39 protein-coding genes and 2 pseudogenes (2 of these 41 running past the window's edge) are annotated in these 57,671 nt (G+C 60.7%); 32 read left to right on the top strand and 9 right to left on the bottom strand.

Going from position 1 to position 57,671, the window contains the following annotated elements:
• The 18 genes and pseudogenes from HUU46_09090 to HUU46_09005 form a co-directional block, all read left to right on the top strand.
• Positions 1–1,639 carry the 3' portion of a beta-galactosidase trimerization domain-containing protein gene (locus HUU46_09090; GenBank protein NUM53783.1) on the top strand. 521 nt of this gene lie to the left of the window's left edge, so 1,639 of the gene's 2,160 nt are visible here — the last part of the coding sequence; its start codon lies off the left edge, out of view; the stop codon is at positions 1,637–1,639.
• A gap of 77 nt (positions 1,640–1,716) precedes the next feature.
• Positions 1,717–2,481 (top strand): class II aldolase/adducin family protein, encoded by a 765-nt coding sequence (locus tag HUU46_09085; protein ID NUM53782.1) that lies wholly within the window; start codon positions 1,717–1,719, stop codon positions 2,479–2,481.
• Between the two features lie 25 nt (positions 2,482–2,506).
• Positions 2,507–4,117: an alcohol dehydrogenase catalytic domain-containing protein gene (locus HUU46_09080; GenBank protein ID NUM53781.1), complete on the top strand. Its 1,611-nt coding sequence runs from the start codon at positions 2,507–2,509 to the stop codon at positions 4,115–4,117.
• Positions 4,117–4,905 (top strand): sorbitol-6-phosphate dehydrogenase, encoded by a 789-nt coding sequence (srlD, locus tag HUU46_09075; GenBank protein ID NUM53780.1) that lies wholly within the window; start codon positions 4,117–4,119, stop codon positions 4,903–4,905. The genes HUU46_09080 and srlD overlap by 1 nt, the downstream gene beginning before the upstream one ends.
• A gap of 111 nt (positions 4,906–5,016) precedes the next feature.
• A complete protein-coding gene (locus HUU46_09070; GenBank protein ID NUM53779.1) occupies positions 5,017–5,346 on the top strand; it encodes a cupin domain-containing protein in 330 nt (109 codons plus the stop codon).
• 342 nt (positions 5,347–5,688) lie between these two features.
• Positions 5,689–6,030: a P-II family nitrogen regulator gene (locus HUU46_09065; protein ID NUM53778.1), complete on the top strand. Its 342-nt coding sequence runs from the start codon at positions 5,689–5,691 to the stop codon at positions 6,028–6,030.
• A gap of 66 nt (positions 6,031–6,096) precedes the next feature.
• A complete protein-coding gene (glnA, locus tag HUU46_09060; protein NUM53777.1) occupies positions 6,097–7,524 on the top strand; it encodes a type I glutamate--ammonia ligase in 1,428 nt (475 codons plus the stop codon).
• Between the two features lie 1,453 nt (positions 7,525–8,977).
• Positions 8,978–10,597 carry a sulfatase-like hydrolase/transferase gene (locus HUU46_09055; protein ID NUM53776.1) on the top strand — a complete coding sequence of 540 codons (1,620 nt, stop codon included), beginning with the start codon at positions 8,978–8,980 and terminating at the stop codon, positions 10,595–10,597.
• Positions 10,594–12,042: a sulfatase-like hydrolase/transferase gene (locus HUU46_09050; GenBank protein NUM53775.1), complete on the top strand. Its 1,449-nt coding sequence runs from the start codon at positions 10,594–10,596 to the stop codon at positions 12,040–12,042. The genes HUU46_09055 and HUU46_09050 overlap by 4 nt, the downstream gene beginning before the upstream one ends.
• A 169-nt stretch (positions 12,043–12,211) precedes the next feature.
• Complete coding sequence (locus tag HUU46_09045; GenBank protein ID NUM53774.1) at positions 12,212–13,930, top strand: DEAD/DEAH box helicase; 1,719 nt, start codon at positions 12,212–12,214, stop codon at positions 13,928–13,930.
• Between the two features lie 31 nt (positions 13,931–13,961).
• Complete coding sequence (locus HUU46_09040) at positions 13,962–17,105, top strand: PD-(D/E)XK nuclease family protein (GenBank protein ID NUM53773.1); 3,144 nt, start codon at positions 13,962–13,964, stop codon at positions 17,103–17,105.
• Entirely contained in the window at positions 17,086–20,451 is a 3,366-nt protein-coding gene (locus HUU46_09035; GenBank protein NUM53772.1) for a UvrD-helicase domain-containing protein, read from the top strand. The genes HUU46_09040 and HUU46_09035 overlap by 20 nt, the downstream gene beginning before the upstream one ends.
• A complete protein-coding gene (locus HUU46_09030; protein NUM53771.1) occupies positions 20,436–21,356 on the top strand; it encodes a hypothetical protein in 921 nt (306 codons plus the stop codon). Before HUU46_09035 ends, HUU46_09030 begins: the two co-directional genes overlap by 16 nt.
• A gap of 12 nt (positions 21,357–21,368) precedes the next feature.
• Positions 21,369–23,456, top strand: a complete 2,088-nt coding sequence (locus HUU46_09025; GenBank protein NUM53770.1) for a glycogen-debranching protein — start codon at positions 21,369–21,371, stop codon at positions 23,454–23,456.
• 272 nt (positions 23,457–23,728) lie between these two features.
• Positions 23,729–24,295, top strand: coding sequence for a helix-turn-helix transcriptional regulator (locus HUU46_09020; GenBank protein ID NUM53769.1), 567 nt, complete (start codon positions 23,729–23,731; stop codon positions 24,293–24,295).
• Between the two features lie 2 nt (positions 24,296–24,297).
• Positions 24,298–25,554 carry an aspartyl protease family protein gene (locus tag HUU46_09015; protein NUM53768.1) on the top strand — a complete coding sequence of 419 codons (1,257 nt, stop codon included), beginning with the start codon at positions 24,298–24,300 and terminating at the stop codon, positions 25,552–25,554.
• 112 nt (positions 25,555–25,666) lie between these two features.
• Positions 25,667–26,815, top strand: coding sequence for an ImmA/IrrE family metallo-endopeptidase (locus HUU46_09010; protein NUM53767.1), 1,149 nt, complete (start codon positions 25,667–25,669; stop codon positions 26,813–26,815).
• A pseudogene (locus HUU46_09005) lies at positions 26,802–27,284 on the top strand (DUF4411 family protein). Before HUU46_09010 ends, HUU46_09005 begins: the two are co-directional and overlap by 14 nt.
• A gap of 1,195 nt (positions 27,285–28,479) precedes the next feature.
• Here the strand turns inward: HUU46_09005 and HUU46_09000 are convergent.
• Positions 28,480–28,629: pseudogene (locus HUU46_09000) on the bottom strand (PspC domain-containing protein).
• A 628-nt stretch (positions 28,630–29,257) separates the two neighbouring features.
• Here HUU46_09000 and HUU46_08995 point away from each other — a divergent pair.
• Positions 29,258–29,464, top strand: a complete 207-nt coding sequence (locus tag HUU46_08995) for a hypothetical protein (protein ID NUM53766.1) — start codon at positions 29,258–29,260, stop codon at positions 29,462–29,464.
• 134 nt (positions 29,465–29,598) lie between these two features.
• Here the strand turns inward: HUU46_08995 and HUU46_08990 are convergent, their stop codons facing one another.
• The 4 genes from HUU46_08990 to HUU46_08975 all read right to left on the bottom strand — a co-directional run bounded on the left by HUU46_08990 (position 29,599) and on the right by HUU46_08975 (position 36,061).
• Positions 29,599–31,812: a DUF1343 domain-containing protein gene (locus tag HUU46_08990; GenBank protein ID NUM53765.1), complete on the bottom strand. Its 2,214-nt coding sequence runs from the start codon at positions 31,810–31,812 to the stop codon at positions 29,599–29,601.
• Positions 31,812–32,687 (bottom strand): acyl-CoA thioesterase, encoded by an 876-nt coding sequence (locus HUU46_08985; GenBank protein ID NUM53764.1) that lies wholly within the window; start codon positions 32,685–32,687, stop codon positions 31,812–31,814. Before HUU46_08985 ends, HUU46_08990 begins: the two co-directional genes overlap by 1 nt.
• A gap of 3 nt (positions 32,688–32,690) precedes the next feature.
• Positions 32,691–33,851, bottom strand: coding sequence for an acyl-CoA dehydrogenase family protein (locus tag HUU46_08980; GenBank protein NUM53763.1), 1,161 nt, complete (start codon positions 33,849–33,851; stop codon positions 32,691–32,693).
• A 146-nt stretch (positions 33,852–33,997) separates the two neighbouring features.
• On the bottom strand, positions 33,998–36,061 hold the full coding sequence (locus tag HUU46_08975; protein NUM53762.1) for a sulfatase-like hydrolase/transferase: 2,064 nt from the start codon (positions 36,059–36,061) through the stop codon (positions 33,998–34,000).
• 274 nt (positions 36,062–36,335) lie between these two features.
• Between HUU46_08975 and HUU46_08970 the strand changes: the two genes are divergently transcribed.
• Positions 36,336–39,467 (top strand): alpha-mannosidase, encoded by a 3,132-nt coding sequence (locus HUU46_08970; GenBank protein NUM53761.1) that lies wholly within the window; start codon positions 36,336–36,338, stop codon positions 39,465–39,467.
• Between the two features lie 340 nt (positions 39,468–39,807).
• Here HUU46_08970 and HUU46_08965 read toward each other — a convergent pair whose 3' ends face one another.
• Entirely contained in the window at positions 39,808–40,920 is a 1,113-nt protein-coding gene (locus tag HUU46_08965) for an NTP transferase domain-containing protein (GenBank protein NUM53760.1), read from the bottom strand.
• Positions 40,921–40,997: 77 nt separating this feature from the next.
• Positions 40,998–43,445 (bottom strand): bifunctional YncE family protein/alkaline phosphatase family protein, encoded by a 2,448-nt coding sequence (locus tag HUU46_08960; protein NUM53759.1) that lies wholly within the window; start codon positions 43,443–43,445, stop codon positions 40,998–41,000.
• A gap of 138 nt (positions 43,446–43,583) precedes the next feature.
• On the opposite strand from HUU46_08960, the gene HUU46_08955 reads away from it, so the two are divergent.
• The 3 genes from HUU46_08955 (at position 43,584) to HUU46_08945 (ending at position 49,288) form a co-directional block, all read left to right on the top strand.
• Entirely contained in the window at positions 43,584–45,056 is a 1,473-nt protein-coding gene (locus HUU46_08955; GenBank protein NUM53758.1) for a hypothetical protein, read from the top strand.
• Positions 45,057–45,189: 133 nt separating this feature from the next.
• The gene (locus HUU46_08950) at positions 45,190–46,665 is read left to right on the top strand and encodes an SBBP repeat-containing protein (protein ID NUM53757.1); all 1,476 of its coding nucleotides are present in this window, start codon (positions 45,190–45,192) and stop codon (positions 46,663–46,665) included.
• Between the two features lie 214 nt (positions 46,666–46,879).
• Positions 46,880–49,288, top strand: a complete 2,409-nt coding sequence (locus tag HUU46_08945) for a S8 family serine peptidase (GenBank protein NUM53756.1) — start codon at positions 46,880–46,882, stop codon at positions 49,286–49,288.
• Here the strand turns inward: HUU46_08945 and HUU46_08940 are convergent.
• Positions 49,285–49,920: a 5-formyltetrahydrofolate cyclo-ligase gene (locus HUU46_08940; protein NUM53755.1), complete on the bottom strand. Its 636-nt coding sequence runs from the start codon at positions 49,918–49,920 to the stop codon at positions 49,285–49,287. The two genes, HUU46_08945 and HUU46_08940, sit on opposite strands and share 4 nt — an antisense overlap.
• A gap of 294 nt (positions 49,921–50,214) precedes the next feature.
• Between HUU46_08940 and HUU46_08935 the strand changes: the two genes are divergently transcribed.
• The 8 genes from HUU46_08935 (at position 50,215) to flgL (ending at position 56,483) form a co-directional block, all read left to right on the top strand.
• Positions 50,215–50,967, top strand: a complete 753-nt coding sequence (locus HUU46_08935; GenBank protein ID NUM53754.1) for a flagellar hook-basal body protein — start codon at positions 50,215–50,217, stop codon at positions 50,965–50,967.
• A gap of 79 nt (positions 50,968–51,046) precedes the next feature.
• Positions 51,047–51,838 carry a flagellar basal-body rod protein FlgG gene (gene flgG / locus HUU46_08930; GenBank protein ID NUM53753.1) on the top strand — a complete coding sequence of 264 codons (792 nt, stop codon included), beginning with the start codon at positions 51,047–51,049 and terminating at the stop codon, positions 51,836–51,838.
• Between the two features lie 18 nt (positions 51,839–51,856).
• Positions 51,857–52,819 (top strand): flagellar basal body P-ring formation protein FlgA, encoded by a 963-nt coding sequence (gene flgA / locus HUU46_08925; protein ID NUM53752.1) that lies wholly within the window; start codon positions 51,857–51,859, stop codon positions 52,817–52,819.
• Positions 52,816–53,472 carry a flagellar basal body L-ring protein FlgH gene (locus HUU46_08920; protein NUM53751.1) on the top strand — a complete coding sequence of 219 codons (657 nt, stop codon included), beginning with the start codon at positions 52,816–52,818 and terminating at the stop codon, positions 53,470–53,472. The genes flgA and HUU46_08920 overlap by 4 nt, the downstream gene beginning before the upstream one ends.
• Positions 53,473–53,497: 25 nt before the next feature.
• The gene (locus tag HUU46_08915; GenBank protein ID NUM53750.1) at positions 53,498–54,634 is read left to right on the top strand and encodes a flagellar basal body P-ring protein FlgI; all 1,137 of its coding nucleotides are present in this window, start codon (positions 53,498–53,500) and stop codon (positions 54,632–54,634) included.
• A complete protein-coding gene (locus tag HUU46_08910) occupies positions 54,634–54,987 on the top strand; it encodes a rod-binding protein (GenBank protein ID NUM53749.1) in 354 nt (117 codons plus the stop codon). Before HUU46_08915 ends, HUU46_08910 begins: the two co-directional genes overlap by 1 nt.
• A gap of 79 nt (positions 54,988–55,066) precedes the next feature.
• The gene (locus tag HUU46_08905; GenBank protein NUM53748.1) at positions 55,067–55,567 is read left to right on the top strand and encodes a flagellar protein FlgN; all 501 of its coding nucleotides are present in this window, start codon (positions 55,067–55,069) and stop codon (positions 55,565–55,567) included.
• Position 55,568: 1 nt separating this feature from the next.
• Positions 55,569–56,483: a flagellar hook-associated protein FlgL gene (flgL, locus tag HUU46_08900; GenBank protein ID NUM53747.1), complete on the top strand. Its 915-nt coding sequence runs from the start codon at positions 55,569–55,571 to the stop codon at positions 56,481–56,483.
• 8 nt (positions 56,484–56,491) lie between these two features.
• On the opposite strand, the gene HUU46_08895 is transcribed toward flgL, so the two are convergent.
• Positions 56,492–57,292, bottom strand: a complete 801-nt coding sequence (locus HUU46_08895) for a sterol desaturase family protein (protein NUM53746.1) — start codon at positions 57,290–57,292, stop codon at positions 56,492–56,494.
• A gap of 63 nt (positions 57,293–57,355) precedes the next feature.
• Here HUU46_08895 and HUU46_08890 point away from each other — a divergent pair, with 63 nt between their 5' ends.
• Positions 57,356–57,671 carry the start of a CehA/McbA family metallohydrolase gene (locus HUU46_08890; protein NUM53745.1) on the top strand. Its footprint extends 1,658 nt past the window's final position, so the window shows 316 of its 1,974 coding nt (coding positions 1–316); the start codon lies at positions 57,356–57,358; its stop codon lies beyond the right edge, outside the window.

Here is a 57,671-nt window from a genome sequence, read left to right as displayed (position 1 = left end):
CGCGGGGCTCGCCGAGGAGGTCTGCGCGCAATACGAGTTCGAGGGAATCCGTTTCGACATGACGTTCTGGCCGCGCGTCTGCTACTGCGCGCACTGCGCGAAGCGGTTCGCGGATGAAGTCGGCGGCGAGGTCCCGAAGACGATCAACTGGGAAGACCCCGCGTGGGTCGCGTTCCAGCGCAAGCGCGAGGCGTGGCTCGTCGAGTTTGCCAAACACATGACGCAAACCGTCAAGAACAGGAAGCCGAACGCGACAGTCGAGCACCAGGCCTCGACGTTTCTTGCCAACTGGCGCCTCGGCGTCACAGAACCCCTCGCGGCGCAGAACGATTTTCTGCAGGGCGACTTCTACGGCGATGCGTTGCAGGGCTCGTTGATCCGCAAGCTCCTCCACAACCTCAGTCCCAATCTGCCCTACGGGTTCGAGACCAGCGTCATGCTGAATCTGCAAAACCATACCGCGCTAAAATCAGAGGCACTGCTCGCCGCGAAAGCGGCGGCCAGCATCGCAGACGGTGGGGCCTTTATTTTTATCGATGCAATCGATCCGGCCGGCACGATCAATCCCGCCACATACGAAACGATGGGCCGGGTGTTCGCGCAAACCATCCCCTACGAAGAGCACGCCGGCGGCGAGTTGGTGCAGGAAGTGGCCGTCTACCTCAGCACCGAATCCAAGTTCGACTTCGCGCAGAACGGATTGAGCGTCGAAGACTACAGCCGCGAAGGCGCGCCGCACCTCGAAGCGCTCATCGGCGCGTGCCGCGCATTGCGCGCGCACCATGTGCCATACGGTGTGATTACGAAGAAGGACCTCGCCAAGCTCGACCGCCACAAAGTTCTGATCCTGCCGAACGTGCTGATGATGGATGACGAGGAGATCGCCGGGATACGCGCATGGGTGGACGGCGGCGGCAAACTGTATGCGAGCCGGGACACGTCGCTCGTTACGAAGGACGGCAAGCGGCAAGGCGATTTCATGTTGGGCGATTTGTTCGGCGTCACCAATACCGGCACGACCGCGGAACGCGTCACGTACATCGCGCCGAGCAACACGGAGATATTCTCGCCGTACACAATCGCGTCGCCCCTGATGCTTCCGGCAACTCAGCGATCTATAGTGGCGAAGGAGGGCGTGATCGTACTGGGCACGCTCACATTGCCCTACACCAACCCGGACGACGGCGAGAAGTACGCGTCAATTCACAGCAATCCGCCGGGTATCGCGACGGACAAGCCAAGCGTAGTTGCCAAGCGATTCGGGAAAGGCTTGGTGATTTACGCGGCCGAGGCGCTCGAAGTCCATGAACATTGCGCCGGCATCTTCGTTCGGCTTCTGCGCATGCTGTGTCCGCAATTCGCGATCGAAGGCGACATCCCTGCGTGCGTCGAGTTCACCCTGTTTCACCAGCCGGACCGGAAGCGCCTTGTCCTCAGCGCGGTCAATTTCCAGAAGGAACTGCCAAACCTACCGGTGCGTAGCGCCGGCGTATCGGTCGACGTGAAGGGACATGCAGTGAAGCGTGTTCTGGAGTTGCCGGATGGCGCGGAAATCCCGCATTCGACGGACGGCGAGCGCGTCAATATCGAACTGCCGGCGATCGAGACCTTGCGCATGATTGCGCTCGAGTACGCATAACGTCGAAATCGCGCCGCCTGCTTGGTATACTTTGTGCTTTCGCGTTGGGTGCACCATCGAATCAAACAGGCGGTTCTATGTCCGAACTTTTGCAGCAATTAGTGGATATGTCGCGGTATCTCGGCGACCCCTCGAAGGGGTACGCAATGCTCGGCGAGGGCAACACATCGGCGCGAATTGACGCCGATTCATTCTATGTCAAGGCCTCCGGCACGACGCTCGCCACGATAGGTCCGGACGGGTTCGTGCGGCTCTCGATATCAAAGATATTGTCAATTATTGACGACGATTCCGCGGGCGACGACGATGTCACGCGCATCTTCGAGGAGGCAAAACTCGATCCGGGCGACACGCGGCGCCCGTCCGTCGAGGCGATGCTGCACGCCATTCTCCTGGGCGTGCCCGAGTACAACTTTATCGGCCACACGCACCCGGTCTACACCAACTCGATCCTGTGCTCGAAGCACGCGGAGACCGCCGCGCAGGGCCGGATTTTCCCCGATCACGTCGTATCAATGAAGCACAAATCGGTCTTTGTACCCTATGTCGATCCCGGCCTGGTTCTCGCGCGCGAAGTCAAGATGCGCTTCGAGGAATTTGTCGAAGACGAAGGCGTGTTGCCTTCCGCGATCATGATGCAAAACCACGGTCTTATCACCATGGGAGCGACCCCCAAGGCCGTCACAAGTTGCACGGACATGGCGGAAAAAGCGTCGCAAATAATCGTCGGCGCCTACGCTATGGGCGGGCCGCGGTGGATGTCTCCCGAAGACGTAGAACGCATCTTCACGCGTCCCGACGAGCACTATCGGCTGCAAAGCATCGCAGACCGTACATCGTAGCTACAGAAAGAAGAGGGAACTTCTCGTGTCAACGCTCCAAGAATACAAAGCCGCGCGCGGCACGCTGCCGCCGCAGTATTACGCATGGCAAATCTTCGGCTCCGGCTTCGAGAACGTTGGCAAGGAAGGTAAACCGGTCACGCTGCCGCTGCGCGACCCCGCCGACAACGAAATCATGCTTCGCGTCGATGCGCTAGGCCTGTGCCAATCGGACATCAAGATCATCAGTCAGGGGAGCAAGCACGCGCGGTTGCGCGGGCGCGACCTGGCGAACGATCCGACGGTGCTTGGGCACGAGTGCGCGGCGACGGTCGTGAAAGTTGGCAGGAACTGGGAAGGCAGATTCAAACCCGGCGAGCGCTATATCGTGCAGGCTGACATTTATTACAGGGGAGTCGGGTACGCGTTTGGATACCTGATTCCCGGCGGTCTCGGACAGTACTGCTACCTCGACGAACGCGCGCTCGACGGAGACGAAGGGTGCTACCTGCTGCCCGTGAAACCGGAGACGGGATACAGTCAGGCCGCGCTGTCCGAGCCGTGGGCCTGCGTCGAAATGTCGTACAACCTTATCGAACGTATGGAGCCCGGGGATGGCGACGTACTCGTCGTAACCGATATCGAAATCGAACAATGGCGCGCGGACCTGCCGAACGCGCGCATCGTCCCGCGCGCTTTGGACGGACTTCCCGAGGGACAGTTCGACGACATTGTCATCCCGCTGCCGTCACCCGAGATTGTCGATGCGCTCGCGCCACGCCTGCGCAAGAAGGGGATCATGTACCTGTTGGGTTTCCCCGTAGTAGACGGCACGGTATCGCTCGATATCGGACGCATCCACTACGAAGACGTCCGTTACTACGGCGGTGGCAACGACCTCGAATCGGTCAAACAGTCGAACAGCCGGCACGATCTGCTCGAAGGCGGCGAGGCGCTGTTCATGGGCGCCGGCGGGCCGATGGGGCAGATGCACGTCCAGCGTGCGATCGAAATTCCGATGGGGCCCGAACTCGTCGTCGTGACGGACCTCGACCGCGGGCGGCTCGATCACATCGAGCGCCGGTTCGGCGATATCGCAAAGAACAAAGGCGTCCAGCTCGTCACGCTTGCCCCGAGCCAATTCGACTCGCCGGAGAAGATGGACGCCCACATTCGCGAACTTGCCCGCGGCGGCTACGACGACGTCATCGTGATGGCGCCGGTCGCCAAACTCGTCCCGCAGGCGATGTCGTACGCCGCGGATAATGCCGTGGTGAACGTCTTCGCGGGCGTCGGCATCGGATCGATGGCGGACATCGCCTTGCGCGATCTGTGCCGTGGCATAAAGATAATCGGCTCCAGCGGATCGCGTATCAGCGATCTGCGCAAAGTCCTCGAAATGGTCGAGCGCAACGAACTCAACACCAACCTCAGTATTGCCGCGATTGGAGGACTCAATGCCGCGCGCGAAGGCCTCGAGGGTGTCAACACCGCGCGCTTCCCCGGCAAGACGGTGATCTATCCGCAGATTCCCGATCTGCCCTTGATGCCCGTGGAAGAAGTCGAAGCGCGCCTGCCCGAATTAAGAGGCAAGATGGGCCCCCACGCCGCATGGACCAAAGAGGCCGAGCAGGCACTGCTCGAGAAATACGTCTAATGGCGCGATTGGAAGGCAAGCGCGCCATCGTCACCGGTGGCGCGCAGGGATTGGGGGAATCAATCGTCGAGCGGCTCGCTTCCGAGGGTTGCTCCGTCGCGGTGTGGGACATTAACGCCGAGAAGGCTGCCGATACGGCGTCGCGCATAGCCGGCGGGACAGGCAAGAACGTTATCGGCGCGAAGGTCGATGTCTGCGACGCGGACGCCGTGCGCAGCGCCGTCGATGACGCGGCGGCAAAACTCGGTGGCCTCGACATCTTCGTCTCGAACGCGGGTATCCTCATATCCGGCGATTCCATTGAATTCGACGCCGCGAAATGGCGCCGCGTAATCGATGTGAACCTCACCGGCTACTTCATTTGCGCGCGCGAAGCGGCCCGCGTCATGCTCGCGGGTAACGGCGGCTCGATCATTCAGATCAACTCGAAGTCGGGCAAGAAAGGCAGTTTCAGGAACAGCGCGTACGCGGCCTCAAAATTCGGCGGCATCGGCGTCACCCAAAGTCTCGCGCTCGAATTTGCCGACCGCGGCGTGCGCGTGAATTCCATCTGCCCCGGCAACCTGCTCGATTCGCCGCTCTGGCAGGACAGCCTGTTCAAACAATACGCCGCGAATCAGGGTATCTCGGAGGGGGAGGTCCGCAAGAAATACGTCGACCAAGTCCCCATGAAACGGCCTTGCACCTACCGTGACGTGACAAACGTAGTCGTGTTCTTGGCATCGGACGATTCGAGCTATATGACAGGACAGGCGATTAATGTCACCGGCGGGCAGGAAATGCGGTGACGCCGAGATAGTTGGCGGTCGTTACTGATTGAAACCATTGCGTCGGGCTACCGCCCGCGATTTCCGTGTCTTGCCGTATACTCGACGTGTTAGCGCTACGTGGGGGGAAACATGTCCGAATATGCACTGACCAACGATGTTCGCAATGCTATCACGTATCAGAGCGAGAGCATTGTCAGCAAGACCGTCTTCGCGGGGGAGCACGCGAAGGTTGTAGTGATGGCGCTCGATGCGGGGCAGGAGTTGTCGGAACATACGGCGGCGATGCCGGCGGCGATACATGTGTTGGAGGGCGAGGCGGAGGTAACGTTAGGGAGTGATTTGCACCGATTGAAGGCAGGGGCGTGGGTTCACATGGACGCGAATCTGCGGCACGCGGTGCGGGCAATTGCGCCGACGACTCTGCTTTTGACGTTGTTCAAGAAGGGCACGATTGCATAGGGCCCTTCCCCATCCAATATGTCTGGAGTCACCGAAAAAGCGACTTCCCGGTATGCTCACCGGGGCCGTTCTTACCGATTTGTAAGTAATCATCCTGCCAGCTTCGCAGCATTTTTCGCGAACCATTTTTCGCCAAACCCCTGCTAGGAATGAACTAGCGGGGAAGGATCGACTTTTCCGGCGGAGAGTGGCACACGCTTTGCTTCAACGCAGGCGTTTATGGTGCCATGCCTTCCGGGTGGTTTTTACGTCCGGTTGCGGATGGGTAGCCGCCTCGATATACTTCGGGCTTCCCCAGATGTGGTGCATACGTTTCGTTTGGGTTGAAAAGGGGTGTGATCCGTGAAAAAAGTCGAGGCCGTCATAAAACCGTTCAAGTTGGAGGAGGTCAAAGAAGCCTTGGCCGCCATCGGCATCCAGGGACTAACCGTCACTGAAGTCAAGGGGTTCGGACGCCAGAAGGGCCACAAGGAGCTCTATCGCGGCGCCGAGTATGTGGTCGAGTTTCTCCCCAAGGTCAAACTCGAAATCGTCGTTACCGACGACACTGCGGAACAGGTTGCGAACGCGATCGTCAAGGCTGCGTCCACCGGCAGAATCGGCGACGGCAAAATATTTATTTCTCCGGTCGAGGAAGCAATCCGGATTCGAACGGGCGAGTCCGGCGAAGTGGCAATAAGCTGAGTACGGGTCGCGCCGCATGCCACACAGGCGCGGAAAAAGACGAGAACGATAGGGACGGAGGGAGACATGCGAAAGGATTTGAGTCCAAAGGACGTAGTTGATCTGATTAAGAAGGAGGCCGTGAAGTTCGTCGATCTGCGCTTCATGGACTTCCCGGGGCTGATGCAGCATTTCAGCATCCCCGCGCACGAATTGTCGGTGGAGAGTTTCGAGGACGGCCTCGGGTTTGACGGTTCAAGTATCCGCGGCTGGCAGGCGATTAACGAATCGGACATGTTGGTCATGCCCGACCCAAAGACCGCGACCATCGATCCGTTCACCGAACTCAAGACGCTTATTCTGTACTGCAACATTCTCGATCCGATAACGAAGGAACGGTATAGCCGTTGCCCGCGTTGTATCGCGCAGAAAGCCGAAAACTACCTGATCTCGACCGGTATCGCGGACACCGCGTTCATGGGGCCGGAAGCCGAGTTTTTCATTTTCGACAACGTCCAGTACGACCAGACCGCCAACGTGGGCTTCTACAAGGTCGACAGTGTCGAAGGTATCTGGAACAGCGGGCGCGACGAAGGCGGGCACAACCTCGCCTACAAGCTCCGCTATAAGGAAGGATACTTCCCCGTGCCGCCGTCGGATTCGTTGCAGGACCTCCGCAGCCGCATGGTCGCAACGATGCTTGACGCAGGGCTTAGCGTCGAGGCTCACCACCACGAAGTCGCCACGGCGGGCCAGTGCGAAATCGACCTTCGCTTCGACGCGCTCACGGTGATGGCCGACAAGATGTCGATGTACAAGTACATCATCAAGAACTGCGCGAAAGCCGACAACAAGACCGTCACCTTCATGCCGAAACCGCTGTTCGGCGATAACGGTTCCGGCATGCACACGCACTTTAGCCTTTGGAAAGGCGGCAAACCGCTCTTCGCGGGCGACAAGTATGCCGGCCTCAGCCAGGAAGCGCTGTGGGCGATCGGCGGCCTCTTGAAGCACGCACCGGCGCTCGTCGCATTAACCAACCCGACGACGAACTCGTACCGCCGTCTCGTTCCCGGCTACGAAGCCCCGGTGAACCTGGCGTACTCGAGCCGCAACCGTAGCGCCTGCTGCCGTATTCCGATGTATTCGCCCAGCCCGAAGGCCAAGCGCGTCGAGTTCCGCGTGCCGGACCCCTCGTGCAACCCGTATCTCGCGTTCTCCGCGATTCTGATGGCCGGCATCGACGGGATTCAGAACAAGATCGATCCGGGCCAGCCGATGGACAAGGACCTGTACGATTTGCCCGCGGAAGAGAAAGCGAAAATCCCGCAGGCGCCGGGCAGCCTTGCTGAAGCGCTCGACAACCTGGAAAAGGACCACGAGTTCCTGTTGAAGGGCGACGTATTCACCCGGGACGTAATCGAAACGTGGATCGACTACAAGCGCCAGCGCGAAGTGCTCCCGATGAGCCTTCGTCCGACACCCTACGAGTTCTTCCTGTACTACGACGTATAGGCGCATACTTCGACCGTTCGGATTTCCGGGGCATCGGCGCGAGCCGGTGCCCCGGTCCGCTTTCTGGAGCGGTTCACGATTGAGCGGAAACATTCGTCGCAGGTCCACGCCGGCTAATAGTTCTACAGCTCAATTCGGGGCCCCACGAAACCCGGTGGAGAAGGGGCGAGTCCAACAGCCGCAGTGAAGCGAACGGGCAAAAAAAGGCGAACGCACGGACACCGAAATGTCCGTGCGCCGCAAAAGCTTAGTTGTCGGACCTGTTACGGCTTAGAGCGCGTTGTACAGGATGACGAGGAGCAGGATCCACCAAATCGGATTAAGCCACCACCAGAACATAACTCTACCTCCATTTCCATGTTGCGCCCCGTCCCACGATCCAGCGTACGAAGGGGCCTTTCTCCAAACCGCACCAGCGGGGGCGCGAACGCCCCCACTGGTGTGAAAGCGCTACTACACTACTTCAAGCAGAATAAGAATAAGAATGATCCACCAAATCCACCACATAGTCAACCTCCGTTTCTTGTTGTTTGCGCCCGACCCCCACACCGTGGAGCACCGAGCATGTTTCCACACATTACATCCAAGGGGTGAATTTGTTCCCCCCGCATGCTAAAAAGGACACGATCATTCGCCACCGCGAGCAAGGTCCCCTAGGAACCTCATCGCTTTACAAGAGGACTGATTGTACCCAAACCACGCGAGAAATTCAATACCCTCCCACCGGTCCAAATTATACTATTGGCTTGGGTTTTGCGCTCCACACCTCGCGACACAAGACAAGAGTATACCATAGGCATGCCCCGCGCACAACGGGGATTCTCCCTACGCGCAGACAAATAAAAATGGCGGGCTCATGCAAGCCCGCCCGAAAAAACGAAACTGGTGTCGAACTACAGAAGAACGTTCGTCCAACCGCCTTCGGCAAACACTACCAGGAAGTACCAAATCGGTATCCAGAACAACCAAAGCAGAAACATCTTCAATTCTCCTCTTAGTTTAGAGACCGTCAATTGCCCCTAACGAAGACCCCACGTTCACAGTCTTTTTCGGACCGGGAGAAACAACGAAGCGAACGCGTCTGCTTCCCCTTCCGCTTCCGATAGGCCTCAGCGCACTGCAACCGAAGCCAGAAGTCTGTGGTTTATCGCTGGAAATCTTAGAAAGGATAGAACGTTGCGTACAACAGGACCCAAAGAATCCACCAGATCCACCAGAAAATAAACATGCGTACAGACCTCCTTTCCACGTTTGGTTCGTTGCTTGCCCCCCATGGAGCTTCGGAGCGAGTATAGCACAATGGTCACAAGGATACAACGCCTTGTGTCAGTTACTTTTGCCTCACCGATTCACTGGGTGATCCCCCCGATTCCGCACTCGCTGGACGCGCGCGCCCGGTTCGTTGCATGATGCGCGAACGGGCAGGCGACTGGCAGCGGAGGGTTACTGGGCCATGTCAAGCGAAAATCCGGCGATTCTGCGGCGTACATTTCTGGGGGCGATGGCCGGGGCTGCCGCCACGGGATGGGGCGCGGGCGCCCCGGGGGCGGCCGCGGAACCGCAGCCACAGCCAAACGTCTTATTCATCATGACCGACCAACAGCGCGCGGACTGCATCGCCGCGCTTGGGAACGGGCACATATACACGCCGAACATGGACCGGCTCGTGAAACGCGGGGTCGCGTTTACGAACGGGTACTCGACGTGTCCGGTCTGCGTGCCCGCACGATACACAATTCGCACGGGGTGCGAGCCGCACACGACGGGCATCTATCACAACGGCCAGCCGGACCTTGTGCCCGAGCAGGCACAGGGCATGGAGGAGCGCTGCGGACCATACCTCGCGCGGACGATGGCGCAACTCGGATACCGCACCTTTGGCATGGGAAAGTTTCACACGTCGCCGCGAAACGAAGACGTGGGTTTTGAGACACACCTGCACAGCGAGGAGATGTACGGGTCGCAGGAGGACCGTGCGCGAGATGCGTACGCGGCATTCATCGCGAACGAGCACCCGCAGTTCAATTACATCGAGGACTTCATGGGGGAACGTTCGGCGCACTACTACGTGCCGCAGACCGCGCTGTTGCCACCGGAACTCACGGTGGAATCGTGGGCGGCCGATCGCGCCGTCGAGTTGATCCGCGCGAACGATCCGCGTCCGTACTTTGGGTTTGTGTCGTTTGTGGGGCCGCACCCGCCCATCGCGCCGCCGGTGCCGTTCAACCGCATGTACGACCCCGACGCGATGCCAAGCCCGGTTCGCGGCGAAGCGGCAGTGGATCACATGGACGAGCAAATCCCATGGATGAACCACGCCGTCTGGGCGGAGGACATCAACGATTCGCTCGCGCGCAAAATCCGCGCGCGGTATTACGGCAAGATTTCGCACATCGATCAGTGTCTGGGGCGGATACTCGATGCGGTCGAGGCGCGTGGTGACGCGGACAACACGGTGATCGTCTTTTACTCGGACCATGGCGACCATCTTGGCGATCACAACGGCTGGCAGAAAGAGAGCTTCTTCGATATGTCGTGCCGTGTGCCGTATCTCGTGAGCTGGCCCGCGCGGCTCCCTGCCGGTCAGACAAACGACGCGCTGGTATGCCTGACCGACCTATTTGGGATTGCGACCGGCGCGGCGGGCAGCTTCGATCTGCGCCAGGGCATTCACGTGCTCGGCATGTACACCAGCGGCGCTCACGTGCGCCAACATTTGATCGGACTCTACGGTATACCCGGAACGCCCCGTTTCAAGATTATGGTGCGCGAAAAACACTGGAAATATATCTACTTCGCGAACGGCGCCCGCGAACAACTGTTTAACGTTAGCGAAGACCCGATGGAGCTGCGCCAACGCGTCGCCGACGCGCCGGACGTGGCAAAGCGGCTGCGGGAAGTCGCGGTCGAGGCGTGCAAACGGCCGAACGTCGATCGCGCGCTCGACAGTGGCGGGCTGCGCGCGTTTCCATTCGAGGCGCGTCCACTGCGCCGCATTCTACAGTTCGATCGGTCGCGGGGCGTAACGGGATTTCCCAAACATCCGAGCGAAACGGTGGGGCTTCACACATGAACACGATTACCAGGCGGCAATTCATACGCGCGACGTGCGCGGCGGGCGCGGCGACGTTTTTACCGCAAATCTCCGAGGCCAAGACGAAACGTCCCAACATCGTGTTTATCTGCACGGACGACCAGGCGCCGTGGGCACTGCGGTATAGCGGCGACAACACGGCCGTCACGCCAAACCTCGACACGCTATTCGCCCAGGGCGCGTACCTACCCAACTTCTTCGTAACCACGCCGGTCTGTTCCCCGTCGCGCGCGAGCACCATGACCAGCCGTTACGGCACCGAAGTTGGAATCACCGACTGGATTCGCACGGGGCAGGCGAGCGGCATCGACGAATCGGAAACGGGAATCGAATCGAAGTTCCCCATTTGGCCGGAGGTCTTGCAGCAAGCCGGCTTTGACACCGCGCTCATTGGCAAGTGGCACCTCGGCGTGCTCGAACGCCACCACCCAACGAAACACGGCTACCGCTACTTCGCGGGGTTTCGCGCCGGCGGCGTGAAACCCGTCGATGCCGAACTCGAGGTGGACGGCAAAGTCTCCACGTACCCCGGCATTGCCGACGACAATCTCACGGATTTCGCCGTGAACTATCTGAAATCACGCGATGCCGCACAACCGTTCCTGCTTAACGTCCATTACCGCTGGCCGCACGCGCCGTGGCAGCCCCTCCCCGAAGGCGATTGGGCGCCGTTCAAGGGCAAGACACTTCCAGTTCCCAATCCGGACTATCCGGACCTCGATACGGAAAAACTTCAGACTTCGATGCAGGAATACCTGTCCGCGTGCAATGGCGTCGACCGAAACATCGGCCGCGTGCTTTCTGCGCTTGACGAACGCGGATTAGCCGACAATACCATCGTCATCTTCACCAGCGACAACGGCTACAACATGGGCCACAACGGCATCTGGCACAAGGGCAACGGCCGCTGGATTCTTAAGTCCACGCGGGGTCTTGATGGCGACGATCCGCGCGCGAACCGGCCGAATATGTACGACAATTCCCTTCGCGTTCCTACCGCCGTGCGGTGGCCCGGCGTAACGAAGCCTGGCGCGCGCATCGAGCAGACCGTTTCGATTCTCGATTGGTTCCCGACGATCTGCGAGATGGCCCGCGCGGACATGCCGCGTGGGATGGTCCACTACGGGCGCGACTTTACGCCGCTACTGCGCGGGAAGACGCCCCGCTGGGACAACGACCTCTACGGCGAGTACAGCCAGCACCACTATGTGAAAACGCACCTGCGCATGTACCGCACACCGGAATGGAAGCTTATCCGCGACTTTCTACGCCCCGGCATGGACGAACTTTATCATCTCGCCGAGGACCCCGCCGAAAACCGTAACCTCATCAACGATTCCGCACACAAGGAAACCTTCGAAAAGCTCAATGCTCGGCTACTCGCAAAAATGAAGTCGCTGAACGACCCCGTGCTGAACTCATAAAAGGGAATCGTCGAAACGCCGCCCGCGACGGCAAGTTTGCCGTTTGCTCACGCCGCTCGCTTCGACTATTGGCACGCAACCGAATTCCGCATTTGCCCGAAACCCGACATCCAATCCCCGGTTTCGACCCCTTTCCCCGCGTCCTCCAATTTTGATACGCTATCCATTCATGGCGTCCAACGAAGACAAGCCCCTTATCGTGCAGTCCGACCGCTCCATTTTGTTGGAGACGGACGGCCCACGATTTGAAGACGCCCGCGACGGCATCGCTGCGTTTGCGGAGCTGGTAAAGTCGCCCGAGCACATCCATACCTACCGGATCACGCCGCTCTCGCTATGGAACGCCGCGGCATCCGGCATGACCGCGGACGAGATCGTGGATCGGCTCAAGCAGTTCAGCCGCTACGAAGTCCCCGACAACGTCATCGTCGACGTGCGCGACAACGTGTCGCGCTACGGTCGATTGAAGCTCTTCAAGAAGGAAGCCGGCGGAGACCTCGTACTGTATTCGGAGGACTCCCTGCTCATTCTTCAATTGCTGGGCCAGAAATCGCTCCAGCCCTATGTACAGGGGTCGCCCGACGGCCACCACATCTTCGTCAGCCCCGCTGATAGGGGAAACGTCAAGAGCGCGCTGATCAAGCTCGGCTTTCCCGTCGAGGACCTCGCAGGCTACGTGGAAGGCGCACCGCTCGAAATTGAACTGCGCGAGACTTCCGCCGCCGGCAAACCGTTCGGCTTGCGCAAGTACCAGCGTGAAAGCGTGGATGCGTTCTATCTAAACGGATCGAACCAGGGCGGCAGCGGCGTTGTAGTGCTACCCTGCGGAGCGGGCAAAACTTGCGTTGCCATCGGCGCCATCGCGAAGTTGAAGACGCAGACGCTTGTCCTCACGACGAACACCGTCGCCCTGCGCCAGTGGAAGAACGAACTGCTCGACAAGACCACGATTGCCGAAGACAAGATCGGCGAATACAGCGGCGACTCGAAAGAGATTCGCCCGGTTACACTCGCGACCTATCAAGTTCTCACCTATCGCAAGGCGAAGGACAGTCCCTTCGTGCATTTCAGCCTGTTCGACGAAGGCAACTGGGGCCTCATCGTGTACGACGAGGTGCATCTCCTGCCCGCGCCGGTGTTCCGCGCGACGGCTGCGCTGCAGGCGCGCCGGCGCCTGGGCCTCACCGCCACCCTCGTGCGCGAGGACGCCCGCGAAGACGAGGTTTTCAGCCTGATCGGTCCCAAGAAATACGACGTGCCGTGGAAGGTGCTCGAGAAGCAGGGTTGGATTGCGCAGGCGCTCTGCACGGAAGTGCGCGTTCCACTGCCGACCGACGAGCGCTACCGATACGCAATCGCGGACAAACGCGGCAAGTTCCGAATCGCCTCGACAAACCCGGTGAAGATTTCGGTCTGCGAGCAGTTGGTCAAGAAGCACAGGAACGACAATGTACTCGTCATTGGCCAATACCTCGATCAGCTCAAGGTATTGTCGAAGCATTTTGACGCGCCGATCATAACGGGCCAAACGGCGAACAAAAAGCGCGAGGAGTTGTACACCGCGTTCCGCGCCGGCGTGTGCAAACTCCTCATCGTCTCCAAAGTCGCGAACTTCGCGATCGACCTTCCGGACGCGAACATCGCGATTCAGGTCTCCGGCACGTTCGGCTCGCGGCAGGAGGAGGCGCAGCGCCTTGGCCGCATTCTGCGGCCGAAGAGCGACGGCACGATCGCGCATTTCTACTCGCTGGTGTCGCGCGATACCTGCGATCAGGACTACAGCGTGAAACGCCAGTTGTTTCTCACCGAACAAGGATACCGGTACGAGATCAAGAACGCGGACGAACTCGAACCACCGGCGGCCCCCGCCGCAACCGGGAGCGCGTAACACGCGCCCCGCGCCGGGACACGCTGCGTAAATGGCGCGCGTCTTCGTATTCGCCGGCGGCGCGCGTTCCCCGCGCGATCGCGAAATCGATACGCTCGCCGTGGAACATTGGGGGCGTTCGATCCTGGTCGTTCCTACCCGACACGAAGCGAACGAACGCGCCGCGCGCATCATTCAATCACACGCGCTCCCGGGCGGGTGGGGCGCATCCGTGGTGTCGTTCGAGGACTTCGTACTGGCGCTGCTGCGGGAAGCCGGAATCTATCCGCACGAAATGGACGAGGTGGAACGGCGGATGCTCGTTTCGTCGGTGCTGGATCGGCTCCATGCCAATGGCGCACTGAACGAACTCGGAGACGCTGCACGGTCTCCGGGATTCGCAAATCACGTTCTTCGCGCGATCGCCAAACTGAAACAGGCCGCCATCGATCCTGCCACATTCCGGCAATTCGTGGCAGCGCGCAGCCGTACATCGTGGATTGACCCGATCGTCGCGAGTATTTACGAGGCGTATCAGTCCACGCTCCATCAATCCGACGCCTATGATCGCGTCGGTGTGTATTGGCGCGCGCACGTTCTGCTCTGCGAAGGCAAACCCTCGTTGTTCGATCGCGCCGATTGTGTGCTGTTCGACGGCTTCGACGATTTCACGCCGTCGGAGTTTCGCGTGATCGAGCGCGTGGCATCGTATGTCGACGTGCTGGCGATCGGCCTGGTGTGCAGTTCCGAAGCAACATCCCAGAGTGACCTGTACGCAATACCGCTGGCGACGTTGAATATTGTTAAAAAAGCGTTTCCCGAGGCAGATGTGCGGTCGCTGTCCGAACCTGTGCCGCGCACGCGCGTCGAGTACGTGACGACGCACCTTTTCTGGCGGGACCAACCCCAGCCGCCGCGCGGCATCGCAGAAGACCTTTTGTTGCATCCCTGCCACGACCGCATGCACGAGTGCGAATGGATCGGGCGTGAAATCAAATCGATCATTGTCGAACAGAACGTGGCTCCTGCCACGATTGCGGTACTCTTCCGGCGCGTGGAGGACGTCGCGCCGCGGTTGCGTCTGGTGTTCAATGAATTTGGAATTCCCGCGACGTTTCATGCGCCACTGACGTTGTTGGACACCACCCTTGCGCGCTTTCTGCTGCAACTTCTTGAAGTGTCTCCCGAGTGGGAGCGTGAGGCTGTATTGGACGTCATCACGTCGCGCTGGTCGTGCGTTGACGACGGCCACGCGGGAGCCTTCGGTTACCTCGCGCGGATGGCGGGTGTGATCGATGGAAAGACAGAATGGATGTCCTGCCTGGCGCGATTCCAAGCATGGCTGAGCGACGGCGCCGGCGAAACGCACGACGCAATTCTTCGCCGTGTACCCGACGCAATGGCGGCCGTGCGCGCGCTGAGCGATCAACGTATCGCGCTCGAAAGACGGTTGCAAGACTTTCCGGCGGAAGCGTCGCGTACCCGGTACTGCGACGCCATGCTGAAATGCATTGCCGCGCTGCGCCCGGAACGGGCACTGGAAACGTTTGAACCCGAAGTGAGGCGACTAGAGGAAAGCGCACTGCACGCCGCCACTGCTGTGCTTCGAAGGATGCGCAGATGGGGACATGCACTCGACAATGACACAATGCTCACGCTGTCACAATTTCGCACGGAATTGCGGGACGCCTTTGCAGCTAGCGCGCTTGAACAGGAAAGGACTATCTCGGGTGTCCAGGTCATGTCCGCCGATTCGGCGCGTTACCGCGCGTACGATTACCTCTTCCTGGGCGGAATGAACGAGGGCGAGTTTCCCGCGCCGCCGGCCGCAGACGCCATCTATAGCGACGAAGACTGGTCGGAATTCGCGCGCGCGGGCGCCCGCGTCGAGATGCGGAGCCGCCAAATGGAACGCGAGATGCTCCTGTTTCACCACGTGCTGGGCCGCGCACGGTCGCGTGTCTACTTGTCATGGAGCCTTTCGGGACACGACGGCCGACCGCTTGCGCAGAGCCCATTCATTGAAGACGTAAAAGGGCTCGTCGATCCGGTCGCCACACCAAGCGCGCAGTCGACGTCATTCCTTCCCGCATTCGAAACGGCGGCGTCCGCGCACGATTTGCGCAACGTTCCGCATGCTTCGCGCGAGGTTGAAGTCGCCTTGCCCGACGTGTTCGGCTGCATGGCCGCGGGCCTCGAGGTCGAATCGCAGCGTAATAGCCGCGCCGCATTTGATCCGTACGATGCGATACTGACGGATTCCGCGTTGCTCGATCAGCTACTGCAAATCTACGGGCAGGACCACGTGTTCAGCGCGGCACAGCTTGAGGCGTATGCGGAGTGCCCGTTCCAGTTCTATCTCCAGCGCATACTCCGCGTCGAGCCGGTTGAGGCGCCGGATGAAGAGTTCGATCCGCGCACGCGTGGACGCATTCTTCACGAGGCGCTGCAGGTATTTCACGAGTCGTATCGCGGTGTGCCGGTCTCTGCCATCCCTGTCAAACAGGGACGCGACACAATGGTGCGCATCTGCAACGAAGTCTTTGATCGGCACGTCAAAGGTGAGGTAACCGCGCCGCGCGGTGTCGTGCGCACCGAGCGCGCCCGCATGGAATCGCAACTGCTGCGGTATTTCGATTTCGCGCGCGAAGAGGAAGTAGCTTGGAAACCCAGCAATTTCGAAGTCGGCTTCGGCCGTGCGCATGCGTTATCCGCCGATCCGCTTTCCCGCCCGGAACCCTTCGCGCTCGATACGAATATTGGCGATGTGCTGCTGGCCGGCCGAATCGATCGCATTGACGTCATGGAAAGCCGCGCGCGCATCGTTGACTACAAAACCAGGCTGAATTACGAGGCCAAAGAAGTGGACGAAGGCGTCAGCCTCCAATTGCCGTTGTATGCCGTTGCACTGGAACATTTTCTCAAGACAGATACGACCTGCGAAGAAGCACGATTGATCCAACCCGGGAAGCGGGAGACTAGGGAAGTCTTGCAACGTGGCAAGGACAAATGGCCGGACCGCGAAGCGGCGATGAGGCAGGGGATCGCGCGCGCCGTCACTGGAATTCGCGCGGGACATTTTCCGCCCGCTCCGCACAACGATCGGTGCCGGATTTGCGCACTGTGCCGCGTGTGCCGGTACGAAGAATGGCGCATCGAGCGAAAGTCACAGACGAATGACGCAGCTCACGACTGAACAACTGCGCGCGGTCGAAGCGCGCGGCAAGCTCGTCTGCGTCGATGCGGGCGCGGGCTCGGGCAAAACGCGTGTGCTCGTGCAGCGCATTCTGCACCTTATCGAGCACGACCGCGTGAATCTGGGCCAAATCGCCGCGATCACTTTCACCGATAAGGCCGCGGCGGAGATGAAGGAACGGCTCCGTCGCGCCTTCCGCGAGAAAGCGCCTCCGGACGACCCCAGGAAGATGTCGTTCTGGCGCAGGCTTGAGCGCGAAGTGGATATGGCGCGCATCAGCACCATTCATACGTTCTGCTCCGGCATCCTGCGGGAGAATGCGCTTTCGTTGGGAATCGATCCCGATTTCGCCGTGTTGACGGAGGCGGAATCGGAGGTGCTTTGCAGCGAAGTAGTAACCGCGACGATGCATCGACTTCTCGATGAAGATGATGACCAAGCGCACGCGGCCGCATCCGAATTCGGGATTCGCGACCTTGATTCCATCCTTCACGAACTGCTCGCGCAGCGCGTTCTCGCGGACCGCTTGTTGCATCCGGGCATGACGGCTCAGCAGATTGCGGCCGGCTGGGCCGTGCAACTTCCGCAAATCAACGATGAACTGATTCGCACCTGCCTCCGCTCGCGCAAACTGCGCCATCAGATGCGACTGCTGGGGGAGTGCGAAGGCCAATGCGCCGACCCCACCGATAAACGCGAGCAGGTTCGGCTGACTCTCCTGGGGCTGCTGCGGCAACTTCACAACGAGAGAAACCCCAGCGTAATCCAGGACATTATCGCGCAAATCGGCGAGCTTCGCGCCACCCAGGGCAAGATCAAGAAGTGGACCAGCGAGTCGGCTTACGAGTCGGTGAAACTGGCGTTGAATGACGTAAAGAAATGTTTGAAATCGGCCGCTCCACTCGAAATCGACCCCGAACTCGAATCGCGCGCTGCCGAAATCGCCGCGGCAGTCGCGCACGTGTATACGAAGACGGCGGAAGCGCTGCGCGAGACCAAACGCGAGCGAAACGTCCTTGATTTTGACGATCTCATCGCGATCGCGGCGGAGGTCCTGCGCGACACGTCGAAAGGCGAAGACTCCGTTTGCGCGCGGACCGCGCGCGGACTGCGGCACATCCTTATTGACGAGTTCCAGGACACCGACAGCGTTCAATACGAGATTGCGCAACTTCTGTCTCAATCCCCAAATGGTCCCGATTTGTTTATCGTTGGCGACGCGAAGCAGTCCATCTATTACTTTCGGGGAGCGGAGGTTGGCGTGTTTCGCCAGGTGCGGCGCGATGTGCGCGCGCCGCTCCCGATGCTCGGAAACTTCCGCACGGCGCCGCCCGTTCTTCGCTTTATCAATTCGTTTTTTGCCGCTTCCGACCTGCTCGCGATGGTCGAGTCGCCGTTCAACCCCCTGGACGCACGCCGTGAATCCGAGGGTGCGGCGCGCATCGAATTCCTCATTCCCCCTGCGAAATCCGAAAAAACGGGGATAGAAATGTATCGCAATGAAGAGGCGCGCATGATCGCCGCGAGTCTCGGTGCGATTGCGGAAGGCGGCATTCACGTCATGGACAGCGCAACGAACCAACTTCGTCCGGCGCGGTTCGGTGATGCCGCAATCCTGTTGCGCTCGCTCAGCAACGTCCACCTGTACGAGCGCGCGCTGCGGGAAGCGGGCGTCCCGTATACCCTGATTGCCGGCCACGGGTTCTACGAGCGCCAGGAAGTGATCGACTTCCGAAACCTGCTCGCGCTACTCGTCGATCCCTGCGACGAACTTGCGCTCGCCGCGTTTTTGCGCGGGCCAATCGTCGGCCTTTCGGACAACGCCCTTGTCGAACTCGCCGGCGGCATAGGCGCCCCGCGCGGCGTGCTTCACGGGTTCGCGACGGACACGTCCCTATCAGATGCGACGCAGTTTGCGCGCCTGATTTACGCCCGCGATCTGATCCGAAAACTTCGCTGCGAACGCGATCGGCCACTTACCGAGTTTGTCCAACTGGCCTTTACGCAAATCGGATTGGAAGGCGTCCTGCTGCGTCAGTTCATGGGCCGGCAGCGCGTCGGCAACCTGCGCAAGATCGCCGCCCTCGCGGAAACCTTCTCGGGCGCGCACCCGCCCAGCTTGCGCGCGTTCGTGCGGTATCTCGACGATATGGCGGCACGCGAAATCCGTGAAGGCGAAGCCGCGCCGAATGTGGATGATCAACACAGCGTCACTGTCATGACGATTCACAAAGCAAAGGGCCTCGAGTTCCCCATCGTCTACGTGGCCGATCTCGGCCGTGAACCCAAAGGAGGCCGGACCAAGACTGTCGCGTTGCACAAGGACATCGGATTCGCCGCGCGCGTCATCGGACCGGAAGGCACATTCGCTGCGCCGGCAATCCACAATGGCATTTGCAGGATTCGCAGCGACGAAGAGATGGCGGAGGAAGCGCGGTTGCTTTATGTAGCGATGACACGCGCCAGGGATCACATGTTTCTTTGTGGCAAGCCCGAAGACGCCGGCGGAAAGTCGTGGATGGCCGCGTTCGACGAACAGTATGGCGTGTGCGCGATGAGCGATGGGGAACTCATTTCGGGAGACAATTGGCAGGCGACCGTGCGCCGGGAGTTACCGCCGCGTCCGAATATTGTCATGGCGGCAACCGAGACAAGACACGCCAATATTGAACGCATTCGAAAACGCATTGCGCCCGTGCCCGAAGTCGCGACGCCGCGAACGGCCGTAGCCGCAACCGAACTGGTGAAGGCAATGCACGGCCGTGTCGCTGCGGCGCAGGAAGGCGCAGACCAGGCGCGGGTGCCCGTCTCCTCGCGCGAACGCGGCACGCTGCTACACGCGTTCCTCGAACGCTGGGATTTTCGGAGCGATCCGCAATCCGCGATCGAGTCCGTCCTCCGGCGCGAATCGCTGAGTGACGACGCCGCGCGGGAAATCACCCACTACATAGCCCGCGTTGTTGCACTGCTGGGCCAAAGCGAGATCGGCCGGCGTATCGCCGATGCAACGCGCGTCGAACGGGAGTTGCCGTTCCTGCTGCGAATCGACGCATACCTTGTGCGCGGCACGTTGGACGTGCTGGTCGACGGCGCGACGATTGTCGATTACAAGACGGGTGTTCCGTCGGAAAACGAACTTGCGCTGTATGAAGCGCAGCTCCAGCTCTACGCCGCGGCGCTTCGAGAATTGACCGGTACTCAGCCGGAGAAAGCCTTGCTCGCGCTCGTCGATGTTGAAGGCGATATCGTTCGCGCGGTGGATGTGTCGCCCCCTGCGATCGATCGGGTGCTGGAATCGGCCCGAAAGACGCTGCCGGCACTGAGTGCATCATGCGCGCCGGGCTGAACGCTGTCCGCCGCGTAGTGTTTGGCGCGTGTGTCCTGTTCACCGCGATTGCATGCCACGCGGAAACCATCGAGCGCGACGGTATTCGCGTTGCGTTTCCGCCGGAAGCCCGCCAACTCGCGGAAGAAAGCATCTCGACTATCGAGACCGCGCGGGATGCCTACAAGCACCGATTGCCCAAGTCTCCCGAACAACTCAACGTCATCGTCTGTTCAAGCAACGACGAATTCCGGAAGTACGCGGGCCAACTCGCGACGCGTTCCGTGCTCGGCATCGCGAAACCCGATCGAGACCTTATCGTGTTGAAAGCCCCGTTGCTCGCGCCGCCGGGAACGGACTTTCGCGGCACCGTCCGCCACGAGTTGATCCACATTCTTCTCCGCCACAACGTGAACACGGACAACCTGCCGCGCTGGCTGAACGAGGGTATCTCGATGGTCCTGTCCGGCGAGAACCGTTGGGAGAGCCGCGCCGCCGTCGCGTCGATGTATCTCAACGGCCGAATTCTTACATACCGCGAGTTGGAGGCGTCGTTTCTCGATCCCGGAAGCGAGTTCGAGTTCGGCGACGCCTACGCACAGGCGTACTCGATGACGCAGTACCTCGTCGGCAAACTCGGCGAGGACCGGTTCTGGGAACTGATCCGCTCGCTCGATTCGCGCACGTTTGGTTCCGCGATCGAAAGCGAACTGGGCCAGATTCCATACGACTTCTGGGCGGCATGGAAAGGTTCTCTCGGCTGGACCGCGCTTGTCTTCTCGCTCGTTTCGGGATTCTCGCTGTTTCAAATCATGGCGCTGCTCACCGTCGCCGCGTACTGGCGCAAACGCCGCCGCGGCCTGCAAACGATTCGCCAGTGGGAAGAGGAAGACGCGCAGTTTCAGGAAGATAGCGCGGTGACATGATCCGCATTGCCGATGCCCCGGCGCTTCCGGCACAATACCGGCATTTCGATCCATGTAGAAAGCATCGCCTTGTTCGATCCCGCTACGCTCATAGTCCGCCCGGGCCGCGCGCAACCGCTTGGCGCGACGCCCGACAATTCCGGTGTTCACTTCGCGATTTTCAGCCGCCACGCGACGCAGGTCTGGCTGTCGCTCTTCGATTCGATTGACGCGACCGAACCGATTCACGAAATCCGGCTCGACCCGGAGCGCCACCGCATTGGCGACGTCTGGACAATCCACGTCGACGGGCTCGGCCCCGAAACGCTCTACCTTTATCGCATGAACGGTCCGCGCGCGCCGGAAAAGGGCCACCGATACGATCCCGCGCGCTACCTGCTCGATCCCTACGCATGGGAGATCGTCGGCGATCCGAGCGCGCACGCGGCGAAATGCGTCGTGCAGCCCGAAGGCCCCGGCTGGGCGGAAGACAGCCGCCCGCGCACGCCCATGGCGGATTCGATCATCTACGAAGTCCACGTCAAAGGCTTCACCGCGCACGGTTCCGCCGGCGTCGAGGCCGCGGGCGCGTTTCGCGGCGTGATCGACAAGATTCCGCACCTCAAGGAACTCGGCGTCACCGCCGTCGAATTGCTGCCGGTGCAGCAGTGCGGCGAACGTCTGCTCCCGCGAAAGAACCCCGCCACCGGCGAAACGCTCGTGAACTATTGGGGCTACAGCCCCATCGGCTTTTTTGCGCCGGACGCGCGCCTCGCGCACGACCCCGCCAACGCCCTCGACGAGTTCCGATCCATGGTCACGGCGTTGCATGACGCGGGCATTGAAGTCGTCCTCGACGTTGTCTACAACCACACCTCCGAAAAGGACGGCGGCGCGCAATCGTTCGCGGGCATCGATCACAGCATCTACTACCTGCTCGACGAAACCGGCAAACGCCGCGATCTCACCGGCTGCGGCAACACGTTGAACTGCAACCATCCCGTCGTGCGTGAACTCATTCTCGACAGCCTGCGTTACTGGGTCACGCAGATGCACGTCGACGGGTTCCGGTTCGATCTCGCCTCCGTGTTGCGTCGCGACCGCGCCGGCCACATCCTGCCCGAAGGTCCGCTTATCGAACACATCGGCGAAGACCCGATCCTGCGCGAAACAAAACTCATCGCGGAGCCCTGGGACCTCGCCGGCGGCTACCTCGTCGGTGCGTTCGGCGGCGAAGCCTGGGCCGAGTGGAACGGCCAATACCGCGATGACGTGCGCCGGTTCTGGCGCGGCGACAAGGGCGCAAAGGGCACCTTCGCACTCCGCATTACCGGCAGCCAGGACCTCTACGGCGACGATGGCCGCACCCCGCTGCACAGCATCAACTTCGTCACCGCGCACGACGGGTTCACCCTGCGCGACCTCGTGTCGTACGACAAAAAGAACAACCTCGCCAACGGCGAAGACAACCGCGACGGCCTCAACGAAAACTACAGTTGGAACTGCGGCGTCGAAGGAGACACCGCCGACGCCGCCGTCAACGCGCTGCGCCTTCGCATGCAGAAGAACTACCTCGCCACGCTGTTCACCTCGCTCGGCGTACCCATGATGCTCGGGGGCGACGAGTTCGGCCGCACCCAGCGCGGCAACAACAACGCCTACTGCCAGGACAACGACATCTCCTGGTTCGACTGGACCCTGCTCGAAACCAACCGCGAACTCTTCGCGTTCTGCAAAGGCGTCATTGCCTTCCGCAAAGACAACCCGGTCTTCACGCGCAATACCTACTTCACCGGCGCGCCCACCAAGAAAGGCAAAGAACCCGACCTGCTCTGGTTCGACGCAAAAGGCAAACCGCAAACCTGGACGCCCGACGACCTCCCCCTCGGCTGCCAAATCAGCGGCACCGAAAACGGCGGCGTCGCCGTCTTCCTCCTGTTCAACCCGTCCATGACCAATATCCAATTCAAACTCCCAGCCAAACCCTGGCGCGTCCGCATAGACACCGCGCAAGGCCCCGGCCACGACATAGTCGATGCCGACCACGCCCCCCGCGTCCAAGCCGGCAACACCCTCCTCGCCCGCCCAAAATCGATGATGGTGCTCACGAGTCATCCGTAGGCGGTCGGAATGGAAGCCGATTCGACTAGCATCCAAAGGGAGACCCCCCGGCTTTGCCGGGGGATACTTACTGATACACCAATCGCCGAAGCGAAACGCCCCGGTTTTGGCGGTCTTCGCACGTTCAATCGAGGATGCCCGCCGACCGTCGTTTGCTTCTAAGATACTCATTCCAAAAGGGTTGTATAGCAATGTACTCTCGATCCCCGGCATTTGCCGCCTTCGCCACATTTATATTGTAATTTATTACAATATTGTATAATATCACAACAATGAAAGCGAAATCTTCGATTGCAGAGTCGTTGACCCTTTCGCGGCTGGATCAGATCAAGGTCCTGTCCGACTCGCGGCGGTACCGGATTTTCGAGGCGTTGGCGCGGGGCCCGGTAAGCGCAAAAGGTCTGGCATTGCGGTGGGACTTAAAACCCGCGAGCCTGCATTACCACTTTCGTGTGCTCGAGTCTGCGGGACTCATTCGCAAGGTTTCCGAGCGTAAAGCCCGGGGTACGGTGGAAAAGTTGTTCGAAGCGGTCGCCGCTCGGGTGCACCTGGCTCCCGGAAGGGACCCGGCGATGCAGGACGCGTCGCTGACGGTCAAGGCGCGGGCTATGGAGGCGGGCCTGGACGACGTGTTGCGCGCGGAGACGGCGAGGTCCGCCGGCGCAGCGGTCGAGCTTGAAGTGCGCCGGTACATTGTGCGCCTGTCCGGCGCGAGGGGGAAGACAATCAGGGTGAAGCTGGCCGAGCTTCTGGAGGAATTTGACGGTGCGCAAGAACCCGATGGAGACGAATATCGATTCACGATGGCGCTGTGCCGCGAAACACAAACGGAGGTTTAGGCGTGTGGTGGAAGCAATGCTGGTGCGCGCTGCTTGCCGCCGCGGGGGCGCTGGTTGGCTGTGACCAGCCGCTGAAGGCGCTGTTGCCGGACGCGTGGGCTGCGTGGGAACGCGGGGATTTCGACGACGCGCGGGAAATCGCGAAGGGCCATTTGGCGGAACCGAATAAGGCCGACGCGGCCCGGCATATGTTGCTGTTGTGCGATTTTGTCCTGGGACGTTACGCGGAGGCGCTGACGTGGCATAACGAGATTTCCAGGTCGTATCCGCTCTTACGCGCGCTGGAGCCGCTGGTGCTCGACGCGCACGTTCACCGGCGGGATATCGAAGCGGCGCTTCGGCTTGCGAGAACGAGCACGTCGTTGCCCAAGCATTTGGAGCGGCAGTTGACGTGGCAGTTCGAGCGCCCCTTCGCCGCTGAACTCGACGGGATCGCGGAGATTCCATTTGTCGAAAACAAATTGACGGAGTATTTTCCCGGCTTCCCGGCGACCATCAATGGGGTCGAGCTTACGGCCCATGTTGACACGGGCGGAACGTACATCATCATGGGACCGGAGCGCGCCAAGGCGCTTGGGATAGAGACGATCGATGCCGGCACGGATCGGGCGCATTTGGGAAATCAGGTTGTCCGGCTTGAGGTGGGTGTCGCGGACACGTTCAATCTGGGCGGTGTTCGCATGCACGATGTTCCGGTGGACGTGCTGTCGTCCCTGACGGGCGAATCGGATTTCGTCATCTTTGGCACAAACCTGCTCGAACCGTTCTTGTCGACACTCGATTATCCGCGCAAGCGGCTCATCCTGTCGCCACGGAACAATCCCGGCGCGAACGAAGCGCACGCGGCCTTGTTGGAAACGGAGGGCGCGCGCATACCGTTCTATTTGTGGTCGGACCACTTCATGTTTGCGCGCGGCGGATTCGGGACAACGAACGGGTGCAATTTCTTCATCGATTCGGGACTTGTCTATGTGCAAAACGACTCAGGGGGCAAGCCCGTGCAGGCCGCGTTTACCACTTCACGCGCGGGCTTTTCGCGATTGGGAATGGGTCGGCACGAGGTGGCGCAGACTATTTTCCCGCTGGCGCGTCCAATTCGGTTGGGTGCGTTGGAACAAGACGGCCTGTACGGCGTAGTTGGATCGGGCCAGTATGAAATGGGCGGCGTTCGAATTGATGGACTGCTGAGCCACGCGTTTCTAAAGCGGTACGCGTGGACGATCGATTTCGACGAACGCGCGTATATCTTCCGTTATTGAGTTTGCCGTGAGCGTACGAATCGCAAACCGACCATAGCGACGGCGCACCGGGGTTATTGCACGGAATAATAGGTGAGTGGCAACATTTCAGCCCTGATATAATGAGTTAGTCATGGAACAAATCACTTCGATAAACCCAAAGCGCATCGCTTGGTGCTGCACGGATTACGGCATTACACCTTCTCAGCTTGCGTCCGAGATCGGATTTTCTGCCGCCACAATGGAACGGGTCATGAGCGGCAATGCGGGACTTACGTTCAATCAGTTGAACGACGTCGCCGAGTATTTCGGCCGGGGCATCCTGTTCTTTTTGGAGGACCGGCCCGTTGACGAGGCGAAGGTCCACACCGCGGAATTCCGGACACTCGCCAATCAGAAGCCGGAACTATCTGCACACCTTCGCAAGTTAATCGAGCGCGTAGAGAGACAACGGGAGGTATATCTCAGTCTTCTGGACGAACTCGATGAAGCAGAGCGTCACGAGTTCAGCCCTCCGTCCGTTTCTCGAAAGGACATTCCTAAAAGCGCCGCGATAGCGCGGGAATGGCTCGATCTTCGAGAGAAGAACAACTTTGACTCGTACCGGTCCGCTGTTGAAGCCAAGGGCATCTTGGTATTTCGCAGCAATGGATATGCAGGCCAGTGGCAGATTCCCAAGGACGACCCCATACTGGGCTTCGCGTTGTACGGTCGTGTTTGCCCCACGATCGTTATAAAGAAACAAGCATCTGAAGCCCGTCAGACGTTCACACTTATGCACGAACTTGGGCATATATTGCTACACAAGCGAAGTCTGATTGACGACGAATACGACTTTCTCTCGCACGATACGCACGAACAGGAAGCAAACGCGTTTGCGGGCCATCTACTCGTGCCGGACGCGTTCCTGCGCGCGATCAGAGATGCGGAACGTCCAACGGATGTTGCAGATTATGATAAGTGGCTCGAAAGTAGACGCAAAGCATGGGGCGTAAGCGGCGAGGTTATTCTTCGGCGCTTGCTCGACGCCGGCAGATTACCCGGCTCCAAGTACACCGCGTACCGCAAGTGGCGCGAGACCCTTCCGCAACGCCGTGAGGCCGTCGGGTCCCGCGCATACAGGTATCGTGAGCCCCGGCACGTGTTTGGCGATACCTTTGTGCGGACGGTACTGGATGCGCTCAATGCCAATCGCATTACTCTTGCCAGAGCCAGCGCGCACCTCGACGGATTGAAGATAAGGGACCTGCATAGGCTGGAAAACCTCTATGCAGGTCTTTGATGCATCGTCCGTCATTTAGGCGTGGGACAACTACCCAATTGATCAGTTTCCGGGGCTATGGGAATGGCTGGGGGAACAGGTTGCAGAGAAGAAGCTTGTAATGCCAAAGGTTGCTCTCATCGAGGTGAAACACAAGACGCCGGACTGCGCGGAGTGGTTAAACGATCACGAAGTCGAGATTCTAAGCGCGAGCAATGCCATTGTGCAGGAAGCATTTCGTATCAAGAAGATTGCCGGAATCGACAATGACAACTATCACCCCAAGGGCATTGACGAAAATGATTTGCTAATCATCGCGACAGCAAACGTGTGCGAAGCGGAATTGGTGTCGGATGAGGCCCGCCAAGCCAAGCGGCCCGATGAACCGAGGAAGCGTAAGATACCGGCTGTCTGCGCCATTCCGGAAGTCTCCGTCAAGTGCATTTCCTTCATAGAGTATGTAAAACGCTCGGGAAGAGTGTTCCGCTAATGTCAGTAATCGAGATTTCCTCTTGAACGAAGCCGAAACACGCGCTGAACACAATGATCTCGCCCTCGCAATGGCGGGGTGGGGCGTTGTCGAGGGCAGCCGTACCCGTCGCGAATACTCGATTGCGCCGGGCCGCGTTGAGGGGCATGGCATGTGTCGTAAGCGATTAACCTACACTTTACTACAATGCAGCGAGCCTTCCTCGATTTTGTCCTCGCCCACTACGTCAACCTCGGTGTTGAGAGACTTGAGCAGCAAAAAAACTCGTCCCGCTGCTGCGACTGCGTTACAACGATTCCATTTCCGATGCCCGAGCCGACTTGGGCCCGGCGCCGGAAATCAACAGAACCTTCTCAACCTTTCAAGAATACTTATACCAAGATTTCGCATAATCTCGGAAGTGATCCACGCCTCGCTTACGATCAGTCTTCCCGTTGCATGCCCGGTGGGTTTTCACTCACTCGTGTTTTCCTATTTTTAGCAGCACTTCCGTCAATCAAACAGGGGTCGTTTCGCAAGCGCGGCAACATCAAATCTCATCCGCCAACGGAGTATGGCCTAATTCACGGCGGGGATATCTCTCCGAACAGTCAACTGAATCACCCTCGTTTCCCAATCTCGCATCCTTCGTCCAGTGCAACGGCATGGGCTATAGGTTAGAACGAGCGACGTACAGCGAATTCCATCGGCAGCGTTAACACCTCCGCGCCTCCGTGGCTGAAGTCTTCGCGCCGGGGGCGCGTTACTGCGCGAGTTTGATGAGGGCGTCGAGGCCGGGGGTGTCGGGCATGGCGCCGATGTTGGCGACGACGACGCCGACGATGGCGCAGGCGAGGCCGAGGCAGAGGACGACGGCGTAGACGGCGAGGGCCGCCTGGGCGAGTTTGCGCAGGGTGCCTGTCCATTCGCGGGAGACGGGCATGGACGCGATGGCGGCGAGCGGGATTCCCGTCGCGAGCATCATGAAGAAGAGGAAGCCCGTTTCGTCGGGGAGCCAACCCCAGTTGCCGGGGTAGACGAGTTGGGTACGGACGATTTGCACGTGGGCGTACGCGATGAAGAAGAGGAAGAAGCGGGCGCATGCGTGGAGCACGAGGGTGACGCCGGCCATCGCGCCGACGTTCTTGGCGACTTTGACGGGATCGATCGAATCGAGGCCCTCACCCTTTACGCTGTAGTACTGGTAGAGGTACAACGCAAGGTAGCCCCAAAGCACCACGGGAAGCAGAAACGGCACGAGCGCGAGCAGCACGGCAAGCGCGCGCACGACGGTCGGATCGAGGTTGAAGTAGCGGGCAAGGCCCGCGCACACGCCGAGCCATTGGCGGCGGCTCCACGCGAGCATGGTCTTTGGTTCGGACGTTTTCGCGTCGCGGATTCGCGCGGCCTGGCTGGCGGGGCTGCCGTAGCCGTTGAGCACGCGGTCGAGGTACTCGTCGCCGACGGGTTCGCCCGTGCGGGCGAGTTCGCGCTCGATGCGGGCGTTGAGCCGCGACAGCGCGCGCTCGCGTTCCTCGGTAGAGAGGTCGCGCAGTTGCTCGCCCACGTCGCGCAAATAGCGCGCGATGCGGCGCTCCTGCGATTCGGTCAATTCGATCGTGGCTGGCGGCATGGCGGGGAGTATAGCGCATGGGATGCGCGAAGCGAAGTAGCGAGACAGCGGGGCAGTTGGGAAGTAGGGGCGTAAGGAAGCCAGGAAGTCAGCGGTTGAAAGTCGGGAGTCGCACGTCAGGAAATGGATCGGAAAGTGAGGGAGCAAATGCAGCTCCAGTCGTGCTCGTGATCCTGCTCGTCATCGTACTCGTGATTCGGTCTTCGCGTATCGAGCATTCGATTACAAATGACGTAGCAGGAGCACGAGCACAATCACGACGCACGAGCACAAAAAAGCCGTGGGCGTGAACACGTCTGCGGGTCGTGGTACAGTGTGCGCATCATCGGGTTTGTGCGAGGGTCACGGGGAGGTTCGGTGCATGGTGTACGTGAAGACGTTCAAGGGATACGAGGACAAGCCGGCGGACATGGACAAGCAGGTGAACGACTGGCTGACGGCGAACGCGCACAAAATAAAGCTCGTGCGGGACGTTAAAGCGGCCATGAGCCACGAGACCGGCGGGCGCGCGGGCATGGGAGACTTGATTTATACGGTGGTGTACGAGGCGTCGGAACCGCTGGCGTAAGCTGTAGTACGCAGCCGAGAGGGACAGGCGCCGTGTTTCGCTTCCTCCTTCGCTAGAGCTATGGAGGACAAGCCGCGAAGCCTGCGCGAAAGACGGTGCCAGTCCCGGGTGACGCCCGGCGTGGAAGCCGGGCACTACGTGATTTGCACGTACAGCTTGGGGCGAACTGCGTCGAAGGCCGCGAGCGGCGCGGCGTAGTCGGCGATGATTCGCATGGGATCGTCGCCGCGATCGATTCGTTCGCGCAACGCGGACGATCCGGCCAGAACGTCAAACGATTTCTCCCACGCGAACTTGTTTGCGTGAACGCGTTTCATCGCGCAGAACATCGCAACGGTTGCCGCGAACGGCCGCGCCGCGGCGGCATCGGCGACGCCAATGCGAACGCCCTCGCATTCCTCGTCTTTGAATTTGGGGCTCGACGCTTTGCCGGGGATGCTGCGCGGCGTGTACACGATCGGTTCGATGCGCAACCCGGCGGTCGCCTCGGCGGGCAGCGCGGCGATGACGCGGGCCGCATCGATCCACGGCGCGCCAATCGTCGCGAAGGGCGCGTCGGTACCACGGCCTTCGCTGACGTTCGTTCCCTCGAACAGGCAGGTTCCCGTGTAGAGCAGCGCGGTCTGCGGTGTAGGGATGTTCGGCGACGGCGGCACCCACGCGAGGCTGCATTCGTCGAACAATCGCTCCGGTTGCCAACTGTCGAGGAGGTTCACGCTCAGGTTCAGTTTGCTGTCCTTGAGATCGTTTGCGCGAAACCATTCCGCGATTTCTCCCATCGTCATACCGTGGCGCGCGGGCACTGCACCCCAACAGACGAGGCTGTTGGGGTTCGCTGCGATCGGGCCTTCGAGCGTGACGCCGCCGGCGGGATTCGGGCGATCCAACACCAGCACCGGAACGCCCGCGTCCGCACAGGCTTTCAAGCACGCTTTCATCGTTGCGGCGTAGGTGTAGTAACGCGCGCCAACGTCCTGCAAATCGATGACGAGCGTGTCGATACCGTGCAGTTCATCCCGCGTGGGCGCGGTGCGCTTGCCGTAGAGGCTGACGACGGGTATCGGCGCCTGCTGCGCGCCGACTGACGCACCCGCCTCGGCCTGCCCGCCGATGCCGTGCTCGGGGCTAAACAGTCGCACGATTGTCACGTCGGGCGCTCGAGCGAACACGTCGAGAATGTGCCGGCCGAATTGATCGATGGCCGCGTGATGAGTAAGCAGTGCGACGCGCTTGCCGCGCAGATCGCGGAAGTCCTCTCGCACGAGACGGTCTAGACCGGTGTGCACGTTTGTGGAGTTCGGGTAATACATCTTGCCGATCGGCGTGTGGAACGATCGCCGCAGCGTCTCGTTATCCCGCGTCGCGCGCGACGGGTGACAGGTGTTGCTCAGAAGGATCGCGAATCGGCCGGCTTTTCGATCGAGCCACGCGCTCGTGCCGGTCCAACCCGCGTGGCCGGCAGAATCGCGCGCGGGCAAAAAGCCGAAGTTCTTTGTCGGCCATGCGTCGAGTTGCCAGCCGACACCCTGCCACGGCCACGCGGGCGTGACATTCAGGTTGAGCATGCGATCGACGGTTTCGCGCTTGAGAATACGATCCGTGAGCAGCGCGCGAATGTAGGCGGCCAGATCGGAGGCGGTGCCAAAGAGCCCTGCGTGGCCCGCGACGCCCCCCACGGCATACGCATTTTCGTCGTGCACCTGCCCGATCATCATGCGTCCGCGCCACGGGCATTGTTCGGTCGCGGCGCAACGCGTTGCCCACTTCGCCGGTGGGTTAAAGCGGGTGTCCCTAAGTTCGAGCGGATCGAAGATTCGCTTCTGACAGAATGCGTCGAGCTTTTCGCCGGAGGCTCGCTCGACGATGCGGCCGAGGATCATGAAACCGACATCGGAATAGAGCCAGCGCGTGCCCGGCGGCCACTTCAGCGGAATCGCCGCGTACCGTTCGAGCATCGCGTCAATCGTATTGCACTCTTTGTAGAAAGGCCGGCCGGGGTTGAGCCCCGCCGTGTGCGTAATGCAGTGCTTCACGGTGATCAGGCCAAACGCGGGAATGGGGAGATACTTCGATACAGGCGCGCCCAGATCGACTGTACCGTTTTCCGTGAGCAGCATGATCGCGGTGGTCGTAGCTACGACCTTCGTGAGGGACGCGAGATCGTACACGGTATCTGTCTCCGCCGGAAGCAAATCAGGAACAAGCTGACGCGCGCCGGTGGCGACGTGCGCATGCGTGTGTTCGATATCGCCGACGTATGCGACCGCGCCGGGCGCCTTCGCCTCGCGCACGGCGGATTCGAGCGCGGCCCTGACTTGGTCCTGAATCGATGGGGCGCCGTTCGCCATTATGCGGACACCCGCGCGAAGGTTTGGGCGAGCGCGTTTCGAAATTCGTCCGGGAAGGAACATGCGGTGCGCGTTGTCGGATCGATGCATCGAAGCTCCGCGACAGCGCGCGAAAGCGTAGTGTCCGATCGATCAATTGAAAAGTGCCGCAAGATGTTTCCGTCACCGCGTTCCGATAGCCAGGTTGTGACGGCGAGTTCATCGCCGAGCACGGCAGGGATGCGGTATTCGATGCGGCACCGCGAAATTTCGACGGCGAAGCCGCGCTCGCGCATGCGCGTAGGCGGCCAACCGCACGCCGTGGCCGCTTCGACGGCACAATCCTCGCTGTACGCGAGGTAGACCGAATTGTTCACGTGTTGCGCGGGATCGATGTCGCGCCACTCGACGCGCCGCCGCTGCACGTACGCGCCGGGCGGCGGAGACGGCGGGGCGGGAAAGCGTTCGCGCGGTTCCTCCGGCGGCGCACCCTCGGGGAAGAACGCGTCGCGAAACTCGGGCGTAATGCGCGCGGGCTTGCCGGTAGCCGACTCGATGAAGGCCCAATCCGTTTGCGCGCGCGCAACGAGACGATCATCTGCAACACAGTAGAGTTCGTATGCGCGTTTCGACAGCGCCTGGCGCATGTTTCTCACCCAGGTCTTCACGCGGACAGAATCGCCGTAACGCAGCGGCTCGATAAATTCGATTTCCGTTTCGCGCACAAGCCACACAAAGCCGCGCGACGCGTACCACTCCGCGCCGAAGCCCGCCGCGGCGGAAGCGTCCATCGCGGTTTCCTGAATGTAGCGGAGGTAATTCGTGTAATACACGGTATCATACGCGTCGCACTCGTAATGACGGACGCGAAATGTGCGTTCGTGGGTGCGAGGCATGGGTTACGAAAACGCCTTGATACCGGTCAGTTCGCTGCCGACGATGAGCGCGTGGATGTGTTCAGTACCCTCGTACGTAATGACCGTTTCGAGGTCGACCATACGCCGCATCACGTGCGACGCGGTCAGGACGCCGTGCGCGCCGAGGAGTTCGCGGCAGGTGCGCGCGATTTCGATTGCCTTGCGGCAGTTGTTCATTTTCGCCAGCGAGATCTGCGCGGGCTGTTCCTTGCCTTGCGCTTTCAACTCGCCGAGGCGTTTCGCGACGAGTTGCATCGATGTAAGTTCCGCGGCCATCCACGCGAGCTTGTATTGAACGAGTTGATGGCTGGCAATGGATTTGCCATCGAATTGGATGCGCTGTGCGAGGTAGGCGATCGTTTCCTCGATGCACGCCTGCGCGGCGCCGACAACACCCCACGCGATGCTGTAGCGCGCGTTGTTGAGACAGGCCATCGCTGCGCCGAGCGAGCGCGCGCCCGGCAAGAGCGCCGTTTTGGGAATCTCCACATCGTGCAGGAGCAACTCTGAGCTTTCGCTCGTGCGAAAGCTGACCTTGCCCTTGATAGGGCGCATGTCCATGCCGGGGCGGTCGGTCTCAATAAGGAAACCGCAGACGCGATCGTCGAGTTTCGCCCATACGAGCGCGAGGTCGGCGACGACGCCGTTGGTCGCCCACCGTTTGTGACCGTTGACACGATAGCCGTCCGCAGTAGGTTCTGCGCGCGTTTCCATTCCGGCGGGATTGCTGCCGAAGTTGGGCTCGGTAAGGCAGAAGCACGCGAGCGATTCGAGTTTCACGAGCGGTTGCAGCCAGCGCGTGCGGTGTTCATCCGAGCCGAACGAGTTGACCGCGTGCAGAACGAGGCCGCCCTGCACGCTGTAAATGCTACGCACGGTCGAACTGCCGCGTTCAAGTTCGCGCATCGCGAGGCCATAGGCCGTTGGGTCGGGCTTCGCTTCCAGCAGCAGCTCGAGCAGACCGAGCTTTGCCAGGCCGGGCAGGAGGTGACGGGGCGATTCCTCGCGATCGTGGAACTCGGCAATGCACGGCAGGACTTCCGCATCGACGAACCCACGAACGCGCGCTGCGACGGCGCGTTGGGCCTCGGTGAAGTCCGCGTCCAGCGCGAAGAGGTCTGTTGGATCCAGAGAGGAGGACATGTCTGCTTCCGTTGCGAGCGCCCATGATACCGAAAGTTCGTCCGCGTATGAAAAGTCGATCCGGCCAGCGGCCAATTCTTGAAAACGAAGATCGGCGGCGCGGCGCGCGTCAGGGCGCTTTGCGCAAACACCGTTATCGTGCGCCGCTACTTGGCTTGTTGCTTGAGGCCCAGTTCGCGCGCGAGGCCTTCCCACCGCGGGTCCGCGCGGAGGCCCGCGAGGTCCGGGTCGCGCCGCGCAATTTCGACGAGATCGGTGTCATCGGGGGCGAGCTTGGCGGAGGCGCGGAGCAGGCGGTCTGCGTCGCCGAGATTTCCTTGCTGCGCGCTAACGCAGGCGAGGTTGTACGGTGGAATCCAGGAATCGGGACGGAGCGTCGCGGCCCGTTGAAACAGGTCGATTGCTTCGCCGGGTTTCGATTGGCGTTGCGCGCATAGGCCCGCCTGCAGCAATGCGGCGAAATGGTTCGGCGTGGTATCGAGCACCTTGCGGTAGTAGGCCAATGCGTCGCCATATTGCTCGCGCAGGAAGTACAAATCGGCGAAGGCGAGTTGCGCGCGCGGCATCGTGGGATCGGCCTTGAGCGCACGCTCGTACCATAGTTCGGCCTCGGCGTTGTCGCCATTCTGTGCGGCGGTGAAGCCGAGTATGACCATCGACTCGACGAGGTTTGGCGCGATTTCGACGGCGCGCCGGCAGAACGTGCGCGCCTCGTCAAACCTCTTCTGTCTCACGCGAAGGACGCCCAGCATGTGCAGCACGCGCGCTTGGGAGGGATCGGTTTCGAGCGACGCCAGATACTCCTTCGCCGCGTCGTCGTATTTGCCCATGCGCATCAGGACGAGGCCAAGCACATTGCGCGCGGAAATGTGATTGGGGTTGGTGTCCAAAATTTCGCGCAGAAGCGTTTCACTTGCCGTATAGTCGCGCCGTTGCGCGGCGTGGCGCGCGTTTTCAAGCTTTGCATAGAGCGCCATACCGTCCTTTGGGTCCATGCCCACAACGGTATCGCGTTGGCGTTCTGTGGCCATGTATCCCAGCGCACGGAGGGTCTCAAGCGTCTCAGCGTCCATGGGGTTGGTTGGCGCGGTCTTCCGGAATGGGACCGAACCGTCAATGAGCCGCTGCAGTGTCGCGTCGAGGCGTTGCGACTCGGGCGTGGGCACAATGAAGCGGTTCGCCGCTTCGCGCGGGTCGGCGGCAAGGTCGTACAGTTCCGGTTTGGGCGCGCGAATGTATTTTTTCCCTTCATGGCGTACGGCATAGAGCGGCGCCATTCCGAACCCGACTTCCGACAGGAGCGACTCGGAATATTGCGGAAGCTGCGGCGGCGGGGCGTCTCCGCGCAGCGCCGGCAGCAGGTTCGCGCCTTGGTTGGCGGGAACGTTCGTTGCGCCGATTGTGGACAGGATCGTCGGGAAGAGGTCGATGCAGCTCACCGGACCGTCATACCGCGCACCGCGCGGCAACAACGCCGGATAACGCAAGACAAGCGGGACCCGCACCGTGGCGTCGTACACAAAGATGGCGTGTGTCTTTTCGCCGTGCTCACCGAGGCTCTCGCCGTGGTCGGCGGTGACTACGATGAGTGTGGAGTCGAGCGCGTTGGCGGTGCGCAGCGATTCGACGATGGCGTGAATGCCTTCGTCCGCCTGCGCGATTTCCGCATCGTACGCGGTAGGCAGCAAATGGCGGTTTGCATACCGCGATTCGTAGGGCTGGTGCGGATCGAAGAAATGGACCCAGAGAAAGAACGGCGCATCCGATCGTGCCACGCGATCGTTGAGCCAGTGAATGGCGCGTTCGGCGGTGCGCGGCGCGGGGCGGTCGCGGATCATGAACAGCTTCGGTTCGTCCTCGGCCCAGAGGTCGTCGTCATATGTATCAAACCCCTGCGACAAATTGTAGCGGCGACTCAATACGATGGCGGACACAAACGCGGCCGTAGCGTAACCATTCTGTTTCAACACCTCGGCGAGCGTGATGTGGTCGGCGTCGAGCGTATAGGCGCCGTTGTCGCGCACGCCGTGCGCCGGCGGCAAGAGCCCGGTCATGATCGAGGCATGCGCGGGGAGTGTGATGGGCGCGGTAGTGACGGCATTCGTACATACGATGCCGTCGTTTGCCAACGCGTCAAACGCCTGCGTGCGAGCGAGACCGTATCCATAACTGCCGAGCCGATCGGCGCGGGTAGTGTCGAGTGTGATCAAGAGGACGTTTGGGCGTGCGCCTTGTGCAACCGCGGGTGGCGCTCCACAGAGAACCCCGCAAACAACAAGTATGCACGTTGATTGCCGCATTTGCGCCCCAATCTAGGGAGCGCCTGCCGTGGAGTCAACTTTTCGGGCGCGGTCGTACATTGCACAAGGCGGTACTGTCGTACCGCACTTGAAGGCGCCTTCCGCGAGTGCATGTCCAGTGACTCGGCCAAAGGCTTAACGCTATAATGACTTTCCCTACTTTCCAAAACCGAGGGGACTTTTCATGCCTTTTTTTGATGTGGAACGGAAGATCGAGGCGGCGCAACTGCGCGTGCGAATAAAGGAAATCGGCGAGACAATCTACAGCCAGCGGCAGCCGATCGGGAAGATCGAGTATTGCGTGACGGGGAAACGACGCGGACCTGAACGCCAGCCCGTGAAGGGATGGAAACAGTTTGCCATCGGGCAACGCTGGGGAGGGTACGACCAGACGACGTGGTTCCGCATGCGTGCAGTCGTGCCCGAGTCGATGAAGGGCGGGCGAGTGGTCGCGCTGATCAATACGACCACGCGCCCGTACGTGCACGGCGCTCCGGACATGATCGAGGGCGGCGAGGCGCTCGCGTACGTCAACGGGGCTCCGATGCAGGGACTCGACCGCAATCACGACGAAATCTTCCTCGTCGAAAAGGCGAAGGGGGGAGAGCGGTTTGAGATCGCGCTCGAAGCGACACCAAGCACGCGACACGACCACTATCACCATTTTGCCTACGCCGACATCGCCGTAATGAACGCACAGGTGTGGGATTTTTACTGGGACAGCGTCGTTGCGCTGAAAGTGTGGGAACAGTTGGAAATGAATTCCACCACGGCGCGGCATTTCATAGCGTTGTTGGACGAGTCGATCTACATGGTCGATCTTCAGCACAAGGGGTCGCCGCAATACTTTGAATCGATTACGAAGGCGCAGCGGTACCTGCGCAAAGGCCTGAAGCGGTTCGAGAAGAGCACCGGCCAGGGCAAACTCATCCTCGCGGGGCATTCGCACATCGACACTGCGTGGCTGTGGCCCTTGCGCGAGACGCGCAGGAAATGCGGACGCACGTTCTCCACCGTTCTTGGCCTGATGGATCGGTACCCCGAATTCCACTTCTCGTGCAGCCAGCCGATCCAGTACGACTGGATCAAGACGCATTATCCCGAGTTGTTTGCGCGCATCAAAACGCGCGTGAAGGAGGGGCGGTGGGAGTTGTGCGGAGCGCCGTGGGTTGAGCCGGACCACAACATGCCCTGCGGCGAGGCCTTGATTCGGCAGTACCTTTACGGCAACCGCTGGTTCGAGCGTGAGTTTGGGAAGCGCTCGCACATCGCGTGGGTGCCGGATTCGTTCGGATACACGTGGTCGCTGCCGCAGATTATGCGCAAAGTGGGGTTGACCGCGTTCGTGACGACCAAGATCGACTGGTCGCAGTTCACGCAGTTTCCCTACAACATGTTTCATTGGGAGGGCGTGGATGGCACGCGCATTTTCGCGGTAATGCCGCCGATGAACTACAACGGGAATCCCGTGCCGAAGGACCTGATTGCACAGTGGACACAGTTCAAGCAGAAGGAATTCGCGGAGGAGATTCCGTTCGCGTTCGGATGGGGCGATGGCGGCGGCGGACCCACGATGAACATGATCGAACACGGCCGGCGGTTGAAGAATGTCGTTGGTGTGCCGCGGTGCGAATTTGGCCGGCTCGAAGACAGCGTTGACCGCATGGAGAAGCAGGCGTCGAAGTTTACGTTGCCGGTGTACAACGGCGAGCTGTATCTCGAGTTGCATCGCGCGTGCCAGACAACCCAGGCGCGCGCGAAACGCTACAACCGAAAATGCGAAACCGCCCTGCACGATGCCGAGTTTTTCGCGGCGTTGGCGCACCGGAACGGTGCGAAGTACGACCACGCGAAGCTGTGGGAAGCGTGGAAACCCGTGCTGACCAATCAGTTTCACGACATCCTGCCGGGGTCGTCGATCACGGAGGTGTACGAACAGACCGACCACGACTACGCCCAGGCGCTGAACATTGCCTCCGCGGTTCAGTCCGAAGCGATAGAGACCATCGCGAGGCGAATCGATACCGCAGGAGAAGGTGAGCCGATCATCGTGTTCAACACGTTGAGTTGGGTCCGGGACGGCGTGGTGACTGTCGAGATGCCGAGGAAATCGGCCGCCGTGTCGGTCGTGTCCCCCTGTGGCGGCGTCGTTCCCCATCAGTGGGTTGGAAAGAACACACTTCTGTTCGAAGCCCAAGGCGTTCCTCCCTTGGGTTGGGCAGTGTATCGCATTGTGCCGCGTACAATTCCGGCATCGCGCTCTGGATTGTTGAAGGCCAATGCGACCGGTATGGAGAACGATTTCTTTGCGGTGGAGATCGATCTGTACGGACGCATCACACAGATCTACGACAAGAAGGAGGGGCGCGATGTGTTGCCGAAGGGCAAACGCGCGAACGTGTTGCAGTTGTTCGACGATCGGCCGCACCTGCACGATGCGTGGGACTTTGATCACAACTACGAGCGGACAATGTGGGAACCAAAAGCCGCGGAACGCATCGAGGTGGTCGAACGCGGCCCGGTGCGGGCGATCGTGCGCGTGGTGCGCAAGACCGAACGCAGCACGATTGTCCAGGACATCACGATGTACGCACGGTCGCCACGCATCGATTTCGTCACCAAGGTAGACTGGCGCGAAAAACATGTTCTAATGAAGGTGGCGTTTCCCGTTGACGTGCGCGCGTCGAATGCGACGTATGAAATTCAATATGGGACCATCGATCGACCGACGCATCACAATACGGCGTTCGACCGCGGACGCTACGAGAATACGGCGTTGCGCTGGGTGGACTTGTCCGAAGGGAACTACGGCGTGACGCTGCTGAACGACTGCAAGTACGGGCACGATGTGAAGGAAAACGTGCTGCGCATGTCGCTATTGCGGTCGTCGACCGATCCCGACCCGGATGCGGACCAGGGCAGCCACGAGTTTACGTATTCGTTGTATCCGCACCCGGGCGACTGGCGCAACGGCGCCGTGCTGCACGGGCTGGAACTCAATACACCGTTTGTTGTCTATCAATCGAAAAATTCACGCGGCACCATGCCTTCAGTGCATTCATTGGTGGCTGTTGACGCCGCAAACGTTGTTATAGATTGGGTAAAGAAACACGAAGATTCGGATGCGATTATCTTTCGGCTCTACGAAGCGCACGGCCACCGCGGCCCGGTGACGCTTACGTTCAGCGAGAAACCGCGCAAAATCTACGAGTGCGATTTGATGGAAGAGAACGACAGGGCGGTGCGCTTCGCGGGGAATTCGATTGAACTTTACATAACACCTTACGAGATAAGAACGATTAAACTCTTTTTTTGAGCAATTGATACGGCGCTTATTGCGGTACACTGACTGGCGGGAGGCTATAGATGACCGCACGACTTGAACGGGCCTTCAAAGAGGCGTCCAAGTTGACCGAGACTGAGCAAGACGGTCAAAGACGGCGCAAATGAGTCATTCCGATTGTTTCGCAACAATCCACGCCGTCCGAGTCTGCAATTCAAGAAGGTTCATGCCAGAAAGCCGATCTACTCTGCGCGAGTTTCGTCCAATCATCGCGCCGTAGGAACACTTGAAGGCGACGCGATTGTCAGTTTTGGATCGGCCCGCACGACGAATATGAAGCTGTGCTGGCGCGCCTATAGAGTCGCGTTGGGACCTACAACTGCGTCGCGTTGCGCTTCTTCAGCTCCTGTACGGCGTGGCGGACGTCTTGGGCGCGATCTTTGGGGATGACGAGGACGGCATCGTTCGTGACGACAACGACAAGGTCTTCCGCACCGACGACGCCAACGGCCATTGTAGCGGGGCCGGCGTCGTTGTAGACAATACAGTTTTCCGAATCAACGACGATCGGATCGCCGACGGTCACGTTTCCGCGTTCGTCTTTCGAGTAAGACCGATCCAGCGCGGTCCAGGCGCCTACGTCGTCCCACGGAAATTCCGCGCGGGCCATCGCGACGCGTTTCGCGTGTTCCATAAGCGCGTAGTCGATCGAGATATCGTCGAGCGACTCGAACAGCGTGCGCACCTTCGCGGCGTCGTCCGCGCGCATGGCCTCGACCATGTCGCGCACGGCTTTCGACAGTTCCGGTCTCGCGGCGTCGAGCTCGGACAGAAACGTCGAGATACGCCAGAAGAACATCCCGCTGTTCCAGAAGTAATTGCCTTCGGCGATGAAATCCTCCGCGCGCTCTTTACTTGGCTTCTCGTGAAACGCACGAACCGCGCTCAGCATGATTTGTTGCACCAGCTTGCCGGTGCCGTCACGCTCGATTTGGATGTAACCATAGCCGGTCTCCGGTCGCGTTGGGACCACGCCAAGGGTCACCAATACGGCGTCGCGCTCCGCGGCGGTCATCGCCGCATTCACCGTGCGTCGAAACACCTCTGGCTCGCCGATGTCGTGATCCGCGGTGGTTACCGCGAGCGAGATGTTCGATCCATCGCCGCCGTAGCGCGCCAACAACGCGGCCGCGGCGTAGGCGAGCGCGCCGGACGTGTTTCGCTTCGCCGGCTCGGCGAGAATGTTTTCGCCCGGAATCGCGACGCCGGCGTCGCGAATCGGACCGGCCAGATGTTCGCCGGTGATGACGTACACGTGCTCCGCGGGAATCAACGGAGTAACCCGCGCGATCGCTTCGTCAAGCATCGATCGGTCGCGGCTCGTCAGGTTGAGCAATTGCTTCGGTCGGTCTTTGCGCGATAACGGCCAAAAGCGCTCACCCGTACCGCCCGCCATGACGACAGCGGCGCGTTGAATTGTACCCATGCAGTCGTGCTCCAGTTTGGGCGGGTATGGTAGCGAACGCGCGCGAGGCGCGGCAATGCGCGCGCTCGAAGAAGGATTTACTCGGATTCCGCCGCGATGCTCGCGTAGTAGAAGCGGTGAATGGGCAGCGGCATTTCGGAGTCCGCGCCCTTGGCGTCTTTCCAGAGTATCTCGTTGAGGGCGAACATCGGCGCGAGATCGTAGGTGGAGAAGTCCATTTCGGACGATTCCCTGGCGCCCCACGCGGTTGCGACATTCTTTTCTTCCAGATCGACGTTTGGCTTCACGTGCGTGTAGGGCGTGAGGTCGGGCGCGTCGCCGAGCGACGCGTACATGGGCGTAGCTGCGGCGTCGAACTGGCTCATCGGTTGCAGCCCGAGCAGGAGCTCGATCGTGCGCAGCATCGCGCTCGTCGTGTAGAGCGTGCTATCGACCGTCCCACGCCGCACGTAGGGGCTGACTACAATCCCGATGGTCCGCCGCGCATCGACGTGATCGGGGCCGTCCTGTGCGTCGTCCTCGATCGTGAACAGCGCGAGTTCCGGCCAGTATTTGCTGTGGGAGACCCGGTCAACAATCATGCCCAACCCGTAGTCGTTGCTCGCGACGGACGCCTTTGGCGTGATCTCGCCGGGCTTCGTGCCGCGCGTGTGGTCCTCGGGGAGCGCCATGACAATGAGGTTTGGCAAACGCATCTCCGGGTCCGGGCTGTCGAAGTTCTTTTCGTACTCATCGAATTCTTTGATGAATTCCGCCGCGTTGTCGTAATCACGCATCCCCCACGAACCGTAATGGGGCGCGATGTGTCCGGCCAGGTTCGGTACGCCGTCAATGGCTTTCATCGCTTCGCCTTCGCTCTGGCGCGACGCAAATTCGCCGTAGTTGCGATACGTCAGGCCTTTTCGGGCGCATTGGTCCCAGAGGTAGCCCGCGCCGGGAAGCATCGCAGGCGCGCGCGGCGAGTCGCTGTGTCCGCCGTAACCCGCGGGCCAGAGTTTCTCGGTGTAATCCGTTGCGTACGCGGCGTTCGACCACTGATGCCCGTCTACGCTCACCTCGGCATCGCAATACAGATTGTCCAGCAGCACGAACTGCTCGGCGATGGCGTGATGGTTCGGCGTGATGTCGCGGCCGTAGATCGTCAGGCGCGGATCGCCGTTGCCCTTACCCATGTCGCCGAAGACTTGGTCGTAGGTGCGGTTTTCCTTGATGATGTAAATGACGTGCTTGATCTTCGAGCCTTCGCCCACCCGCCGCGGCACCACGCTCGGCGCGCCCGTGTTCGGCTTTGCCAACGCCAGCATTTCGTCGTTGTACGGGCAGTTCGCGTAGGCCTGCTGTGTGAGTTGGCGCAGCTTCCCCTTATTGGCGGGAATGTCGACAATGTTCACAGACCCTTTCATGAGCGTTTTCACCGTTCCCTTGCCCTCTTCGCCGTCAGGGAGCGGACTGTGCGGCCCGCGGATGTTCGAGTAGGAGCCGTCGCCCTTCGCGTTGCCGATGTACAGTTTTGAGTCATCCGGGCCGATCGCTACGGCGGACGGATACCAGCCCGTCGGAACAAACCCCAGCACGTCGCTCTCACCCGCTTCTTCGACTTCGACGACGCAAATGTTGTAGTTGTCCGCGTTGGCGACGTAAAGCGTTTGGCCTTCGGAGTCGAGCGCGAGCGAGTTGGGCGTCGAACCTTCCGGCGCGTTCGGATAGAGCGACGTGACAATCGTTTCGGTCTTTCTTCCTGTTGCGGTGTCGATCACGAGAACGGCGTTGTCGTTCGCGCAGCAGACGAACAGGCGGCCATCCGGATGCATCAGCAAATCGTTGGGATTGTCGCCGACGCCGATCGTCGCGACGACCTCCTGCTTCTCCGTATCGATGACGCTTACGCTGTTGCTCGACCAGTTCGAGCAGTACATGCGCGATCCGTCCTTCGACAACACCAAATCGCACGGCGTTTGTTCGGTCTTCATTCGCGTGACGATTTCGCCGGTCGACGTATTAAACACAACGACGTTGTTCGCCGTGCGGCTCGCCGCGTAGAGAATGTCCTTCTGCGGATGGTGCGCCAAACCCGCCCAATAGATTTCCTTGGGATCGATGGTCTCCATCAGATTTCGGATCGGCTTTTCCGATAATCGCCCGTCCTTGTACTCGAACTCGTATATTGGCGCCCGGTTGTCGTCCTTCTTTGTGTTTCCGCCCGAAACGTAGAGTTTCGTGCCGTCGGGCCGCCACGCGAGCCCGAACCACGAACTCGCCAACGGGATGCGTTGAACCGCCTCGTCCGTCACCGTATCAATCACGACAAGCCCGTGCGGGTTGTAGCCGCCGTGCTCGGCAATCATCGCCTTACCGTCCGGCGCGGGCTGAATGTTCAGGATGAGATCCTCGGTGGGAATCGATTTGCCCAGCGGGGTGATGCGCCAACCGTTCGGCAGGTAGTAGCCGCCTTCGATAGGGCCGGAAAACCGCGGTTGGCCGTCCGCGGCAAGACACGCCACACACACCAGTACGAACGCACCCATGGAAAGCCCCTTCTCTGAGATCGCCGTGAATTGTTGCCGCGTGAAATCATACGGGCCGCGCCGTCGCGCATGCAACGGCCGCACGCGATTCTATTCGGCCTTATGTTAATCTGGCGTTAAACCATTTCGAGGGGGTCAATGCCCATGCGCCGTACACACCTCATATACGCATCTGGAATTGTTCTTGTCTTAAACGCCGTGGCGGCCGCGCAGGATGCCGCGCCACTCGATATCGGTTCGCGTTTAGAGTTGTTTGCGGACACGTATGTCATCGACAAGCTTGACGGCGCGCAGCTTCGTCTGCAATCTCCCGTTCCGGCGGAAACGGTGCTGGAATTCGACAAACCCTGGGAAGGCGAGTTTTGCGCTTACGCTACCGTCATCAAAGACGCCGATCGCTACCGGTTGTACTATCGCGGGCTGCCCGAATCGGGCGCGGACGGGTCCGCGGCGGAATCGACGTGCTACGCGGAATCGACAGACGGCATCCACTTCACGAAGCCGAACCTCGGGTTGTTCGAGGTGTTCGGCACGCGCGACAACAACGCCATTCTCCACGGGTTTGAGCCGCTGTCGCACAACTTTGCGCCGTTCGTTGACACGCGGCCCGATGTCGACGCGGCCCAGCGTTACAAGGCGCTGGGCGGCACATCGAGCACGGGCCTTGTCGCGTTTGTGTCCGCCGACGGCGTCAATTGGAGAAAGCTCCGCGACGAGGCGGTTATCAATCAAGGAGCGCTCGATTCACAGAACGTTGCATTCTGGTCCGAGAGCGAGCGGCAGTACGTATGCTACCTCCGCACCTTCGATCAGGAGTCAAAGGTGCGCACGGTGAGCCGCTGCACATCGAAGGACTTCGTCACGTGGACGGACATCGCGCCCATGGAATTCGGCGGCGCCACGCCGGAGCACCTTTACACCAACCAGACAACGCCCTACTTCCGCGCGCCGCACCTGTACGTCGCCATTGCGGCGCGCTTTATGGAGGGCCGGCGCGTCGTATCCGAAGAACTGATGGCGCAAATGGGCGGCCACACGAAGTACAGCGGCGACTGTTCGGACGCCGTGTTGCTGACGACGCGCGGCGGCACGCACTACGACCGAACCTTCATGGAAGGGTTCATCCGGCCGGGGATTGGCATGAACAATTGGACCTCGCGCACCAACTACCCCGCGCGCGGCGTCGTGCCGACGGGCGAGAGCGAAATGTCCATGTACGTGCAGCGTAACTACGGCCAAAAGTCGCACCACCTGCAGCGCCTCGTGATGCGCACCGACGGCTTCGCGTCCGTTCACGCGCCGTACGGCGGGGGAGAAATGATCACGAAACCGCTCACCTTCGACGGCGTGAGCCTTGCGATCAATTTCTCCACTTCCGCCGCGGGCAGCGTGTGGATCGAGTTGCAGCGCGCTGACGGCACGCCGATTCCGGGATTCACGCGCGAGGAATGCGACGAAATCGTCGGCGACGAAATCACGCGCATCGTGACATGGAAGGGGGACGCGGACGTTTCTCCACTCTCGGGAGGACCGGTGAGGGTACGCGCGGTACTCAAGGACGCCGACCTCTTTTCCGTCCAATTCATGCCCAAAATGCGCGTGAACTGGTGACGGACCGGAGCGCCACGGGGGACCTCGGACGCCACGCTCCGTGGCGGACTTGACGGTACGAAATAAGTCGTATAGTCTGCGGGCGTCGGTGCAACGAAATTGCGGAGTTGCACAAACCATTCCGGAGGAAGTGATGCTGTATCGAGGCCATTCTCTAACGATGATGTTCTGGACCGTGCTCGCGGTTTACGTTTCTCCAAGCGCACTCGCTGGAACTCCGTCGGAACTGGCGTGGTCAACGTATTTTGGCTCGCCGAACCATACGGAAACCTGGGACACCGCGGTTGACCAAGACGGCAACGTGATTGTCACAGGCGCGACCATGGACGGCCTGCCCGTGACCGCCGGGGCCTACGACACAACCCACAATGGGGAGGTCGATTGTTACGTCGCGAAGTTCGACGGGACCGATGGCTCGCTATTGTGGTGCACGTATATCGGCGGGACGGGGCGCGACGAAGGCAACAGCATCTTGCCGCTGGACAACGGCGACATCGTTATCGCCGGAAACACGCGGGGCGGCTTCACGGTGCCCGAGGGCCCATACGATACCTACAACGGCGGCTACTACGACGTGTTCATCGTATGTCTCAGCGGCGACGGCACGACGCTCAAGGGCGGCATGTTCCTGGGCGGAGCGAGCACGGACGAATTATGGGAACGCACGCGAATGGCGGCGGACGCGGACGGCAACATCTATCTGACCGGCCAGACATTCTCGAACGATTTTCCCGCAACGACCGGCGCCGACGACGAGAACCTCAGTGGGTCGAGCGACGCGTTTGTGGCAAAGGTGAGCGGTGATTTTCAGACCATCGTATACGCCACGTATCTCGGGGGGTCGAACATCGAGGTGGGCAAAGGCCTCGTCATCGACGACGAAGGCAATGCTTACGTTTGCGGTATGACCCAATCGATCGACTTTCCGGCAACGCCAGGCGCCTACGACAACGAATACGCCGGCGAGTGGGATGCGTTCGTCGCGAAGCTAAATAACGATGGGTCGGACGTGGTCTGGGCGACGTTTCTCGGCGGTGTCTTGCGCGACTATGCGTGGGACATCGCGCGGGAAGAGAACGGCAAGCTGGTGATCGCGGGCAAGACGCACAACGCCGACTTTCCGGTCACGCCAGGGGCGTATGACGAGACGTTCAACGGGCCATACGACACCGGCGACATCTATGTCGCGCGGCTGTCGGCAAACGGGAGCAAGCTGCTCGCAGCCACGTTCGTCGGCGGAAAGAAGGGCGAGATTGCGCTGGGCCTTGCGCGAGACGCGGACGGCAACATCTGGCTTTCGGGCGAGACAGAGTCGCACAATTTCCCGCTCAAAGGAAACGCGTTTCAAACCGATCCGAAGAACAAGACGCCGAACTGCTACATCGCGGCGGTGAACAAGAACCTGTCGAGGCTCGTGTTCGGCAGCTATCTCGGTGGAAAAGGGATCGACATGGAAGGGCATATCGCCGTCGGCAGCGACGGGAATCCGGTTGTGTCGGGGAACACTTACTCGACGAAGTTCCCCGTGACTGAGGGCGCATATCAAATGGACCTTCCGGGATTTCGGTCGTCGTTCATTACGAAAGTCCAATTGCCGTCCAAGAAATAGTCGCTCCCAGAGATCGTTCGTAAGTGACGGTTCGGCTTGCAGTTCGAGCGCGTCGATACAACACGGCAGTGTCCTGCGCGCTGTCCTAACCGAAATTTAGCTTTGACGAAATCCATTACAGGCTGTACTCTCGATGCGCGTCCACTGAAACGGTCTGTCCTATATCGGCAGGGTCTAGCGGTTGGCACACACCGCGGGGTTTGGAGGGTTCGGCATGGGTACGAATCGGGCTGGGTCCACATTCGCGTTTCTAGTTATCGTCATTCTTGGGTCAAGCGCAGTCCGCGTGCAAGCCGCGGACAACGCTAGCCCGCCATCGGGCGAAGCCGTCTATTACTACAACGGCGCGTCACGCGTGGACGTTGTGCTGTCGCTCGACGAACTTGTGGTCGAGGGAAAGTCCGGGGCCAAGTCTGTTCAGTCGGTCGTACCGGGTGCGACGGTGAAGTCGGTGCAGGGGTCGACAGGCCAATTGGTAACGCTGCAGGGCAAGTCCGCTAACAGAGCGGCGTTGCAGCAGGTGGCGGACTCGCTCGGGACGGGCGGCTATTCGGTGAAGGCCGTGTTGCGTGCATCGCGGGGCGGCGAACCGATGTATCTCACCGACCGATTGAGCGCGAAGCTGGCTACGAGCGCGAAGCTCGAAACCGTGCTCGCTACGAACAACCTGAGCGTTGTCGAGCAAGTGACGTATAGCGAGAACACGTACATACTTCGAGCGAACGGTGCCGGCCTGTTGGCGTCGCTCGAAGCGGCGAACAAACTCTACGAAAGCGGCGCGGCGGTCGCGGCATCGCCGCTTATCGAACAACAACGCGCAAAGAAGTTGGTCCCAAACGACACGCTCTTCCCAAACCAGTGGCACCTCCGCAACACGGCACAGCCAGCGGCGGGCGCGGGGGCCGTCGCGGGAAATGACATCAACGTCGTGACCGCATGGGACAGCGTGGATGGCGCCGGCGTGAACATCGCGATCGTGGACGACGGACTCGAGACCGGTCACGAGGACCTGAGCGGAAACGCGCGGACAGATATCGACATCGACATCAACGGGGGCGACAACGATCCGAGCCCGACCGCGGCGGACACACACGGCACGCCGTGCGCGGGGCTTGCGGCGGGCGTCGGCAACAATGCGCTCGGTATTACCGGTGTGGCGTTCGATGCGGATCTCGTCGGCATACGCCTCATCGCCGCTCCGACAACCGACTCCCAGGAGGCGCAGGCATTCAACCACCAGGTCGCGCCCGCACTCCCGGCGGACCGCGTCCACGTGTCCAGTAACTCGTGGGGGCCAGCCGACGACGGCGCTACCCTCGAGACGTTCGGCACGCTGGCCGGCTTGGCAATCTTAAACGCGATTGCGAACGGTCGCGGCGGTCGCGGCACGGTGTTTGTCTGGGCGGCGGGCAACGGTTTCTTCAGCGGCGACCACTCCGGATACGACGGCCTGGCATCCAGCAGATATACGATCTCGGTTGCGGCGTCCGGCGCGGACGGCAATGTATCCGGATACAGCGAACAGGGCGCGGCGTTGTTGGTCAACGCGCCATCGAGTTGGACCGGCTCCGGGATAACGACCGCCGACCTTACCGGCGCGAACGGCGACTCCCCAACCAATTACCAATCGACGTTCGGCGGCACTTCCGCGGCATGCCCGATCGTCTCGGGTACCGTTGGTTTGGTGCTCGACGCAAACCCGTTCCTCACGTGGCGCGACGTCCAGCACTGCCTCGCGGAAACCGCAACGCAAAACGATCCGCTCGATCCGGGATGGTTCACGAATGGCGCGGGCATGAACTACAGCCACGACTACGGCTTCGGGCGCGTGGATGCGTCGGCTGCCGTCGCGGACGCGGCGACTCGGTTTAACGTGCCGGGCGAAGCGACGCCGCTGACAAGCAGCGAGGCGGTTGCGACGGCGATTCCGGACAACAATCCCACCGGGGCCACGCGGTCGCTGGCTATCTCCGGTTCGCCTACCTTCGTGACCGAGGCGGTCGAAGTCACGGTGAACGTCACTCATCCAAACCGGGGCGACTTACAGTTCGAGTTGACCTCGCCCGACGGGACGACGGCAATTCTGGGTACGCCGCGCCCCAACGACGTGGCAGCCAACTTCAGCAACTGGATGTTCACATCGCTCGTGCAATGGGGCGAGGACCCGAACGGTTCGTGGTCGCTCGAGGTCTCCGATAACGCGGCAGGCAACACGGGTTCGCTGACGAGCTGGTCCATAACCGTACACGGTTACATACCCAATGCGGATCAAGATGGCGACGGCATCCCCGACGTGGTCGAGGGAATCGGGGACGCCGACAACGACGGCATCCAGAATTACCTCGATCTGGATTCGGATGGCGACGGCATCCCGGACGCGATCGAAGGCACCGCGGACGTGGACGGCGATACCATCCCGAACTTCCTCGATCTGGATTCGGACGGCGACGGGTTCAGCGATCAGCTCGAGAACAGTCTTGGATCGGATCCGTACGATCCGTTCGATGTGCCGAACGTGCCGGTCAATCCGTGGCCTTTGGTGCTAGCGCTATTGATCCTGGGCGCAATGGTGTTGCTCCTCAAGGCGCGGCGCGCAACCTTTGCGGGGAGATCGTCCGCCTAATCTCGCACCGAACGGGGCACATCGGATTCAGTCACCACTAAGTTCAGCCGCATGTCGTGCGGTCCGGTAGGAATTGCGTCAACCAACTGAAATTCGTACGCGAGACCGATAGACAGGCCGCCGAAATCGTGCAAAAAACGGTCGAAGTATCCGCCCCCGTAGCCGATGCGGTGACCCTCGCGCGTGAATGCGATTCCGGGAACGAGGACCACGTCGGCGCGTGAGGGGGCAACAACCTTGCATCGCTCCGGTTGGGGTTCCGGGATGCCGTACCGCGAGCCGGTCAGGTCATCAACCGAATCGATTTTCCGCCACGCAAGCACACGGTCCGGCAGGCTTTGCGGACAGGCGACGATTCGGCCCTCCGCTAGCAGCCGTTCGATGATGGCCCGTGTGTCAACCTCGTTATCCTTTGCCGAAACGTAGGTGAGAACGCGCCCCGCACGCTGGAACTCCGGGAGTGTCCACAAACGTTCTCGGACGAACCCGGATCGTCGAGCGGCCTCGGCTGAATCCAGGGCGCGGCGTTCGTCGAGCAACCGCCGGCGGATTTCGGACTTGGTCTCCATTTGTCCAAGCGTACCGGCAATTGCCTCCATGCACAATCTTCCGGCGCGTGGAAAGATTTGCATGATGGCTTCGCATCGAACACTACACTTCGTGCTTGTGTTCGTACCCGTAATCGTAATCGTAATGGATACTTGCAGCGCGGCGGTTAAGGCGCCGCCGCCTTGGCACACCCATTGCTCCTTCCCACCTGGACCTGTCCCATAGCGGGTCCAACGTGAGTGGTTGGCCCGGCTAACGGTTGCGCTCCCCCTTAAGCGCCGCCGTTCATCCCTGAAACGCCGGCCGGGCCTCCAAGATTAGCGCCTTCGGGCGATGCCATAGCACGGGGGCGAATGCCCCCAAGAGGGAATTGGGGAATGATTCAGGGTCTCTACGCGGCCGCGTCCGGCATGATTGCCACGGAAGATCGGCAGGCGGTGATCGCGAACAACATCGCGAACGCCGCGACCGCCGGTTTCAAGCGGCAAAACGCCATCAGCGAAGGGTTCAAGGAAATCTTCCTGGGCAGCCTTGGCACCGCCGCGCGCCTGAACGCGGAGCGCGGCCCCGGCGGCGGCTTGGCATTGACCAACGTATACACCGACTACGCGACCGGTCCCATCGGCATGACGGGAAACCCGATGCATGTCGCGTTGCAGGGCCCGGGTTTTATTGCCGTGGAAACGCCCGCGGGCGAACGCTTCACGCGCAATGGCGAATTCTCCATAAACGCCGAGGGACAACTGACCACGTCGGACGGCTTCGCGATTCTGGGCGACGGTGGTGCGATTGAAGTCAACGGCGGCAGCGTCGAGTTCGATTCGAGCGGCGCGGTGCTTGTAGACAACCAGTCGGTCGGTAAACTGCGCATCGTCGAATTCGAGAACCCGAACCTGCTCGAACGCTACGGCCAAAACTTGTTCGCGCCGGTCGAGAGCGCGGGCGGACCGCGTCCCGGCGATAACACATCGGTCGTACCGGGCGGTCTCGAGGGATCGAACGTGCAGGTGCCGTTCGAGATGGCGCAAATGACGCTGGGCTTGCGCGTGTACAACGCGAACCAAAAAGTCATCAACTCCGTTGACGAAACGATGGGCCGGCTGATCAACGAAGTCGGCATGCCGACGTAGCCGCTATAGGCGGATCTGCGATTTCAAATCTCAAATTTGAAATCGGAATCAGAATCGCGAACAGGAAAGAGAAAGCACGATGATACGCGCGCTATTCACCGCGGCGACCGGGATGATTGGCCAACAGACCAACATCGACACGATCGCCCACAACCTCGCGAACGTAAACACGACGGGGTTCAAAAAGAGCAAGGTAAATTTTCAGGACCTGCTCTACGAAACGGTGAAGCCCGCAGGCACGCAAACCGCGAGCGGCCAGACGATTCCCGAGGGCATTCAAATCGGACACGGCGCAAAGCCCGCCTCGGTGGCAAAGTTGTTCACGCAAGGGAATCTCATTCAAACCGGGAACGCATTGGACGTAGCGATCGAGGGCAATGGGTTCTTTGAGGTCACGCTGCCCGACGGAACGCCGGCGTACACGCGCGACGGCAGTTTTCGCCGCGATCCGAACGGTAACCTGGTTACCATTGACGGATTCCCGCTGCAACCCGGAATCAGCATTCCGAACGACGCCGAAGAGGTGTCGATTGGCAACGACGGGACCGTCTTTGCCAAACAACCCGGCAGCGCGACACCGACGAATCTTGGGCAAATTCTGTTGATCCGGTTTCCGAACAACTCCGGGCTGGACGCGCGCCTTGGTCATAACCTGCTGCGGGAATCCGAGGCCTCCGGCCCCCCCATACAAGGCTCCCCCGGCACGGAAGGCATTGGCTTCCTGAATTCGGGTTTTCTCGAGAATTCGAACGTACAGGTCGTCGAGGAAATCTTGAACCTCATCATCGCGCAACGCGCGTACGAGGCAAACTCGAAGGTCATTCAAACATCCGACGAGATGCTGCAAGTTGCGAACAACGTGAGGCGGTAACCAGGGTGAGGCGGTAGCATGACGAACGCAACACGATACGCAGTGCGGTGGCTGGTGTTCACGGCGCTGACCGCCGCGTTCATCGCCGTGGCCGCGTCCGCGGACACGATCATGTTGAAGACCGAGGCGTATGTGAAGGGACCAATGGTCACCCTTGGCGACATCGCGGACATCGCGGGGCCGAACGCGGAGCAACTCGCGGCATTGGAAGTCAGCAGCGCGGCGTCCCCGGGATCGTCGAAGCGCATTGACAGTCAATTGCTGAAAATGCGGTTAAACGGAGCGGGTGCGGAAGGCGTCGAGTTGCAGGGCGCCGGTAGCGTACTCGCGACGACACTGTCGCTCGATCTCTCGCGCGAGGTGCTCACCGACGATTTGCGCACGTACATTCAAACGCAACTGCCGTGGAGCGACGCGGAGACCAGCGTCGATATTCTCGTCGAACCCAATCCGGTGACGGTGCCGGAGGGCGAGGTAGCCGTGCGATGGATGGCTAATCCGCAGTACCGTTGGGTCGGCCAGGGTTCGTTTCGCGGCGATGTTGAAGTGGACGGCAAGGTGAAGCGGACGGTTTTTGCGCAGGCGAACATCGAGGCATACGCCGAAGTGCTCGTTTGCGCGTTGGACATTCCGCGCGGAAAACAAATCGGCGCGACCGATCTGCGGTTTGAGAAGCGCGCCCTGTCACAGCAAAAAGGCGACGCGATTCAGGACCTCGACGAGATCGTCGGCATGATCGCGCGCGACAGTATGTTCATGGGCGAGACGGTCTCGCGCCGTTCGCTCGTGCCGAAGCAGGTTATCAAACGCAACCAGACCGTGTCGGTCGAGGCACAGGCGGGCGGGCTCGTCGTGCGTTCGCGCGCAAAAGCGCTCGACAACGGCGGTGCGGGCGACGTCGTTCGCCTGATGAATCCCGACTCGAAGGCTGAGTTCCAGGGCCGTGTGCGGCCGGACGGTACCGTGGAGGTGATGCAATGAACCGTGTGCAGAGTTGGATAGGCGGCGCGCTGCCCGTACTCGTTGCGTCAGTCGTGTTCGCGACAACCGCGTTCGCGGATTCGCTGTTCACGCAGAAGGTTGCGGAACAGGGGACGCTTGTGTCGTTGAAAAAGAAAAAATTCGAGCCCGGCGACATCATCACCGTGATGGTGCGGGAGAAGATTCAGGCCTCGACAAACTCCAACACCAATACGAAAAAGGAATCGGACGTGGAGTCCGAAGCGAACGAGAACGACAACGAGTTTCTGGTTGCGGAGAAGCCCGATGGTTTGGGCATTCTCGATCCGGAGAAACTGCCGAACTGGGCCATTGGCACGAAGAACGAACAGCGCACGACGGGCCAGACTCAGCGCCAGAACCAGTTGGTAACGACGATCACGTGCACCGTCAAGGAGATGTATCCGAACGGCACGTTGCTGATTGAAGGCGAAAAGGTCGTTTCGGTGAACCGCGAGGACTCACGTATCTACGTTAGGGGCATTGCGCGCGCACGCGACGTGTCGCCGAACAACGTCATCGATTCGACGCAACTCGCCGACGCGACGATCGAACTCAAGGGGCGCGGACCGCTGTGGAACAACCAGCGGCGCGGATTGCTGACCAGGTTCCTCGATTGGGTCGCGCCATACTGATGACATGAACGGAGCGAACGCGCCAATGACATCGCATTTCAAACGGTCTAGCAGGTTATTGTCGCTCGCTATGCTCTTGCTGGCCGCGTTCCTGTCGTTCACGGCTCAGGCCGCACGCATCAAGGACCTGTGCGAGGTGCAAGGCGCGCGCGGCAACCCGCTCAAAGGGATTGGGCTCGTGGTGGGTCTGGCGGGCACCGGCGACAAAAACGTTGACGCGCTGCAACGGCAACTCCGCTTGCTCGAGCGGCTCGAAATCGAGGTAGATAAGCTCAAGGACCTGGTGTCACCGAATACGGCGGTAGTCATCGTCGATGCGACGCTCCCGGCGTTCGCGAAAGAGGGCACGCGGATCGACGTGCGCGTGAGTTCGATTGGCAACTGCCAGAGTCTCGAAGGCGGCACGCTCACCGAAACGTTCCTGTATGGGCCGGGCTCCGCGGACGGTACGGTCTATGCCATTGCCCAGGGGCCGGTCTCGGTCGGCGGATTCAACGCGGAAAGCGCGGGGGGCGGAGGAGGCGCTGCGGTGCGCAAAAACCACGTTACCGCCGGGCGCGTGCCGATGGGCGCGTACGTCGAACGCGAAGTGCCTTCCACCATCACCGACGGAGAGCGCGTCACGCTTCTGTTGAAACGCGCGGACTTCGCGACCGCCGACAATATACGCCACGTAATCGATGACAAGTACGGCCCGAATTCCGCAAGCGCGCTGAGCGCAAGCACAATTACCGTGCGCATACCGGAATTGCACCACGCCGATCTCATATCGTTCATCGCCGAACTGGAGGAGATTACCGTTCAGGCCGATTTGCCGTCGCGTGTGGTCATCAACGAACGCACGGGCACGCTCGTCGTGGGCGGCGAAGTGATGATCAAGCCGTGCCAGGTAGCGCACGGCAGCCTCACTATTGCCGTGGCCCGCACGCCTGCCGTAAGCCAGCCCGCGCCGTTCTCGAAGGAAGGGCGAACCGCCGTAACGGCGACCACTGACCTCGAAGCGAACGAGGAACCGGGGGCACTCATGCCCGTGCAGGGCACTTCCGCCGCGGACATTGCGAACGCGCTGAACAGTCTCAAAGTGACGCCGCGCGACATGATCGCAATCTTTCAGGCGCTGCGCCAGGCGGGCGCACTCGACGCGGACCTGGAGATCATGTAGTGCTGTATGTCAACCCGCTCGATTCGGCCTACGCTCGTGGCCTCGATACCGGTGCGGCGCCGGACCGTAAGAAACTGGCCTACCGCGAACTCGAACACGCGTTCCTCAAGCAATTGCTCGACGAAATGTACAAGTCCGTGCCGAAGGACGGACTGCTTGGGGGCGGCGTGGCGTCGGATTACCAGCGCGACATCTTCAATGACGCCCTCAGCGGCGCCATGGCCGATAGCGGCCAATTCGGCATTGCCAGGCTGATGGAACAACAAGACTTCATGGCCACGTACGGAAAGACCAACTGGAAGCGCGACGTGGCGCTGCGGGCAATCGGCGCGGCGCTCATGCGCACCCCATAACTCTGCGCCCGGCCCGGTGGGCCGCCCTCAAGTCCCGATTCGTTCTGCCGATAAAGAGGAAGGCGCGAGGAAGACGATTGTGGACGAATTGTTTGAAAAGCTTTGCGGCGGTCTCGAAGACGAAATCGAACGGCAGGAGACTGTCCTGGCCGTGTGCCGCGCGCAGATTGACGCGATTGGCGCGCGCGATCTGAACGCGCTCGAAGCGCGCACCGCGGCGCTGGACATTCTTGTGCGCGAAGCAGCGCACGCGCAGGCGTCGCGCGCGGGCGTGATTGCGAAGGTCGCCGTTCAACTGGGTCTGCCTCCCGACCGCCGTACGTTGTACGCACTTGCCAACGCCGCGCCCGGACCGTGGAACGCGCGCCTCCAGCACATCCAGTGTCGTCTGCGGAAGACCGTGAACGAAACACGCCGCGTCGTGCGGCTGAACGCGCGGACCATCCGGCGCTCGCTCGATTTCAATCAACGCCTGTTGGCGTGCATCGCGATCGCGCCATCGTTGCAGCCGGCCTACGGCGAGCGCGGCGCCGCGACGGCAGTCACCGGCGAACCCGCGTTGATCGATCAGCGGGGCTAAGATGGGCGTCGGGCGCGTAACATCGCAAATCCTTGTGCAGCGGGCGCTGGCAAACCTGCGGTACCAGAACAACCGCATCATCGATCTGCAAACGCAATTGGGAACGGGATTGCGCGTGAACAATCCCTCCGACGATCCGATCGACGCGCGGCGCGCCATCAACGCGCGCGCGACCATCGCGAAAAACGAACAATACATCCAGAACATCGCGTCCGCCGGGCCGCGGCTCGAGGAAACCGTGACGTCCCTTCAGACGCTGACGGAGAATGTGCTCCGCGCGCGCGAGCTGACCCTGCGCGGCGCGAACGGCACGAACGATCAGAACGCGCTCGATATTCTCGCGGAAGAAATCAATCAGATTCTCGAAGGCGTGGTGAGCACGGCAAACCATCAAACCGGCAGCGCCTACATCTTCGGCGGCACGCGCACCACCCAACCTCCATACGAAGTCACCCGGGACGTGAACGGCAACATCACGGCGGTGACGTACGTCGGCAACGCGGACGACATTAACGTGACGATTGGCGACGGCGTTGATGTGGTCATCAACGAGCCGGGGTCCGTCGTGTTTCAGGGCGCCGAAGACATTTTCCAGACCCTGATTGATATTCGCGACAATATGCTCGCCGGCGATCAATCGAGCCTGCAGAACGCGCGGCTGACCGAACTCGAAGGGATTCGCCAGCAACTGGGCCAAGGCATCGCGCGCGTCGGCGCTGTGCAGAACCGATTCACCGCGTCTGAAGCGGAACTGGAAGACTTTCAGATTCAGTTACAGCAGGTCTTGAGCGATTCAATCGATGCGGACTTTGCCGATGTCGTCCTGAATCTCAACGCACAGAGCAACGCGTTCCAGGCCGCGTTAAACGCTGCCAGCCGCGTCATTCAACCGAGCCTGCTCGACTTCATTCGCTGACCGCCTATCTACTCCACCCTCTTTTGCTTGATTATCGGCAACCACAGCAGGGCTACCAGCCGCTGACTGATGCGGTCCCGGAACTGATCGAGGCCGATCGCCATCTCGGTGTGCCCGTCGCGCGGCTGCGCGGTGTATGTGCCGCAGAGGCGATCCCACCACGGCAGATTGAATCCGAAGTTGCTGTTCGTTTCGGCTGACACAACCGAATGATGGACGCGGTGCATGTCGGGCGTAACCACTACAAACCGCAACGCGCGGTCGATGGTGAGCGGAATGCGCACATTGCTGTGGTTGAACAATGACGTAGCGTTCAACGCGACCTCGAACGCGACTACGGCCTCCATCGGCGGACCAAGCAGCGCGACTGCCCCCAGCTTGATGCACATCGAGAGCGCGATTTCACCAGGGTGAAAGCGAAGCCCGGTGGTCACGTCGAAGTCGACGTCCGCGTGATGGACGCGATGAAACCGCCAGAAGAATGGCACGTAGTGAAACAGCACGTGCTGGACGTAGACGATGAAATCGAGCGCGATGAACGACGCGGTCAACGCCAGCCAGTACGGTGCGTGAACCATGTTGAGCGCGCCCCAACCCCGCACCGCGGAAAGCTCCGCCATTCCCACCGCGGCGATTGGAAACAGCAGGCGAACGACCAGGGTATCGATCACAACCAGCGACAGGTTCACGAACCAGCGCGGGCCCTTGCGGACCGTTAGCGCACGGCGAGGCCCGGCGAGTTCCCACAGCGCCATGATTGCGAACACGCCAACGGAGCACGCCAGCCGAATCTGAGGCTCGTATTGCATGCGGATAGCTTATATCATTGCGCAGGGCAAGGCTCGGCCCGCGCCTAAACGAGGGTTTCTCTCATGCTAATGACCGCGTCCAGTGTCTTGATCGCGGCGGTGGTCGCCGCCAACGCCGACGCAAACTGGCTTACAATCTCGCCCGGACCTTCCCGGGACGAAGCGACGGTCATCCTGCCTCCCACCCCGGTTGGCGGCGGTCTCACCTATCTCCTTGCTTGGGAAATGCGCGTCGAAGGCGAGAAGACATGGCGCTTTCGCGCAGATTTCGCAGGCGTAGCGGTCCATTGCTTTGGATCAGACGGAAAATCGCGGCATACGATTGAAAAGCAAACCAGTTGCTGGCAGACGCTCGATTGGCAGTCCGCGTGGATAGTTG

The sequence above is a fragment of the Candidatus Hydrogenedentota bacterium genome (assembly GCA_013359265.1).
GTDB lineage: Bacteria > Hydrogenedentota > Hydrogenedentia > Hydrogenedentales > SLHB01 > JABWCD01.
This window is presented reverse-complemented; position numbering and strand designations above follow the sequence as displayed.

Coding starts and splice junctions, on each gene's coding strand:
- HUU46_09085 (NUM53782.1), top strand. CDS start 1,717: ATGTCCGAACTTTTGCAGCAATTAGTGGATATGTCGCGGTATCTCGGC.
- srlD (NUM53780.1), top strand. CDS start 4,117: ATGGCGCGATTGGAAGGCAAGCGCGCCATCGTCACCGGTGGCGCGCAG.
- HUU46_09070 (NUM53779.1), top strand. CDS start 5,017: ATGTCCGAATATGCACTGACCAACGATGTTCGCAATGCTATCACGTAT.
- glnA (NUM53777.1), top strand. CDS start 6,097: ATGCGAAAGGATTTGAGTCCAAAGGACGTAGTTGATCTGATTAAGAAG.
- HUU46_09055 (NUM53776.1), top strand. CDS start 8,978: ATGTCAAGCGAAAATCCGGCGATTCTGCGGCGTACATTTCTGGGGGCG.
- HUU46_09050 (NUM53775.1), top strand. CDS start 10,594: ATGAACACGATTACCAGGCGGCAATTCATACGCGCGACGTGCGCGGCG.
- HUU46_09045 (NUM53774.1), top strand. CDS start 12,212: ATGGCGTCCAACGAAGACAAGCCCCTTATCGTGCAGTCCGACCGCTCC.
- HUU46_09040 (NUM53773.1), top strand. CDS start 13,962: ATGGCGCGCGTCTTCGTATTCGCCGGCGGCGCGCGTTCCCCGCGCGAT.
- HUU46_09035 (NUM53772.1), top strand. CDS start 17,086: ATGACGCAGCTCACGACTGAACAACTGCGCGCGGTCGAAGCGCGCGGC.
- HUU46_09030 (NUM53771.1), top strand. CDS start 20,436: ATGCGCGCCGGGCTGAACGCTGTCCGCCGCGTAGTGTTTGGCGCGTGT.
- HUU46_09025 (NUM53770.1), top strand. CDS start 21,369: ATGCCCCGGCGCTTCCGGCACAATACCGGCATTTCGATCCATGTAGAA.
- HUU46_09020 (NUM53769.1), top strand. CDS start 23,729: ATGAAAGCGAAATCTTCGATTGCAGAGTCGTTGACCCTTTCGCGGCTG.
- HUU46_09010 (NUM53767.1), top strand. CDS start 25,667: ATGGAACAAATCACTTCGATAAACCCAAAGCGCATCGCTTGGTGCTGC.
- HUU46_08995 (NUM53766.1), top strand. CDS start 29,258: ATGGTGTACGTGAAGACGTTCAAGGGATACGAGGACAAGCCGGCGGAC.
- HUU46_08990 (NUM53765.1), bottom strand. CDS start 31,812: ATGGCGAACGGCGCCCCATCGATTCAGGACCAAGTCAGGGCCGCGCTC.
- HUU46_08985 (NUM53764.1), bottom strand. CDS start 32,687: ATGCCTCGCACCCACGAACGCACATTTCGCGTCCGTCATTACGAGTGC.
- HUU46_08980 (NUM53763.1), bottom strand. CDS start 33,851: ATGTCCTCCTCTCTGGATCCAACAGACCTCTTCGCGCTGGACGCGGAC.
- HUU46_08970 (NUM53761.1), top strand. CDS start 36,336: ATGCCTTTTTTTGATGTGGAACGGAAGATCGAGGCGGCGCAACTGCGC.
- HUU46_08965 (NUM53760.1), bottom strand. CDS start 40,920: ATGGGTACAATTCAACGCGCCGCTGTCGTCATGGCGGGCGGTACGGGT.
- HUU46_08960 (NUM53759.1), bottom strand. CDS start 43,445: ATGGGTGCGTTCGTACTGGTGTGTGTGGCGTGTCTTGCCGCGGACGGC.
- HUU46_08955 (NUM53758.1), top strand. CDS start 43,584: ATGCCCATGCGCCGTACACACCTCATATACGCATCTGGAATTGTTCTT.
- HUU46_08950 (NUM53757.1), top strand. CDS start 45,190: ATGCTGTATCGAGGCCATTCTCTAACGATGATGTTCTGGACCGTGCTC.
- HUU46_08945 (NUM53756.1), top strand. CDS start 46,880: ATGGGTACGAATCGGGCTGGGTCCACATTCGCGTTTCTAGTTATCGTC.
- HUU46_08940 (NUM53755.1), bottom strand. CDS start 49,920: ATGCAAATCTTTCCACGCGCCGGAAGATTGTGCATGGAGGCAATTGCC.
- HUU46_08935 (NUM53754.1), top strand. CDS start 50,215: ATGATTCAGGGTCTCTACGCGGCCGCGTCCGGCATGATTGCCACGGAA.
- flgG (NUM53753.1), top strand. CDS start 51,047: ATGATACGCGCGCTATTCACCGCGGCGACCGGGATGATTGGCCAACAG.
- flgA (NUM53752.1), top strand. CDS start 51,857: ATGACGAACGCAACACGATACGCAGTGCGGTGGCTGGTGTTCACGGCG.
- HUU46_08920 (NUM53751.1), top strand. CDS start 52,816: ATGAACCGTGTGCAGAGTTGGATAGGCGGCGCGCTGCCCGTACTCGTT.
- HUU46_08915 (NUM53750.1), top strand. CDS start 53,498: ATGACATCGCATTTCAAACGGTCTAGCAGGTTATTGTCGCTCGCTATG.
- flgL (NUM53747.1), top strand. CDS start 55,569: ATGGGCGTCGGGCGCGTAACATCGCAAATCCTTGTGCAGCGGGCGCTG.
- HUU46_08895 (NUM53746.1), bottom strand. CDS start 57,292: ATGCAATACGAGCCTCAGATTCGGCTGGCGTGCTCCGTTGGCGTGTTC.